Annotated in this window: 52 protein-coding genes (1 of these 52 only partly in view); 28 read left to right on the top strand and 24 right to left on the bottom strand. The window is 71.5% G+C overall.

The window, feature by feature from the left end:
• From DEJ05_RS13710 to DEJ05_RS13700, 3 genes are all read left to right on the top strand, one after another.
• Positions 1-483, top strand: partial view of an APC family permease gene (locus DEJ05_RS13710; protein WP_111110682.1) — the end only. 924 nt of this gene lie to the left of the window's left edge; the window shows 483 of its 1,407 coding nt (coding positions 925-1,407); its start codon lies beyond the left edge, outside the window; it ends in the stop codon at positions 481-483.
• A complete protein-coding gene (locus DEJ05_RS13705) occupies positions 480-1,409 on the top strand; it encodes an acetamidase/formamidase family protein (protein WP_111032076.1) in 930 nt (309 codons plus the stop codon). Before DEJ05_RS13710 ends, DEJ05_RS13705 begins: the two co-directional genes overlap by 4 nt.
• Before the next feature lie 75 nt (positions 1,410-1,484).
• A complete protein-coding gene (locus DEJ05_RS13700) occupies positions 1,485-2,252 on the top strand; it encodes an SGNH/GDSL hydrolase family protein (RefSeq protein WP_258376160.1) in 768 nt (255 codons plus the stop codon).
• A gap of 6 nt (positions 2,253-2,258) precedes the next feature.
• Here DEJ05_RS13700 and DEJ05_RS13695 read toward each other — a convergent pair whose 3' ends face one another.
• From DEJ05_RS13695 to DEJ05_RS13685, 3 genes are all read right to left on the bottom strand, one after another.
• Entirely contained in the window at positions 2,259-2,750 is a 492-nt protein-coding gene (locus DEJ05_RS13695; RefSeq protein ID WP_111110681.1) for a GNAT family N-acetyltransferase, read from the bottom strand.
• Between the two features lie 4 nt (positions 2,751-2,754).
• The gene (locus tag DEJ05_RS13690) at positions 2,755-4,158 is read right to left on the bottom strand and encodes an LLM class flavin-dependent oxidoreductase (RefSeq protein WP_220037030.1); all 1,404 of its coding nucleotides are present in this window, start codon (positions 4,156-4,158) and stop codon (positions 2,755-2,757) included.
• Positions 4,159-4,295: 137 nt separating this feature from the next.
• Positions 4,296-4,664: a VOC family protein gene (locus DEJ05_RS13685; protein ID WP_111032077.1), complete on the bottom strand. Its 369-nt coding sequence runs from the start codon at positions 4,662-4,664 to the stop codon at positions 4,296-4,298.
• Between the two features lie 62 nt (positions 4,665-4,726).
• On the opposite strand from DEJ05_RS13685, the gene DEJ05_RS13680 reads away from it, so the two are divergent.
• Both DEJ05_RS13680 and DEJ05_RS13675 read left to right on the top strand, forming a co-directional pair.
• On the top strand, positions 4,727-5,176 hold the full coding sequence (locus tag DEJ05_RS13680) for a MarR family winged helix-turn-helix transcriptional regulator (protein ID WP_111110680.1): 450 nt from the start codon (positions 4,727-4,729) through the stop codon (positions 5,174-5,176).
• 28 nt (positions 5,177-5,204) lie between these two features.
• Positions 5,205-5,660, top strand: a complete 456-nt coding sequence (locus tag DEJ05_RS13675; protein WP_111110679.1) for a GNAT family N-acetyltransferase — start codon at positions 5,205-5,207, stop codon at positions 5,658-5,660.
• Here DEJ05_RS13675 and DEJ05_RS13670 read toward each other — a convergent pair.
• Positions 5,614-6,189 (bottom strand): TetR family transcriptional regulator, encoded by a 576-nt coding sequence (locus tag DEJ05_RS13670; RefSeq protein ID WP_111110678.1) that lies wholly within the window; start codon positions 6,187-6,189, stop codon positions 5,614-5,616. The genes DEJ05_RS13675 and DEJ05_RS13670 overlap by 47 nt on opposite strands.
• 95 nt (positions 6,190-6,284) lie before the next feature.
• Between DEJ05_RS13670 and DEJ05_RS13665 the strand changes: the two genes are divergently transcribed.
• Positions 6,285-7,337 carry a zinc-binding alcohol dehydrogenase family protein gene (locus tag DEJ05_RS13665; RefSeq protein ID WP_111110677.1) on the top strand — a complete coding sequence of 351 codons (1,053 nt, stop codon included), beginning with the start codon at positions 6,285-6,287 and terminating at the stop codon, positions 7,335-7,337.
• Positions 7,338-7,355: 18 nt separating this feature from the next.
• The gene (locus DEJ05_RS13660; protein WP_111110676.1) at positions 7,356-8,165 is read left to right on the top strand and encodes a hypothetical protein; all 810 of its coding nucleotides are present in this window, start codon (positions 7,356-7,358) and stop codon (positions 8,163-8,165) included.
• Positions 8,166-8,168: 3 nt separating this feature from the next.
• Here the strand turns inward: DEJ05_RS13660 and DEJ05_RS13655 are convergent, their stop codons facing one another.
• The 7 genes from DEJ05_RS13655 to DEJ05_RS13625 all read right to left on the bottom strand — a co-directional run bounded on the left by DEJ05_RS13655 (position 8,169) and on the right by DEJ05_RS13625 (position 15,459).
• On the bottom strand, positions 8,169-8,645 hold the full coding sequence (locus tag DEJ05_RS13655; protein WP_111110675.1) for a GNAT family N-acetyltransferase: 477 nt from the start codon (positions 8,643-8,645) through the stop codon (positions 8,169-8,171).
• 27 nt (positions 8,646-8,672) lie between these two features.
• On the bottom strand, positions 8,673-9,122 hold the full coding sequence (sufU, locus tag DEJ05_RS13650) for a Fe-S cluster assembly sulfur transfer protein SufU (RefSeq protein WP_111110674.1): 450 nt from the start codon (positions 9,120-9,122) through the stop codon (positions 8,673-8,675).
• Entirely contained in the window at positions 9,119-10,411 is a 1,293-nt protein-coding gene (locus DEJ05_RS13645; protein WP_111110673.1) for an aminotransferase class V-fold PLP-dependent enzyme, read from the bottom strand. The genes sufU and DEJ05_RS13645 overlap by 4 nt, the downstream gene beginning before the upstream one ends.
• A 135-nt stretch (positions 10,412-10,546) precedes the next feature.
• Positions 10,547-10,759, bottom strand: coding sequence for an Rv0909 family putative TA system antitoxin (locus DEJ05_RS13640; protein WP_071247674.1), 213 nt, complete (start codon positions 10,757-10,759; stop codon positions 10,547-10,549).
• Between the two features lie 95 nt (positions 10,760-10,854).
• Positions 10,855-12,138 (bottom strand): chloride channel protein, encoded by a 1,284-nt coding sequence (locus DEJ05_RS13635; RefSeq protein WP_071405054.1) that lies wholly within the window; start codon positions 12,136-12,138, stop codon positions 10,855-10,857.
• Between the two features lie 100 nt (positions 12,139-12,238).
• Positions 12,239-14,350: an alpha-galactosidase gene (locus DEJ05_RS13630; RefSeq protein WP_111110672.1), complete on the bottom strand. Its 2,112-nt coding sequence runs from the start codon at positions 14,348-14,350 to the stop codon at positions 12,239-12,241.
• Positions 14,351-14,475: 125 nt separating this feature from the next.
• Positions 14,476-15,459 carry a magnesium and cobalt transport protein CorA gene (locus tag DEJ05_RS13625; protein WP_111110671.1) on the bottom strand — a complete coding sequence of 328 codons (984 nt, stop codon included), beginning with the start codon at positions 15,457-15,459 and terminating at the stop codon, positions 14,476-14,478.
• A gap of 153 nt (positions 15,460-15,612) precedes the next feature.
• Between DEJ05_RS13625 and DEJ05_RS13620 the strand changes: the two genes are divergently transcribed.
• The gene (locus DEJ05_RS13620; protein ID WP_111110670.1) at positions 15,613-16,422 is read left to right on the top strand and encodes a tryptophan-rich sensory protein; all 810 of its coding nucleotides are present in this window, start codon (positions 15,613-15,615) and stop codon (positions 16,420-16,422) included.
• 166 nt (positions 16,423-16,588) lie between these two features.
• On the opposite strand, the gene ald is transcribed toward DEJ05_RS13620, so the two are convergent.
• From ald to DEJ05_RS13605, 3 genes are all read right to left on the bottom strand, one after another.
• On the bottom strand, positions 16,589-17,689 hold the full coding sequence (gene ald, locus DEJ05_RS13615; protein ID WP_071405051.1) for an alanine dehydrogenase: 1,101 nt from the start codon (positions 17,687-17,689) through the stop codon (positions 16,589-16,591).
• 141 nt (positions 17,690-17,830) lie between these two features.
• Complete coding sequence (locus tag DEJ05_RS13610; RefSeq protein WP_111029977.1) at positions 17,831-18,790, bottom strand: AraC family transcriptional regulator; 960 nt, start codon at positions 18,788-18,790, stop codon at positions 17,831-17,833.
• Positions 18,791-18,838: 48 nt separating this feature from the next.
• The gene (locus DEJ05_RS13605) at positions 18,839-19,801 is read right to left on the bottom strand and encodes a sugar-binding transcriptional regulator (RefSeq protein ID WP_027466231.1); all 963 of its coding nucleotides are present in this window, start codon (positions 19,799-19,801) and stop codon (positions 18,839-18,841) included.
• Between the two features lie 192 nt (positions 19,802-19,993).
• Here DEJ05_RS13605 and DEJ05_RS13600 point away from each other — a divergent pair, with 192 nt between their 5' ends.
• Positions 19,994-21,733, top strand: a complete 1,740-nt coding sequence (locus DEJ05_RS13600) for a glycerol-3-phosphate dehydrogenase/oxidase (protein WP_111110669.1) — start codon at positions 19,994-19,996, stop codon at positions 21,731-21,733.
• A 73-nt stretch (positions 21,734-21,806) separates the two neighbouring features.
• On the opposite strand, the gene DEJ05_RS13595 is transcribed toward DEJ05_RS13600, so the two are convergent.
• Positions 21,807-22,463 (bottom strand): histidine phosphatase family protein, encoded by a 657-nt coding sequence (locus DEJ05_RS13595; RefSeq protein ID WP_111022141.1) that lies wholly within the window; start codon positions 22,461-22,463, stop codon positions 21,807-21,809.
• 28 nt (positions 22,464-22,491) lie between these two features.
• Positions 22,492-22,614: a type B 50S ribosomal protein L36 gene (ykgO, locus tag DEJ05_RS13590; protein WP_017888460.1), complete on the bottom strand. Its 123-nt coding sequence runs from the start codon at positions 22,612-22,614 to the stop codon at positions 22,492-22,494.
• A gap of 45 nt (positions 22,615-22,659) precedes the next feature.
• Between ykgO and DEJ05_RS13585 the strand changes: the two genes are divergently transcribed.
• Positions 22,660-23,688, top strand: coding sequence for a GTP-binding protein (locus DEJ05_RS13585; RefSeq protein ID WP_111093281.1), 1,029 nt, complete (start codon positions 22,660-22,662; stop codon positions 23,686-23,688).
• A gap of 158 nt (positions 23,689-23,846) precedes the next feature.
• On the opposite strand, the gene DEJ05_RS13580 is transcribed toward DEJ05_RS13585, so the two are convergent.
• Positions 23,847-25,379: an MFS transporter gene (locus tag DEJ05_RS13580; protein ID WP_111110668.1), complete on the bottom strand. Its 1,533-nt coding sequence runs from the start codon at positions 25,377-25,379 to the stop codon at positions 23,847-23,849.
• Between the two features lie 191 nt (positions 25,380-25,570).
• Here DEJ05_RS13580 and DEJ05_RS13575 point away from each other — a divergent pair, with 191 nt between their 5' ends.
• Entirely contained in the window at positions 25,571-26,095 is a 525-nt protein-coding gene (locus DEJ05_RS13575) for a DinB family protein (RefSeq protein WP_111110667.1), read from the top strand.
• 266 nt (positions 26,096-26,361) lie between these two features.
• Here the strand turns inward: DEJ05_RS13575 and DEJ05_RS13570 are convergent, their stop codons facing one another.
• Together DEJ05_RS13570 and DEJ05_RS13565 are read right to left on the bottom strand one after the other, a co-directional pair.
• A complete protein-coding gene (locus tag DEJ05_RS13570) occupies positions 26,362-27,339 on the bottom strand; it encodes a sugar-binding transcriptional regulator (protein ID WP_111110666.1) in 978 nt (325 codons plus the stop codon).
• Positions 27,340-27,392: 53 nt separating this feature from the next.
• The gene (locus DEJ05_RS13565) at positions 27,393-28,250 is read right to left on the bottom strand and encodes a GolD/DthD family dehydrogenase (protein ID WP_111110665.1); all 858 of its coding nucleotides are present in this window, start codon (positions 28,248-28,250) and stop codon (positions 27,393-27,395) included.
• Between the two features lie 107 nt (positions 28,251-28,357).
• On the opposite strand from DEJ05_RS13565, the gene DEJ05_RS13560 reads away from it, so the two are divergent.
• The 4 genes from DEJ05_RS13560 to DEJ05_RS13545 all read left to right on the top strand — a co-directional run bounded on the left by DEJ05_RS13560 (position 28,358) and on the right by DEJ05_RS13545 (position 33,155).
• The gene (locus DEJ05_RS13560; protein WP_111110664.1) at positions 28,358-29,518 is read left to right on the top strand and encodes a zinc-binding dehydrogenase; all 1,161 of its coding nucleotides are present in this window, start codon (positions 28,358-28,360) and stop codon (positions 29,516-29,518) included.
• Positions 29,519-29,547: 29 nt separating this feature from the next.
• Complete coding sequence (locus DEJ05_RS13555; protein WP_220037029.1) at positions 29,548-30,864, top strand: MFS transporter; 1,317 nt, start codon at positions 29,548-29,550, stop codon at positions 30,862-30,864.
• A 72-nt stretch (positions 30,865-30,936) separates the two neighbouring features.
• Positions 30,937-32,676 (top strand): dihydroxyacetone kinase family protein, encoded by a 1,740-nt coding sequence (locus DEJ05_RS13550; RefSeq protein ID WP_111110663.1) that lies wholly within the window; start codon positions 30,937-30,939, stop codon positions 32,674-32,676.
• Entirely contained in the window at positions 32,673-33,155 is a 483-nt protein-coding gene (locus DEJ05_RS13545) for a ribose-5-phosphate isomerase (protein ID WP_111110662.1), read from the top strand. Before DEJ05_RS13550 ends, DEJ05_RS13545 begins: the two co-directional genes overlap by 4 nt.
• Positions 33,156-33,255: 100 nt before the next feature.
• Here DEJ05_RS13545 and DEJ05_RS13540 read toward each other — a convergent pair whose 3' ends face one another.
• The gene (locus DEJ05_RS13540) at positions 33,256-34,737 is read right to left on the bottom strand and encodes an FGGY-family carbohydrate kinase (protein WP_111110661.1); all 1,482 of its coding nucleotides are present in this window, start codon (positions 34,735-34,737) and stop codon (positions 33,256-33,258) included.
• 125 nt (positions 34,738-34,862) lie between these two features.
• Here DEJ05_RS13540 and DEJ05_RS13535 point away from each other — a divergent pair, with 125 nt between their 5' ends.
• From DEJ05_RS13535 to DEJ05_RS13525, 3 genes are read left to right on the top strand one after another with little or no spacing between them, the layout of a single operon-like run.
• A complete protein-coding gene (locus tag DEJ05_RS13535; RefSeq protein ID WP_146245112.1) occupies positions 34,863-35,939 on the top strand; it encodes an outer membrane lipoprotein carrier protein LolA in 1,077 nt (358 codons plus the stop codon).
• Positions 35,936-36,913 (top strand): ABC transporter ATP-binding protein, encoded by a 978-nt coding sequence (locus DEJ05_RS13530; protein ID WP_111038195.1) that lies wholly within the window; start codon positions 35,936-35,938, stop codon positions 36,911-36,913. The genes DEJ05_RS13535 and DEJ05_RS13530 overlap by 4 nt, the downstream gene beginning before the upstream one ends.
• The gene (locus DEJ05_RS13525) at positions 36,900-37,760 is read left to right on the top strand and encodes an ABC transporter permease (RefSeq protein ID WP_111110659.1); all 861 of its coding nucleotides are present in this window, start codon (positions 36,900-36,902) and stop codon (positions 37,758-37,760) included. Before DEJ05_RS13530 ends, DEJ05_RS13525 begins: the two co-directional genes overlap by 14 nt.
• Positions 37,761-37,820: 60 nt before the next feature.
• Here the strand turns inward: DEJ05_RS13525 and DEJ05_RS13520 are convergent, their stop codons facing one another.
• The 4 genes from DEJ05_RS13520 to DEJ05_RS13505 all read right to left on the bottom strand — a co-directional run bounded on the left by DEJ05_RS13520 (position 37,821) and on the right by DEJ05_RS13505 (position 41,711).
• The gene (locus DEJ05_RS13520; protein ID WP_051596869.1) at positions 37,821-38,882 is read right to left on the bottom strand and encodes an NADP-dependent oxidoreductase; all 1,062 of its coding nucleotides are present in this window, start codon (positions 38,880-38,882) and stop codon (positions 37,821-37,823) included.
• Between the two features lie 177 nt (positions 38,883-39,059).
• A complete protein-coding gene (locus DEJ05_RS13515; RefSeq protein ID WP_111110658.1) occupies positions 39,060-39,992 on the bottom strand; it encodes a metallophosphoesterase in 933 nt (310 codons plus the stop codon).
• Positions 39,993-40,017: 25 nt separating this feature from the next.
• Positions 40,018-40,359 (bottom strand): L-rhamnose mutarotase, encoded by a 342-nt coding sequence (locus DEJ05_RS13510; protein WP_111110657.1) that lies wholly within the window; start codon positions 40,357-40,359, stop codon positions 40,018-40,020.
• Complete coding sequence (locus tag DEJ05_RS13505) at positions 40,356-41,711, bottom strand: MFS transporter (RefSeq protein WP_214540720.1); 1,356 nt, start codon at positions 41,709-41,711, stop codon at positions 40,356-40,358. Before DEJ05_RS13505 ends, DEJ05_RS13510 begins: the two co-directional genes overlap by 4 nt.
• A 247-nt stretch (positions 41,712-41,958) precedes the next feature.
• On the opposite strand from DEJ05_RS13505, the gene DEJ05_RS13500 reads away from it, so the two are divergent.
• The 10 genes from DEJ05_RS13500 (at position 41,959) to DEJ05_RS13455 (ending at position 56,514) form a co-directional block, all read left to right on the top strand.
• Positions 41,959-42,969, top strand: coding sequence for a LacI family DNA-binding transcriptional regulator (locus DEJ05_RS13500; protein ID WP_111110656.1), 1,011 nt, complete (start codon positions 41,959-41,961; stop codon positions 42,967-42,969).
• Positions 42,970-43,012: 43 nt separating this feature from the next.
• Positions 43,013-44,116, top strand: a complete 1,104-nt coding sequence (locus tag DEJ05_RS13495; protein WP_111110655.1) for a LacI family DNA-binding transcriptional regulator — start codon at positions 43,013-43,015, stop codon at positions 44,114-44,116.
• A 536-nt stretch (positions 44,117-44,652) separates the two neighbouring features.
• Complete coding sequence (locus DEJ05_RS13490) at positions 44,653-45,972, top strand: ABC transporter substrate-binding protein (protein WP_111110654.1); 1,320 nt, start codon at positions 44,653-44,655, stop codon at positions 45,970-45,972.
• 5 nt (positions 45,973-45,977) lie between these two features.
• Positions 45,978-46,910, top strand: a complete 933-nt coding sequence (locus DEJ05_RS13485; RefSeq protein WP_241660435.1) for a carbohydrate ABC transporter permease — start codon at positions 45,978-45,980, stop codon at positions 46,908-46,910.
• Positions 46,907-47,785, top strand: coding sequence for a carbohydrate ABC transporter permease (locus tag DEJ05_RS13480; protein ID WP_111110653.1), 879 nt, complete (start codon positions 46,907-46,909; stop codon positions 47,783-47,785). Before DEJ05_RS13485 ends, DEJ05_RS13480 begins: the two co-directional genes overlap by 4 nt.
• A 119-nt stretch (positions 47,786-47,904) precedes the next feature.
• The gene (locus DEJ05_RS13475) at positions 47,905-50,223 is read left to right on the top strand and encodes a family 78 glycoside hydrolase catalytic domain (protein WP_111110652.1); all 2,319 of its coding nucleotides are present in this window, start codon (positions 47,905-47,907) and stop codon (positions 50,221-50,223) included.
• A 167-nt stretch (positions 50,224-50,390) separates the two neighbouring features.
• Positions 50,391-51,563, top strand: coding sequence for an L-rhamnose isomerase (rhaI, locus tag DEJ05_RS13470; RefSeq protein WP_110865260.1), 1,173 nt, complete (start codon positions 50,391-50,393; stop codon positions 51,561-51,563).
• 40 nt (positions 51,564-51,603) lie between these two features.
• Entirely contained in the window at positions 51,604-53,652 is a 2,049-nt protein-coding gene (locus DEJ05_RS13465) for a bifunctional aldolase/short-chain dehydrogenase (RefSeq protein ID WP_111029959.1), read from the top strand.
• A 52-nt stretch (positions 53,653-53,704) separates the two neighbouring features.
• Positions 53,705-55,192 (top strand): rhamnulokinase family protein, encoded by a 1,488-nt coding sequence (locus DEJ05_RS13460; RefSeq protein WP_111029958.1) that lies wholly within the window; start codon positions 53,705-53,707, stop codon positions 55,190-55,192.
• Positions 55,189-56,514, top strand: a complete 1,326-nt coding sequence (locus DEJ05_RS13455) for an alpha-hydroxy acid oxidase (RefSeq protein WP_181436732.1) — start codon at positions 55,189-55,191, stop codon at positions 56,512-56,514. Before DEJ05_RS13460 ends, DEJ05_RS13455 begins: the two co-directional genes overlap by 4 nt.
• Positions 56,515-56,973: the final 459 nt, after the last annotated feature.

Here is a 56,973-nt window from a genome sequence, read left to right as displayed (position 1 = left end):
GTCGGCATCGCGAACGCCATGGCCGCGCAGGCCGCGACGAGCCGCCTGCTCTTCTCGATGAGCCGCGACCGTCAGCTGCCCGCGTTCCTGCACAAGCTCAACGGGCGCCAGGTGCCGCAGAACGCGATCATCGTCGTCTCGGTGCTCTCCGCGATCCTGGTGCTGTTCTTCGTCGGGCAGATCGACACGATCTCGTCGCTCGTGAACTTTGGCGCCCTGTTCGGCTTCATGCTCCTGCACGTGTCCGTCTTCGTGCACCACGTCGTGAAGGGCAAGTCGCGCAACTGGCTGCTGCACCTGGTCGTGCCGCTGGTCGGGTTCCTGATCATCGGGTACGTCCTGCTCAACGCCGCGGTCGAGGCGAAGGTCGGCGGGATCATCTGGCTGATCGTCGGCGCGGCCGTGTTCCTGTACTACCGACGCACCGGCCGTTCCACCGAGGTCGGCTCCGAAGCAGAACCGACGACGGAGGACGCACGATGACCCCGGACCACTTCCTGCCGAACACCCTCGGCCGCCCCGGGTTCTCGGCCGACCGGGAGCCCGTGCTGCGGGTCCGCCCCGGCACCGGCGAGACCATCGGCTTCGAGACCACCGACGCCGTCTACGCCGAACTCGACCAGCACCACGACATGGCGCAGCTGCAGGCACCCATCAACCCGGTGACCGGCCCGGTGTTCGTCGAGGGGGCGGAACCCGGCGACACCCTCGTGGTGACCATCCACGCCATCGAGCTGACCACGCACGGTTGGTCGGTGTCCCTGCCCGGCTCCGGGGCCCTGCAGCACGTGATGGGCGACCGCGTCTTCGCCCGCCGCTGCCCGATCTCGGACGACATGGTGCAGGTGTCCGACCGGCACCGGTTCCCCGTCCGGCCGATGATCGGGTGCATCGGCACGGCCCCGGCCGAGGGCGAGAACTCGACGATCATGCCGGCCTACCCCGAGGGCGGCAACATGGACGTCACCGAGGCCCGCCCCGGCTCGACCGTGTCCCTGCCCGTCCGGGTCCCCGGTGCGCTGCTGTCGATCGGCGACATCCACGCGCTCATGGCCGAGGGCGAGTCGTCGTTCGTCGCCATCGAGGCCCAGGGCACCGCGATCGTCTCCGTCGACCTGGTCAAGGGCGGTCCGGTGCTCCGCGCACCCCGCATCGAGACCGCCGACGACTGGCTGTTCGTCGGCCTCGGCGACCCCGTGCAGGAGAGCGTCCGGCGCGGGTACGAGGACGCCTTCGCGTTCCTCGTCGACGAGCACGGCTGGACCCCCGAGGACGCCTACGCGGTGCTCAGCGCGGTCGGTGACTCGAAGCTCGGCGGGCCGACCGGCTCCACCGCCCCGGACCCGTTGCACCCCTTCGCCGCCGTCGGTGCGGTCACCCTGCACCGGGTGCCGAAGTCGGTGCTGTGAGGGTTCGCTGATGCGGGTTCCCGGTACAAGGGTCGTGCCGGGAACTTGCACAGGCATGTGCACGATGATGGGCGCATGCACGACACCATCCGCTACGTCGCGATCGGCGACAGCTTCTCGGAGGGCATCGGCGACGCCGGACCCGCTCCGTTCCCCGGCTGGACCGGACGACTCGCGAGCGCGATGGCGGGAGCCTCGGACGCCCACGTCTCGTACGCGAACCTCGCGGTGCGCGGCCGACTGCTCGCCGGGGTCCTCGACGGTCAACTCGAGGCCGCCCTCGCGCTCGACCCGGCGCCGACCCTGATCACCTTCTGCGCCGGCGGCAACGACCTGCTGCGCCCGCGCTTCGAGGTGGATGCGCTGATCGGGCAGGTCGAGGCCGCCGCCGACCGGGTCGAGGCCACCGGCGCGCGCCTGGCACTCCTGAGCCCGGCCGACCCGAGCGCCCGCCTGCCCCTCGGATCCGTGATCAACCGCCGCGGTGACGCCTGGGCCGAGGCGCTCGGCACCCTCGCCCGACGCCGCGGTCTGCCGTTCGTCGACGTCTCCCGCGACCCGCACCTGCGCCGTGCGGAGTTCTGGTCGGACGACCGGCTGCACATGAACGCCACCGGGCACCAGCGCGTCGCGGACCTTGCGCTGCACGCGGTCCTGGACGGCCCCGCGCCGGTCGAGCCCGCGGACCCCGGTGCCGCCCGGACCCGTCTGGGCGAGGAACTCCGCTACTACCGCGAGTACGTCCTGCCGTGGGTCCAGCGCCGGATCACCCGCACGTCGTCCGGCGACGGGCGCTCGGCGACCTACCCGACGTGGACGCCGGTGCGCGCTCAGGACGCGTAGCCAGCGTCAGCCCGCGACGTACACGCGGGTGGTGACCCCGCTCAGCGCGTGCGCGAACTCGTCGCCCGTCGCCACGAAGCCGCCCGCCTCGTACAGCCGCACCGCCCGGTCGTTGTCGCCGAGCACGTGCAGCACCACGCGGGGGTGTCCGGCAGCCCGGGCGTCGTGCACCGCCTCGGACAGCAGCGACCGTCCGACCCCGCGGGCCTGCACCCCGGGGCGCACCGCGAGCAACGACAGGTAGGCGGCGTCGGCCGGGTCCGTCGAGCGCCCGGTGCCCGGTGCCGTCACGAGCACGAAGCCGTCGACCGCACCGTCGGGGCCGGGGGCCACCAACCAGGCGACGGGCTCCGCCGCGAACTTCTGCCGCGCGCGCTCCCGCACCGCCGGGTCCTCGGCGGCACCGTCACGGGCAGCCACGGCAGCGGCCCACAGGTCGATGCAGGTGTCGGTCTCGTCCGGGGTCGCAGGACGCACGACCACGGACGACTCGATCATCCGATCAGCCTACGACCGCCCGGCTCCCGATCCTGAACGACGCCCCACGGTGCTCGTCGGGCAGCCGGTCCCCGCGGCCGTGCAGCTTCTGGCGGAGCGACCCCGGCTCGTACTCCTCCGGGTAGGCCCCACGGGCACGGAGCTCCGGGATCACGAACTCGATGACGTCCTCCCACGTGCCCGGGGTCACCGCGTACGCCAGGTTGAAGCCGTCGACGTCGGTCAGCTCCTGGATCTCCTGCAGCCGGTCGGCGATCGTCGCTCCCCCGCCGACCGCCACCGGGCCGAGCCCGCCGATCGCCGTCTGCCGCGCCAGGTCACGGATCGTCCACTTCGACCCGTCCTCCCCCGTCGCTGCCGCGATGTTCGCCGCCGCCGACTGGATCGCGTTCGACTCGACGTCACCGAGGGGCTGGTCCGGGTCCCACTGCGACAGGTCGACGCCCATCCAGCCGGAGTTGAGCACCAGCGCGCCGAGCTCCGACGCGTACGACAGGTAGTCCTCGTACTTCGCCTGGGCCAGCTCGTCGGTGGCGTCCGTGATCACGGTGAGCAGCGTGTAGACGCGGGCGGCGTACCGGTCGCGACCAGCTGCCTCCAGGGCGTCCCGGACCTTCGCGACGGTCGACGCGAGCTGCTCGACGGTCGGTGCGCCCACGAAGACCGCTTCCGCGTTCTCCGCGGCGAAGCGGATGCCGCGCGGTGACGCACCCGCCTGGTAGATGACGGGCGTGCGCTGCACGGACGGTTCGGACAGGTGGATGCCGGGCACGTCGAAGTGCGTGCCGTGGTGCTCGATCGGGTGCACCTTCGCCGGGTCCGTGAAGACCCCGGCTTCGCGGTCGGCGACGACGGCGTCGTCCTCCCACGAGCCCTCCCACAGCTTGTAGAGGACCTCGAGGTACTCGTCCGCCACGTCGTACCGGTCGTCGTGCGACAGCTGGTCGCTCTGGCCCATGTTCCGCGCGGCACTCGGCAGGTACCCGGTGACGACGTTCCAGCCGACCCGGCCCTTGGTCAGGTGGTCGAGCGTCGACATGCGTCGGGCGAACGGGTACGGGTGCTCGTACGCGGTGCCGGCCGTGATGCCGAAGCCCAGGTGCTCGGTCACCGATGCCATCGCCGACACGAGCAGGATCGGGTCGTTCACCGGCACCTGCGACCCGGTGCGGAGCGCAGCCTCGTTCGACCCGCCGTACACGTCGTAGGTGCCCAGGACGTCGGCGATGAAGATGCCGTCGAACGCCCCGCGCTCGAGCATCTTCGCCAGGTCCGTCCAGTAGATCAGGTCGCGGTAGTCCCGCGATCGGTCGCGGGGGTGCCGCCACAGTCCGGAGGACTGGTGCGCGACGCAGTTCATGTCGAACGCGTTGAAGCGGATCTGCCGGTGCTCGCTGCTGGTGGTCACGGGTCGAGACGCTACGTCGGACACCTGCGACCGTCACGGATCGTGACGAAGCGTGACGGTCGGCTCCGGCACCGGCCTGGAGGCCCGCCCCGCGTCCGTCACGTCGCCCGCGCCGGGCGCGTGGCCGGCTCCAGGGCTCAGGCGCGGTCGTGGAGCGTGACGTGGTAGCCGTCGGGGTCGGCGAACGTGAACGTCCGACCGAAGGGACCGTCGATCGGCGCCGAGACGATGCGGTGGCCGTCGGCGACCAGCGCGTCGTGGATCGCCTGCACGTCCGTTGCGTGCAGCCAGACCGCGGCGCCGACGCCGGGCTGCGCCACCGCGTCGAGGTCCGTGCCGGGCACCAGGTCGCGCAGGGCGAAGGCGATCGGCGTGGTCTCGAACACGACGGCGTGCGGCGGACCGGCCTGCGAGCGGACGAGGCCGAGGTAGCGCTCGTAGAACGCCTGCGAGGCATCGAGGTCGCGGGTCTGCAGGGAGATGAAGTCGGGGCCGGTGACGGGCATGGAGTGCTCCTCGGGTTCGTGTCAGTCTTCTGACACAGGACAAGCTATGTCAGACTACTGACATGCGTCAAGACGACACCGGCATCCACCTCGAGACGTCGATCGGCTACCTGCTCAAGGAGACTGCGAGCGCCCTCCGCGCGTCGATGGAGGCCGTGCTGCGCCCGCTCGGCATGACGGTGACGCACTACTCCTGCCTCGAACTGCTCGCACAGCGCCCCGGACTGTCGAACTCCGAACTCGCGCGTGGCACGTTCGTGACCCGGCAGTCGATGAACGTGCTGCTGCAGACCCTGGAGCGCGACGGCTTCGTCACCCGTGCCACCGAACCGTCGGTCGGCAAGGCACTCCCCACGCAGCTGACCGACAGCGGGCGGCGGAGCCTGGCGCAGGCGAGTGCGGAGATCCGCGGGGTCGAGCAGCGGATGCTCGCCGATCTGACCGCGGACCAGCAGACCGAGGCCCGTCGGATCCTGCGGAGCATGGTGACGTCGCTGCGGCGTCAGGGCTGAGCGCTCGCGAGGTTCGTAGGCTGAGCGGATGGACGTCGCACTGCGGGACAGCACCACCGAGGACCTCGAGTGGCTCGTCGAGCTCCGGGCCGTGGTGCTGCGCGACGACCTGACACGCCTCGGGGTGTTCGACGAGACGCGCGTCCGACAGCGCCTCCGCGACGCGTTCCAGCCGGAGCTGACCCGCATCGTCGTGGTCGACGACCGCGACGTCGGGTCGATCACCGTGCGGGTCGAGGACGACGTCCGCTGGGTCGAGCACTTCTACCTCGCGCCCGACGTCCAGGGCCGTGGAGTCGGGTCGACCGTGCTGCGCGCCGTCCTCGACGAGCCCCACGACGGCCCGACGCGGCTCAACGTGCTGGTGGGCAGCCCGGCTCGCCGACTCTACGAACGACACGGCTTCGTGCTCGACACCGACGACGGCGTCGACGTGTTCATGACGCTGCGGGCCGCCGATCGAGCACCGCACGGAGTGCACTGAGCTGCTCGTCGACCACGTCGGCCATCCGGCGCTCGGCCGGTCCGGTGAGCCAGGCCTCGAGGGCCAGGTGGAACAGCATCACGGTCGTCTCGGCGATGACCGCTGCCTCGGACGGATCGAGCCCGCGGTGGACGAAGGCCCCGCGCACCGCGTCCGTCAGGTCGGCACGCTTCCGGGCGTCGCGCTCCCGGAGCGAGGACTCGGACAGCACCAGCCGCCGCACCGAGCCGACCTCGCCGTGCCGCCCCTCGAACCGCTCGTCGGCGACGGTGCGGAGGCCGTGCACGACGATGTCGAGCGGGTCGATCCCGGCCGGTGCACCCTGGATGGCAGCCCGGGCGAGGTCGGGGATCTCGTCACCGGCGAAGATCACCTCGCGCTTGTCGGCGAAGTACCGGAAGAAGGTGCGGGTCGTCAGGCCGGCCCGTGCGGTGATCTGCGGCACGGTCGTCGCCTGGTAGCCCTGCTCGGCGAAGAGCTCGAACGCCGCACGCTCGAGTCGCCCTCGGGCATCCGGAGACCAACGCATGTGTCCACAGTAGTGGTGATGACACGTCGTGTCATGGTTGACTGGGCGATGGCACGTCGTGTCATGACTCACTTCGAGCAAGAGATCGGGACACCATGTCGCCATCCGGCAACGCAGCACTCTGGACCACGTCGACCGGGCGGTTCGCCGTCGGGCCCGCACCGGTCCCCCAGCCCGGCCCCGGCGAACTCGTCGTCCGCGCCGAGGCGGTCGCCGTCAACCCGGTCGACGCCGTCGGCGGGCTCTTCCGGCACCTGGTGTTCCCGAAGCTGCGGTTCCCCGCGGTCCTCGGGTCGGACGTCGCCGGCACGGTCGTCGCGATCGGCCCGGACGTCGAGCGCTTCCGCGTGGGCGACCGGGTCGTCGGGCACGCCGCGGGGCAGGAACAGCACCGGAACAGTGCTGCCGAAGGCGCCTTCCAGCACCTGGTCCTGCTGCTCGACCGTGTGACGACCCCGGTTCCGGATGCCCTGCCCGCCGAGCAGGCAGCGGTCCTGCCACTCGCCGTCTCGACCGCCGCGGCAGGGCTCTTCGAGCCGGACCAGCTCGCGCTGTCGCTCCCGATGGCCGACACGTCCGAGCGCCCCGGGGTCGTCCTGGTGTGGGGCGCGTCCACGAGCGTCGGCGCCAACGCCGTCCAGCTCGCCCGGGCCGCCGGCTACGCCGTGATCGGCACCGCATCGCCGAAGAACCACGGGTTCGTGCAGGACCTCGGGGCCGAGGCCGTGTTCGACTACCGCGACGGCGGTGCCGCACGCCGCATCCTCGAGGCACTCGCCGACCGGGAGCTCGCCGGCACCCTCGCCTTCGGCCAGGGCTCGCTGACCCGCACGCTCCCGATCGTCCGGGCAGCCACCGGCTCAGGTCGACTCGCGTCGGCGTACCCGACACCGGTGACGACGATCCGCGCGCGGCTCGAGCGCCGACACGGGGTCCACGTCACCGCGATCTGGGGCGGCCGCCCGACGGAGTCCGAGGTCGGCCCCGCGGTCTACCGCGATTTCCTGCCCGAAGCGCTCCGCACCGGTCGGTACCGAGCGACGCCGACCGCATCCGTCGTCGGATCGGGACTCGCCGCGATCCCGGACGCCCTCGCCGAACTCCGCGCCGGCGTCTCCGCCCGGAAGCTCGTCGTCACGCTCCCCTGAGCCGGTAGCGTCAGCGACGTGACCGATGCCCACGAGCAAGACGAGACGTTCGAGATCATGATGTCGGGCGGTGGCACACCACGGGGACACCTGCAGGACCCGAGCGCCGTCACGCTGCACCTGGACCCGCGGCTCCTCGGCGACACCGCCAGGGGCAAGGAGATGTTCGCCCGGGCCATCGAGCAGCAGCACACCGCACTCTCCGACTACGCCACCGCCATCGCGGCCGCCGACGGTGACGTGACCGCTCCGGCGGTGCAGGACGCTGCGACCGCACTGCACGAGGCACTCCAGTTCCTGCCGATCGCCCACACCGTGTACACGGGCGTCGGCTTCCCCACCGCCCGCGTCGGGGACGACCCCCGCCCGACGTCGCTGCGACCGGAACGCGGCGAGCGCGGCCTCGGCGTCCACCCGGACATGCTCACGGCGATCCACGGGGACACCTCGCAGCGCTGGGAGCTCGCGTGCGAAGAGGACCTCCCCATCGCCGTCGAGATCACCCTGGCGACCGATCCCGACGAGAACGTGCGGTCCGCCTTCCTCATGGGGACGAGGTCACGAACCGTCGTCCTGCTCATGGAACAGCGAGAGACCGACCCGGAGATGCTCGAACAGCTCGCCCAGCAGAGCTACGCGAGCCCCGAACGGAAGTTCCCCGTGCCGCTCGCCGACCTCGTTCCCCGAGAGCTGGACGGCCTCTACGAGCTCCTCGGTCTCGACGACGACGCCGTCGCGCTCGCGAAGTCCCGCTGGGCACGGGCGCAGGAACGCGGCGAGCGCATCACCGTCGGCGACGCACTCCGCGAGATCGGCGCCATCGCCTGATCGTTACCCCGCAGTGAGCGACTTCGCGTACCAGCGGTCGGAGTACGGATCGTCGTTGAACGGCGCCACCCGGACGAAGCCGAGCCGCTCGTAGAGCGCACAGGCCTCGGCGAGCTCAGCGCGGGTGTCCAGCCGCAGGGACGTGATCCCGCGTCCCCGGCAGACGTCCTCGACGTGGCGCAGGAGCGCCGAACCGACGCCTCGACCGCGGTGCTCCGGCAGCGTGAACACCTTCGTCAGCTCGCCGACGACACCGACGAAGCGCACGCCGGCGCAGGCGACAGCGGCTTCCCCGTCACTCGCGACGACGAACACCCCGCAGTCCCCCTGCAGGTCGTCGTACGGCTCCTCGTCGAGCGCCCGGTCGACCTCGGCCGTCGTCGCCGCCCGCCCGTACCACCGCGACGCGACCTCCGTCAGGTAGGCCCGCACGATCGCGTCCGCCCGGCCTGCGCCCGGTCGCTCCGTCTCGATGGTCATCGCTCCCCTTGCATGGCCGCAGTCGGCTCATCGGGCCGCGGTCGCCTCGCGCGCGGCGGCTTCCGCCGCGACCCAGGCGAGCATGCCGCACTTGACGCGCATGACGAACTTCGAGACGCCGTGGAAGGCGACGAGGTCCTCGAGGACGTCCTCGTCGGGCTCACCGACACCGCGCGAGCGCATCATGGTGCGGAACTCCTCGGTCAGTGCGAGGAACTCGGGCACGGTGCGGCCGACGGCCATGTCGGTGAGGACCGATGCCGACGCCATCGAGATCGAGCAGCCGTCACCCTGCCAGGCGAGCCCGGCGATGCGGTCGGTGCCGGGTTCGAGCCGCAGGCTGACCGTGATCTCGTCGCCGCACGTGGGGTTCCGCTCGAAGTGCGAGGCATCCGCTTCGGGCATCGCACCGTCGCCGTGCCGTGCCTTCGCGTGGTCGAGGATGACCTGCTGGTACAGGCTGTCGAGGGCGTTCACGCGGTGGCTCCGAAGTAGTCGCGGACCTCGGCGACGGCTGCGAGGAACCGGTCGACGTCGTGCTCGGTCGTGTACACGTACGTGCTGGCACGGCTCGTCGCGACGAGGCCGAGGCGGCGGTGCAGCGGCTGCGCGCAGTGGTGGCCGGAGCGCACGGCGATGCCCTGCGCGTCGAGGTACTGCGAGACGTCGTGGGCGTGCACGCCGTCGACGTCGAAGGACACCAGGCCGGAGCGCGGGACACCGGCGGGCGGACCGACCAGGCGGATGCCGGGTACGGCGGCGAGGCCGTCGAGCATCCGGCGGGCGAGGTGCTCCTCGTGGGCGCGGACGCGTTCCATGCCGATGCCCTGCAGGTAGCGGACGGCCTCGGCGAGGGCGACCGCCTGGGACACGGGCTGCGTGCCGGCCTCGAACCGCTCGGGCGCCGGCATGAACTCGGAGCCCTCCATCGTCACGGTGGTGATCATCGAGCCACCGGTGCGGAACGGCGGCAGGGCGTCGAGCAACTCCGCACGGCCCCAGAGCACGCCGATGCCGTTCGGGCCGAGCATCTTGTGCCCGGAGAACGCGGCGAAGTCGACTCCGAGCTGCTGCACGTCGAGGGGACGGTGCGGTGCGGACTGGCAGGCGTCGAGCACCACGAGGGCGCCGCGGGCGTGGGCGAGGCCGACGACCTGCTCGACGGGGGCGATCATCCCGGTGACGTTCGAGACGTGCGAGAACGCGACGACCTTCGTGCGGTCGGTGATCAGCGCCGCGGCGTCGTCGGCGGTCCAGGTGCCGTCGTCGGCGACCGGGATCCATCGGAGGGTCGCTCCGGTCAGTGCGGCGAGCTCCTGCCACGGGACGAGGTTGGCGTGGTGTTCGGCCTCGGTGACGAGGATCTCGTCACCGGTGCCCAGGCGGAAGCGCTCCGCGTCGGCACCGCCGCGGCCACGGCTGGCGTTGGCCATGCCGTAGGCGACGAGGTTGAGGGCGTCGGTGGCGTTCGCGGTCCAGACGACCTCGGTCGGGGCGGCGGCACCGATGAAGCCGGCGACGGTGGCGCGGGCGTCCTCGTAGGCGTCGGTGCTGAGCGCCGCGAGCGTGTGGGCCCCGCGGTGGACGGCGGCGTTGTCGTGTTCGAGGAACCGGCGCTCGGCGTCGAGGACCTGGCGCGGGCGTTCAGCCGTCGCCCCGGAGTCCAGGTACGCCAACGGCTGCCCGTTCACGTCCTGCGCGAGGATCGGGAAGTCCCGCTTGATCGCCTCGACCTCGGTCTCGGTGAGCGGCTGGTTCGGCGCCACGACTGTCACGTCTCGTCCTCCTGGTGCTGCTGTCCGGAGCAACCCGTCCATGGTGTCCGTTGTTCCCGACCACGTCCAGTCGGCACGGCGACGGCCCAGGACCACGCCGGGTCCTGGGCCGTCGCACGTCGTTCGCTACTCGTTGCCGATCTTCTTGTCCGCTGCGTCGCGGGCACCGTCGATCTTGTCGTCGTACTTGCCGCCCGTGGCCTTCTTGACCGCGTCGGCCACACCGCCGAGCACCTTGTCGCTGACGCCCTCGGCCTTCTCGCTCTGCAGGGCGTCCTGGACCTTGCCGTCCTTCAGGAACTCCTGGGCCTTCTTCGTGATGTCGTCGAACCCCGCCATCGGCTGCTCCTCGTCTCGGTGCGGAGCCCGTCGCTCCGTCCTGGCGCCGACAGTAGGCCGCCGGGTAGTCGTCCGTACCGGAACGCTCGGGGTCTTCACACCATCTGGGCGCTGCGACGGCGCGCGAGCACGTACCCGACGGCGACCGCGCCGGACACCGCGAGCAACGAGGGCACGAGGATGTCGGTGCCCTGCTGGGTGAACTCGACGACGAGCACCAGGGCGGTGAACGGCGCCCGCATGGTGGTGGCGAGGAAGGCCGCCGCACCGACGAAGGCGAAGGCCGCCAGGCTCGGGCCGTCGGCCGGCCACAGCAGCAGCCACGCACCGCCCAGGCCACCGCCGATCGCGGAACCGATCGCGATCGAGGGGGTCAGCGTGCCACCGACCGCACCCGCTCCGATGGTCGCCGAGGTGGTCACGGTCCGCAGGACACCGAGCAACAGCAGCAGGACGATCGGTGAGAGGCCGGCGAACGAGGCGTCGTCGAGCGTGGTGTTCATCGCGACGAGGCCGAGCGCCCGCCCGTTGCCGAGGATCTCCGGGAACGGGATCGCGATGAGCCCGACCATCGCGAAGACCACCGGCAGCACGACGAGCAGGTGCCAGCCCTTCGGCGCGATGCCCTGCAGCCGGTTGGTCAGCTTGACGAACCCGACCCCGGCGAGCCCCAGCACGGGTCCCACGACGATCGCCCAGACGAGCAGCGACGGCGACAGGTGCATCGCGGGCACGTGGTACAGCACCTCGTCCGGGATCACGAGCCGGGCGGTGATGGCGGCGACCGCACTCGTGGCGAAGGCGGGCAGGGCGGTCGCGAAGCTGATCTCCCCGAGCAGGACCTCGACCGCGAACAGCGCGCCACCGAGGGGTACGTCGTACACGGCGGCGAGGCCGGCCGCAGCACCGCAGGCGACGAGGATCTTCGTCTCGCGTGCGGTCAGCCCCGCACGACGGGTGACGAGCTGGGCGAGCCAGGCCCCGACCTCGCGCGGCGCCACCTCCTTGCCGATGGACGCGCCGAGCCCCACGGCCAGGATCTGGATGCCGGCGTTCGCGAGCGTCGCCAGGGCCGGCATCCGCTTGCCGTCGACGGCCGCGGTGACCGAGACGATCGAGCGCCCCCACCGACGGAGCGCCCACCAGGCGAACCCGGTCAGGACCCCGGCCGCCGTGAGCGCGAGGAACCGGTTCAGACCCGACGATGCGTCGGCGGCCTCGAGGTGCCCGCCGAACCCGTACCCGAAGGCGACGAACTGGATGAGCTGGAGCGCGAGCCAGACCGCGATGCCGGCGATGCCGCCGGAGACGCCCACCAGGGCGGTGACGACGGCGAGCTTGAGGGCCCAGACCGGGGTCGCGTGTCCGGAGTGCGGCATGACCGGAAGCCTAACGGGCTGGACGCACCCGATGACGGACCGCGACGGGCCCGCCCGACGCGGGACGGGCCTCCAGGGCGGGCGCCCCGACCACCCGCCGTCAGACGGCCGTCACCCGGAACGGCACCACGCAGTCGGCCGGCATGAGCGGCGGCTGCAGGCCGACGGTGCCGAGCACCCGGCCGCTGAACACCCGCGGGCCGGACCACCAGTCCGGTCGCACCAGGTCGTGACCGTCGCCGATGATCACCGGGTCGACGCGGTACACGGTGTCGGGGTCGAGGTCGCGGAAGGTGACCCGGCCGGTGCCGGAGACCTCGGAGCGGCCGATGCTGGCGAGGAAGAAGACGGCCCGCTGCCGGTCCGGCGCGACCGTGCCGTACACGAGCCGTGCATCGTCGACCTCGTCGGAGCGCACCAGGTCGCCGTCGTGCAGGAGCGGGCGGAGCTCCCGGTACAGCGCGATCCACTCGGTCAGTGCGGCGGACTCGTCGGCGGTCGCGCCGGCCAGGTCCCACTCGATGCCGAGGTGCCCGACCAGGGCGGTGCCGGCACGGAAGGCGAGGTCGTGGACGCGACCGGTCGTGTGGTTCCGGCCGCTCGCGATGTGCGACCCGAGCAGCTCCGGCGGCAGGAGCTGCTGCGTCCACCGGTGCATCTGCTGGCGCTCGAGCGGGTCGATGTCGTCGGACACCCACACTCGCGCGGTGTGCTCGATGACGCCCAGGTCGACCCGACCGCCACCCGACGAGCACGACTCGATCTCCAGCGACGGGAAGCGCTCGCCGAGCGTCGCCATCAACCGGTACGCGGCGAGGGTCTGCTCGTGGACCGCTGCGCCACCGCCCGGGAACCCCGCCTCGACGAGGTCGCGGTTGTGGTCCCACTTCACGGCGTCGACCGCGTACTCGCCGATGATCGCGGTCATCCGCTCGAGGACGTGGTCGAAGGCCTCGGGGATCGCCAGGTTGAGCACCTGCTGGTCGCGGGAACGCGCGGGCAGCCGACCGTCGGCCTGCAGGATCCACTCCGGGTGGGCACGCGCCAGGTCGCTGTCCTCGTTCACCATCTCGGGTTCGAACCACAGGCCGAACTCCATGCCGAGCGCACGGACGCGGTCGACCAGCGGTCCGAGGCCGTCCGGCCAGACGTCCTCGTCGACGTACCAGTCACCGAGGCCGGCGTGGTCGTCGCGGCGGCCACGGAACCAGCCGTCGTCGAGCACGTAGCGTTCGACGCCGAGGGCCGCAGCACGCTCGGCGAGGTCGACGAGGCGGGCCAGGTCGTGGTCGAAGTACACGGCCTCCCACACGTTGATCGTCATCGGGCGGGGCGTCGTCGGGTGCTGCGGGCGGCTGCGGAGCCAGCGGTGGAACCGTCGGGCCTGGTCGTCGAGGCCGTCCCCGTGGGCGAAGTACACCCACGGCCCCTCGTACGTGGCGCCGGTGCCGAGCCGGACCTCGCCGGGCAGCAGGAGTTCGCCGCCGCCGATGACCTGGCGGCCGGTGGCGAGCCGTTCGGCGTGGTGCCGGTGGTTGCCGCTCCAGGCGGTGTGGACGCCCCAGACCTGACCGTGTGCGAAGCCGAAGCCCGGCTCCCCCACCGTCAGCACGGTCGCTGCGTCGGTGCCGGTACGGCCCTTCCGTCCCTCGCGCTGGTGGGTCCCCACGACGAGTTCGCGGCGCTGCGGGGTCCGCTCCTTGCCCCAGCGGCCGGCGAAGTCCAGGATCTCGCGGGCCCCGGACGGGATCGGCATCGCGAGCGTCAGGTCGTCGACGGTGTAGAGGCCGTCGGCGGTGTTCGTCACGCCCGCGCGGGCCCGCACGAGCCCGGAGCCGAGCATCTCGATGGTGACCCGGACGGTGAGCCCGGCGGTGGTGTCCTCGGCGTCGGCGGTGACCGCGGAGTCGGTGACCGCGAGCGACGTCACGGTGAACGCCGGCGACCAGTCGGCGCCGTCACGGTGCCCGGCGAGCCCCGGACGACCGCTCCAGCCCCGGTGTGGCTCGGGCAGCACCGACAGGCGGACCGGGTCGTCCATCTCGTTCGGGGACACCGGGGTGACGTCGGCGTCGGCGAGGGCCGTCAGTGCGTCGGTGTCGAGCGGTCCGAGTGCCGCTCCCCAGTGGACGACGGCGGGGAGCGCGTCGTCGCGGCAGTCCAGGACGAGCGAGACGCCACCGGCGGTCAGGTGGACGAGTTCGTGCGGCATGCGGGCTCCAGTCGGCGTCGTTGCACGTCAGAGCTTTCCGGTCCGGGGCCGTCCGCTGCAAATCCTGCTGCGGCGCGGCTCCGGTTGCGGCGCCGCCCAGGCTGCGGCGCGGCTCCGGTTGCGGCTCAGAACCAGCGCTTGATCTTGAACACCACGTACAGGATCGCGGCGAACAGGACCATCGCGACGATCGACAGCGGGTACCCCCACGTCCAACCGAGCTCGGGCATGTGCGTGAAGTTCATCCCGTAGATCGCGGCGATGAGCGTCGGCGCGAACAGGATCGCCGCCCAGCCGGAGATCTTCTTCGTGTCGTCGTTCTGCTTCTGCGCCGCCAGGGTCGAGTCGACGGTCAGGGCGTTCTGCAACAGCTGCCGGAACGTGTCGAGGCGTTCCACCACCCGGATCGCGTGGTCGAGGACGTCGCGGAACCGCCGCTGCATCTCGATCGGCAGGTGGTACTTCTCGGCGCCGCGGTGCAGGTTCTCGATCATGTAGACGAGTGGACGCGCGGCACGCTGGAAGTCGACGACCTCGCCGAACAGCTCGTACACGCGCCGGGACACCCCGGCCTCGCCCGAGAACAGCTGGTCCTCGATCTGGTTGATGTCCTCTTCGAGTCCGTCGATCACCGGCACGTACCCGTCGACGATGGAGTCCATGAGCGCCCAGAGCTGCGCCTGCGGGCCGACGGTCACCAGCCCCGGCTTGCCGCTCAACCGCTGCAGCGCCTTGGGAACGGTCTGCTTGCCGCGGGGGTCGGCCTTCACGACGGCGAGGAAGAAGGTCTCACCGACGAAGGCGTGCACCTCGCCGAACGCCACCTCTTCCTGCTGGTCGTTGTACAGCGCGGGCTTGAGCACCACGAACAGCGTCGAGCCGTAGCGCTCGAGCTTCGGTCGCTGGTGCCCCTCGGCGGAGTCCTCGACGGCGAGTTCGTGCAGGCCGAGGGCGACCGCGACGTCACCGAGTTCCTCGGCGTCGGGCTGGTGCAGGACGATGCACGCGCTGGCGCCCTGCTCGTCGAGCATCCGGAAGGTGTCGTCGAGGGACGGACTCGCGATCGGTGCGATCCGGTCGATGTAGACGGTGTTCAGTTCGACGCTCACGCGCCCACCGTACGCAGGGTGGCCGGTCTCCGGCCTGGAGGCCCGTGGCGGCACCGCCACACGCCCCGCGTCCTGCCTGAACGTGCGCTGCACGACCGCCGCCACCGGCCGCCTACGGTGCAGGTCATCAGCATGCTGACGAAAGGGACTGTCATGAAGAGGATCTGGAAGCGCATCGCGGTGGCCGTGAGCGCGGTCGTCGCCGTCATCGGCGCGTACGTGGGGTCGGGCGCTGCCGGTGGCACGCCCATCCAGGACGCCGCCGGTGGCGCCCTGTCGGCGTCCTCCACCGCGATCGCCCCGGACGGCCCGGCCTTCTCGATCTGGAGTGTCGTCTACGCCGGGCTCATCGGCTACGCGGTCCTGCAGCTCTTCCGCACCGCGAACGACGAGCGGCACGAGCGGCTGGTGGTGCCGGCGGTGCTCTCCCTGCTGCTCAACGCCGCGTGGATCCTGTCGGTGCAGTTCGGGTTCCTGTGGGCGAGCGAGCCGATCATCGTCGCCCTGCTCGTCGTGCTGATCTGGACGTTCACGATCCTGCGCCGGACCCCGTCCCGCGGGGTCGTCGAGGCGATCCTCACCGACGGCACGTTCGGGCTGTACCTCGGGTGGGTCTGCGTCGCGACGGCCGCGAACACCGCTGCGGTACTGACGGCGGCGGGCTTCCGGGGCTTCGGACTCGGGCAGGACCCGTGGGGCGTGGTCGTCGCCGCGGTGGCCGGGCTCGTCGGGGTCCTCATCGCGCTGTGGGGCCGGGGACGCCTGGCACCCATGGCCTCGGTCGCGTGGGGTCTGGCGTGGGTCGCCGTGGCCCGGTTCGAGGGGCCGCTCGTCTCGGTGCCGACGGCGATCGCGGCCGTGGTGGCTGCGGCGGCCGTGGTCGTCGTGACCGTGGTGGTGCGTGCCCGCGCCGGCTGGGTCAGCGGCCGTGCCGGTCGGGCGGCGGCCCCGGTGGCGGCCTGACGCGCGGCTACCTGCGCGTCAGGCCCGCGAAAGCGACAGCTCCCGCGGCCTCGCACCCGTCCGGGCCGCGAAAGCGACAGTTCCCCGCCGATGATCGGCGGGGAACTGTCGCTTTCGCGAAGTGGGCGGCCGGACAGCCCGACGCCCCCGGCCTCAGCGCGAAGAATCAGCGCGCGGACGCGACCAGGCCGTGCGCGGCGGCGACCGCGGCGTTCGTGACCCGGCCGTCGTGCACGTTCAGGCCGGCAGCGAGTGCGGGGTCGGCCTCGAGCGCGGCTTCCCAGCCACGGTCGGCGATCGCGACGGCGTACGGCAGCGTGGCGTTCGTCAGCGAGATCGTGCTCGTGCGCGGGACGGCGCCGGGCATGTTCGCCACGCAGTAGTAGACGGTGTCGTGCACGGCGAAGGTGGGGTCGTCGTGGGTGGTCGGGTGGGAGCCCTCGAAGCAGCCGCCCTGGTCGATCGCGATGTCGACCAGCACCGAGCCCGGCCGCATGTCGGCGACCATCGCGTCGGTGACGAGCTTCGGCGCGGACGCCCCGGGGATGAGCACGGAGCCGATCACCAGGTCGGCGTCGCGCAGGGCCTCGGCGATGGCGTGCGCCGACGAGCGCAGGGTCGTGACGCGGCCGTCGAACCGGGCGTCCAGGGCCCGGAGCCGCGGCAGGCTGATGTCGAACACCGTGACGTCGGCGCCCATCCCGAGCGCCATCGTGGCGGCGTGCTCCCCCGCGACGCCGCCGCCGATGACGACCACGCGGCCCTTCGGCGTGCCGGGGACCCCGCCGAGCAGCAGCCCGCGCCCACCGTTCGTGCGCATCAGGTGGAACGCGCCGACCTGGGCGGACAGTCGCCCGGCGACCTCGGACATCGGCGACAGCAGGGGCAGCGAGCGGTCCGGCAGCTGCACGGTCTCGTAGGCGATCGCCGTCGCGCCCGAATCGATGAGCGCGTCGGTCAGCGGTCGGTCGGCGGCGAGGTGCAGGTAGGTGAAGAGCACCTGGCCCGGCCGGATCATCGGGTACTCCGACGCGACCGGCTCCTTCACCTTGAGGATCAGCTCGGCGCGCTCCCACACCTCGGCCGCGGTGTCGACGATCGTGGCCCCGGCGGTGCGGTACTCGTCGTCGGTGAAGGCCGAACCGGACCCGGCACCGGCCTGCACCAGCACCTGGTGGCCGTGTGACCCGAGCTCGGCGACGCCGGCCGGAGTGGCGGCGACGCGGTACTCGTTGTTCTTGATCTCGGTGGGGACGCCGATGCGCATGCTGACTCCTTCGTGGGCGGTGCGTTCGTCCCGTCCATTGAGCACCGGATTCGCCCACAGCAGCGCTCAGCCGAACATCCGGACAGCGGCAGCGCGATCCGTGTCATCAGATTCGGCGGAACGGTCCGCAGCAGCAGTCGGTCAGTGCCCGCGCAGCGACTCGCTCGGCAGCTCTCCGAAACGGCTGCGGTAGGTCGCCGAGAAGCGTCCGAGGTGCCCGAAGCCCCACGTCCGCGCGATCTCGGCCACCGTCGTCTCGTCGAGGCCGCTGCCGACCAGGTCGGTCCGGGCGCCGTCGAGTCGCACGCCGCGCAGGAGTTCCCCCGGCGTCTGGTCGAGGTGCCGACGGAGGGACTGCTGCAGCCCGCGCGGGCTGAGCCCCGCCGCCGCGGCGATGTCCGGGGTACCGATCGCTTCGCGCGCGTGCTCGTGCACGAACTCGAGCGCCCGGCGCAGGCGGTCGTGCTCCGGACCGCTGCCGGACACCGTCGCACGCCACTTGTTGCGCTGCGGGAACGCCCGGATCGCCGCGGTCGCGAAGGCCTCGGCGATGTCGTGCTGGACCATCGGGCTCATCGACCGGTCGACGTCGAGCCACGTGGCCGAGTACTTCCGCACCACCGACCGCCACAGCGCGATGCCGTCGGCGGTCGGGCGGCGCATCGGCTCGAAGGCGAAGTCGTCGTCACCGGCCACGGCACGGACGAAGTCGCGGTCCAGGTGCACCAGGTTCAGGGCGATGTCGCGGTGGTGCAGCGCGTACGGCTCGGCGAAGGGCAGCACGACCGGCACCCCGGCCTCGAGCTCGTACGTCTCGCCGCCCGTGGTGATCCGGCTCGAGCCGCTCCGCATCCAGGCGACCAGGAACTCGTCGTCGACCTGGCTCTCGCTCCGCAGGTCGACCATGAACCGTGACGAGCGCAGGGACATCCGCTCGTCACCGACGCCGGCGAAGTCCCAGTGGGCGTTCTCGTGGGTGCGACGGACCAGTGGTGCACGGAAGTCGTAGTCGCCCGTGAAGAACGCGAGCGCCTGGTCGACGTCGCTGCCGACCATCCGCCGGAAGTACCGCTGACCGGGCTGTTCGAGAGAAAGCACCATGGTCGAGAACCTACGACGGACCACCGACAAACTGCGTCAGGTCCTGACTCAGGGCTGCAGGATCGCCTGCCCCACGCTCTCGTCCAGGATCAGGTCCGTGATGAGCCCGGCAGCCAGCGCACCGCGCAGCGACGCCGCCTTCGACCGCCCGGCGACGACGCAGACCCGCCGCGGCGCGCGCTTGATCGTGTCGAGGTCCGGAGCGCCGGCCCGGGCGTTCACCCCGATGTCCTTCCATGAGCCGTCGGCCCGGTAGAACACCGTCGAGACGTCCCCGACGACCCCCGCCTGCGTGAGCTCGTCGCGGTCCTCGGGGTCGAGGTACCCGCCGGAGTACACGTGCGAGGGCACCGGGGCCTGCGGGGCACCGACACCGAACACGACGAGGTCCATCCGCTCGTGCAGGTCGAGCACGCGGCGGATCGAGCGCTCCCGGAACAGGGCCTCCTTCGTCGCGGGGTCGTCGAAGAACGCCGGCACCGGGAACTGCTGCACGAACGCCCCGTAGGCCTCGCCGAACCGGCGCAGGATCTCGGACGCGTAGACGATGCCGGTGGTGCGGGTGTTCGCGGCGCCGTTGATCTGCACGATCGTCGAGCCGTGGGTGGTCTTCGGCACCAGGTAGCGGCTGACCGCGCTCACTGTCGAGCCCCACGAGATCCCGATCACCATGTTCGACTCGACGTACTGCGTCAGGATCCGGGCGGCGGACAGGGCCACCCGCTCGAGCCGGTCGACGTCGCTCGTGTGGTCCGGCACCGGGACGACGTGCGCGTGCACCCCGAAGCGGGAGCGGATGCTCCGGCTCAGCGCAGCGGCCTGGTCCAGGGGCGAGCGGATCTGGATGTCGACGAGCCCCGTGTCCCTCGCGTACTTCAGCAGCCGCGACACCGACGAGCGCGAGGTGCCGAGTTCGTCGGCGATCGCGTCCATCGTCAGGTCCTGCAGGTAGTACAGGTGGGCGGCGCGCAGCGCCTGCTGCGTGCGCATGGGCTGAGCCGCATCGCTCATGGTGCTCCGATCTGTCGAACGCAACCATGCACGGACGTGCAGGGCCTCTGCAACCCCTGCCGCGCCTCCTGACCGCCGTGTCGGGCCTGGACGACACGTGTGCTGCACGTTCGTGCACGCAAGTTGCCCGCCCTGTCGAACGAGCGCACGATCGATCCTGACCCCACGAACAGACGAAGGAAGCGACGAACCATGTCGAAGAAGACACAGCCCCGGAACACGGTGACCGCCCTCACCGAGCGCCCGAACGCGCAGGTCCTCGTCGTCGGCGGCGGCATCAACGGCATCGCGACGTTCCGCGACCTGGCGCTCCAGGGCGTCGACGTCGCCCTGGTCGAGCGTGGCGACTACGCCTCCGGCGCCTCCGCGGCCTCGAGCCACATGATCCACGGCGGCATCCGCTACCTGGAGAACGGCGAGTTCCGCCTGGTGCGCGAGAGCGTGCAGGAGCGCAACGGCCTGATCCGCATCGCCCCGCACTACGTCAAGCCGCTGCAGACGACCATGCCGATCTTCTCGACGTTCTCCGGCATCATGAACGCCCCGCTGCGCATGCTGACGCACAAGCAGCGCTCCACCAAGGAGCGCGGCGCGATGCTCATCAAGATCGGCATGACGATCTACGACTCCTTCTCGCGTGACGGCGGCTCCGTCCCGAAGCACGTCTTCCGCACCAAGAAGGCCGCGCTCGAGGACATGCCCGCCCTCAACAAGGACCTGAAGTACACGGGCACCTACTACGACGCGAGCGTGCACGAGCCCGAGCGCCTGGCCCTCGACGTCCTGAAGGACGGCCTGGCCGCCGGAGCCGACAAGGCACGCGCCGTCAACTACGTCGAGGCAGCCGGCACCCGCGACGGCGGCGTCCTGCTGCGTGACCGCGAGACCGGCGACGAGTTCGTCTTCACGGCCGACGTCGTGATCAACGCCTCCGGCCCCTGGACCGACCTGACGAACGAGGCGTTCGGCGGCGAGACGAAGTTCATGGGCGGCACGAAGGGCTCGCACATCGTCGTCCACAACGACGAGCTGCTCGAGGCCACCAAGGGCCGCGAGCTGTTCTTCGAGAACGACGACGGCCGCATCGTCCTCATCTACCCGCTCAAGGGCCGGGTCCTCATCGGCACGACCGACATCGACGCCGACCCCGCGAAGCCGGTCACGACGACCGACGAGGAGATCGACTACTTCTTCGGGCTCGTCAAGCACGTGTTCCCGCAGATCGACGTCACCCGCGACCACATCGTCTACAGCTACTCCGGCATCCGTCCGCTCCCCCGCCACGAGGACACCGCCCCCGGCTTCGTGTCCCGTGACTACCGGATCGTGGACACCCAGATCGCCGGGCTGCCGAAGTCGACCGTGCTGTCGCTCGTCGGTGGCAAGTGGACGACCTTCCGTGCCCTCGCTGCACACCTGTCCACCGAGGCGACGACCAAGCTCGGCATGAGCCGCAAGGTCGACACCACGGGCATGCCGATCGGCGGTGGCAAGGAGTTCCCGACCACGGACGCCCAGCGCGCCCTGTGGATCAAGTCGCACCGCGACGGCCTGGACGAGTCCCTGGTCGAGGGGCTGCTCGAGCGCTACGGCACCCGTGCCGCCGAGGTCGTGGACGTCCTGACCGACGGCCCGGTCGAGCCGCTCGAGTCCGACCCGTCGCTCACCCGCGCCGAGGTCGCGTACTTCGCCCGCCACGAGCAGGCCGTCCACCTGGTCGACGTCGTCCTGCGCCGCACGAACCTGGCGTTCGTCGGCGGGGTCACGATCGACCTGCTCGACGAGCTGGCCGACGTGCTCGCCGGTGCGCTCGGCTGGACGACCGAGGAGCGCGCGGACGAGGTCCAGCGCACGCTCGACGTGCTGCGTGAGTCGCACGGCGTGATCGTGCCGCTGACGTCCGCGTCGGCGTCGGCGTCCCAGCTCGCGTAGTCGACGCGACCGACCACAGACGGGAGGCGCGGTGCCAGCTGGCACCGCGCCTCCTGTCTGTCCGCTGGTCGCGTCAGAAACGCTCGCCGGTGGGGTCGAGCGCCGTGCGGTCGATGAGCTGGTCGCCGCCGACCGGTTCGCCTTCCCAGTCGACCAGGCGCCAGCCGTCCGCGAACGAGCCCTCGAGCTCGACGATGCCGGTGTTCTCCAGGTGACGCTTCGTGCCGAAGTGGTCCGGGGTGTTCTGCGCAGCTGCGCTCGCCCACGTGCGGATCGCGGCACCGTGACTGACGGCAGCGGCGACCGCGACCCCGGTGGCCTCGATCTGCCGGACGGCGTCGTCGTAGCGCTCGAAGAACTCGGTGCCGCTTTCGGCACCGGGCATCCGGGTCGTCCGGTCGCCGCCGGACCAGCCGTGCACGGTGGAGATGTAGGTCTGCACGGACACCTTGTCGCTCTTGCCCTGGGTGTCGCCCGCCTCGATCTCACGCAGGCCCGGCAGTACCACGGGCTCGAGGCCGAGCGAGGTCGCCAGGGGCGCCGCGGTGATCTGCGTGCGGACCATCGACGACACGAACAGTCGCTCGATCCCCCGGTCGGCGAGCGCTGCGGGCAGGGCGTCGGCCTGCTGCTGCCCGAGCTCGGTCAGCCCCGGTCCGGGCACCACGGCATCGAGGATGCCGTGCACGTTCGCGGGGGTCTGGCCGTGGCGGATGAGCAGCAGTCGCATGCCGCCACCCTACGGACCGCCGCTGACGTCAGCCCTGCCGGGTGTTCCAGCGGGGGTTCTTCTTGTTGATGACGTAGACGCGACCCCGGCGTCGGACCACCTGCGAGCCGGGGATCTTCTTCAGGGCCTTGAGGGAGTTGCGGACCTTCACGACGAGCCTCCTTGTTGATAACGGTTTTCAGTTACAGTAGCGGACATGCGTGCTGCTGCCATCACCCTCGTCACCGCCCTGCACCAGGTCGACGCCGACCGCGTCGCCGCCCGGATCTCGGACGGACACCGGATGCACGTCGCCGGGAGTGCCTTCGCCACTGCCCGCGCCGTGGCCGACCGGGCCGACCAGCTCGACCGGGTCTGCGGACCCGACGCGGGCCACGGGCTCGTCGTCACCCTGCACCCGGGAGCCGATGCCCGAGCGGTCGGCATGCTGCTCGCCAACGCGGCACGGTCCGAGACCGGCGACGACCGGGTGCTGCGGCACGTCGTCGGGGTGCTGCGGGCCGACGACGTCGCGCACCTGCTGTGGTCGGACGTCGACGACGCGTTCGTGGCCGCGGACCGGATGGCCGCACTCGTCGAGTACGCGACGGTGATCGCCCTCGACCGCATCGAACCGCTGTCGGGCCGTCGGCGTCGGGCGCTCGTGTCACTGCTGCACCGGATGGCACCCCAGGCCGTGATCGTCGCCCTGCCCGCGATCCGGAGCGCCGCCGACCTGCCGGCCTCGAACGGTGGAGCCGCGCGGGTGCTCGCCACCGGCGCCGGCTGGATGCGGGCGCTGTCGAGCGGTGCGGACACCGGGCGCGAGGCCCGCGACGCCCTGGTCTCGATGCGCTACCGGGAGCCGCTGCCCTTCCACCCCGGACGACTGTCTTCCGTCATCGCCGAGGACCTGTCCGCCGGCGTGAACGGCCGCGTGCTGCGGTCGCGGGGGTTCTTCCGCCTGGCGTCCCGGCCGGACCACGTCGGCTCGTGGTCGAGTTTCGGGTCGATGCTCGCGCTCGACCCCACCGCGAACCCGTCATGGGACGCCGACGCCCCGATCGGGCAGGCGCTGTGGTTCGTCGGCGAGCAGCTCGACGTCCGGGCGATCGAGCGGGCGCTCGACGGCGCGCTGCTCACGCCGTCGGAGCTGCTCGCCGGGCCGGACGTGTGGCGCGGCTGGCCGGACCCGTTCCCGGTGTGGCCTGCGGTGGACCCGGCGTCGGAGCACCGGCACGAGTGACGGTGCCGCGTGCGGGAGGCTGCGCACTCGTCTTGCGACAGAACGCGCGTCGATCGTCGCGTGGATCGTCGCAGTGTGCGCACGCACGGACGGGAGGCGTGGTGCGGGTCGGACCCGCACCGCGCCTCCCGTCCGTGGTCACGTCGAGAACCGCAGCGTCACCGCACCGGCGACGCCTCCCGCGCTGCAGCCTCACGCGCAGCGGCAGCCGCCGCGTCCTGCGCCGCGAACGGCAGGTCACCGAGGTCCAGGTGCGGGTTCGTGTCCTGCGTGAGCACGAGCTCCTTCGCCTCGTCCTCGGTCTCCACGGCCGGCATCGACCCGGGCAGCGGGCGCTGCGAGGACTCCTTCATGCAGAAGACACCGATCGCTCCGACGACGCTCATCGCCATCAGGAAGTACGCCGGCGCGAGCTCGTCACCCGTCGCGGTGAGCAGCGCCTGCACGATCAGGGGCGTGGTCCCGCCGAACACCGCGATCGCGATGTTGTAGGCGAAGCCCATACCGCCGTACCGCGTCGACGTCGGGAACAGCGCCGGCAGCGACGCAGCCTGGTTCGACACCCAGAGCGCGGTCATCAGCGCGAGCAGCCCGAGGCCGGCGAGCGTCGACCACTGCGCCCCGTGCCCGATGAGCATGAAGGCCGGCACGACGAGCACGACCGTGGTGGCGGCACCGATCCACATCACGACGCGGCGGCCGAGGCGGTCGGAGAGCTTGCCGGTCAGCGGGAGCATCACCGCGAGCAGCAGGAGCACCGGGATCGTGAGCAGCGTGCCGTCGATGGCGGAGTACCCGAGCGAGTCGGTCAGGTACGTCGGCATGTACGAGGTCAGGGCGTAGCCCACGGTGTTCGACGCGGCGACGAGCATGATCGCGATGACGATCGGGCGCCAGTGCTGACGGACCATCGCGACGACGTTGGCCGGACGCTCACCGTCGAAGGACGCACGGGACTCGGTCGCGGCCTCCTGTGCGGCCTGGGTCGCCTGGAACACCGGCGACTCCTCGATCCGCAGACGGAAGTAGATGGCCACGACGCCGATCACACCGGCGGCGAGGAACGGGAACCGCCAGCCGTAGGCGGTCATCGCTTCTTCGCCGAGGGTGAGCTGCAGCACCGACACCACCGTGGCACCGAGCGCGAAGCCCAGGTAGCTGCCGAAGTCCAGGATGCTCGCGAAGAACCCGCGACGGCGGTCCGGGGCGTACTCGGTGACGAAGGTCGTCGCCCCGGCGTACTCACCACCGGTGGAGAAGCCCTGCGCGAGCTTCAGCACGACGAGCAGGATCGGGCCGAACACGCCGATCGTCGTGTACGCGGGGAGCGCCCCGATCAGGAACGTCGACGCCGCCATCATGATCAGCGTCGTCGCGAGCACCTTCTGCCGGCCGATCTTGTCGCCGAGGCGTCCGAACACGATGCCACCCAGGGGCCGTGCGATGTAGGTCGCCGCGAACACCCCGAGGCTGAACAGGATCTGCACCGAGGGTTCGGCCGTCGGCAGGAAGACCTTCCCCATCGTCACGGCCAGGTAGCCGTACACACCGACGTCGTACCACTCCATGGTGTTGCCGACGACCATGCCGCTGACGGCTCGTCGCATCATGCTCTTGTCGACCACGGTGACGTCGCTCTCGCGCAGCCGTCGATGTGGTCGGGCGTTGGTACTGCTGGGGTCGGAACCCATGCCTTGCTCCTCGAGAAGATCGGTGGGCCGTCGGGAACCGGCCCAGAACAGCGAGCGACGTTACCGAGCAACCGAAATGTCATTGGCCGGTGATTCCCAGGGAACGGCGTGTCACCCGAACGGGGGTCGCCGCCGATCCGCACCAGTCCGGCGAACCCGGAAGCTGAGTAACGAGGCCGTAACATCGGCCCATGGCGATCGAACCCGAGACGAAGAACTGGACGTGGGTCATCGAGTCCGCGTGTCCCGAGTGCGGCTACGACGGCAGCGCGGTGACCGTCCGCGACGTGCCGGGCATCATCGACGAGAACACCGCCGGGTGGCCAGCGGTGCTCGACCGCGACGACGTCCGTGACCGCCCCGACGACCACACCTGGTCACCGCTCGAGTACGGCGCCCACGTGCGGGACGTGCACCGGAAGATGGCGGAGCGCCTCGAGCTGATGCTCACCGAGGACGCCCCGACGTTCCCGAACTGGGACCAGGACGCCACCGCCGTCGAGGACCGTTACGGCGAGCAGGACCCCGCGGTCGTCGCTCGGGAACTGCGGGAGTCGGCGGACCGCGCGGCCCGGGCCTTCGCCGCCGTCCCCGACGAGGTGCTCGGGCGCACCGGGCTCCGGTCCGACGGCAGCGCCTTCACCGTCGCGACGCTCGCCACCTACTCCGCGCACGACCCGGTGCACCACCTGTGGGACGTGCGGCGCACGCGCTAGACGTGGGGACCACCGGCCTGGAGGCGCGGTGCGGCCCCGCCCCGCGCCTCCAGGCCGCCGACGGTCGCCTCCGGATCCGGGCGTACCTGCCGAAACCGGGCGTACCTGCCGGACTCAGGCGTCCCTACCGGAATCGGGCGTACCTACCGGAACCGGGCGTACCGACCGAAACCGGGCGTACCTGCCACGAAGAATCGACCAGGTATGCCCGAAAGCACCATCCGTCGCACGCGTGATGGGAAGGATCGGGCGCCGAGCCGGAGCGCTCAGGCGAGTGCGTCGAGCACGGCGCGCGCCGTCGCGGCGTCGGTCACCAGCTCGTTGACCAGCCCGCCCCGCACCGCAGCGACGATGCTCGTGACCTTGGCGCTGCCCACGGCGACCCCGACGGCGTGCGGCACGGTCGACAGGATCTCGCGCGAGGTTCGCACCATCCGGTCACTGCCGGGGAACTCGATCGGCGAGCCGTCCGCGGCATAGAAGTTCAGGCAGACGTCGCCGGCCGCCCGGTCGAACGCGGCGTCCTCGACCGGGATGCCCCGGGCCAGTGCGTCCCGCGTGTGGGTCGGTGCACCGATGCCGAGGATCGCGCCCTTCGCCCGGCTCCACAGCCCGACGACGTGCTGGAACGCCGGGTCCTCGTCGAGGGTGGACCGCATCACCGGTGACGGCAGCGCCTGGGCGAACAGGAACGCCGGGATCGCGCCGGAGTGCTCCGCGGCCGTCCGGGTGATCTCGTTCGTCTGGAACCACGGCATCGGGTCGGCCTGCCCGCCCACCGTCGGCACGAGCTGCACCCCGGGCATGGTCGGCATGCCGGACCGTGCGACGTCGTACACCGTGCGCCCCGACGACATCAGGACGGCGTCGCCGGGGACGAGTCCCATGCCCTCGACCGCGGCGGCCAGCGGTGCGGCGAGGTCGGCGCCGAGCGTGGCGGCGTGGGTGACCGCGGCGAGGTGCACGGCTCGGAGCCCGAGCACGACCTGCAGCCGTTCGGCGAGCGCCACGGTCTCGTCCTGGAACGGGTCGACGACCTCGATGCGGACGAGTCCGGCCTTGCGGGCCTCGGCGACGAGCCGCGAGACGGTCGGGCGCGAGACGCCGAGGCGCGAGGCGATCTCGACCTGCGTGGCGTCCTCGAGGTAGTACATCCGCGCCGCCTGGTAGACGGTGTCCAGCGGGAACCGGGTCCGCGACGCGTCGGCGGCGGGGCCGGGGCCAGCGGTGCTCTCGGACGACATGGAGCAGGACCCTTCGACTCGATCGGACACTGCGATCGTAGTCCGAGCAGGGCTCAGCGGATCGTGAACCCGCCGTCCACCCGGAGGTCCGCACCGTTCACCATGGCGCTCGACTCCCCCGCCAGGAACAGCACGGCCGCGGCGATCTCGTCGGGGGTCGCGAAGCGGCCGGTGGGGATCTCGTCCTGGTGCCGGATGCCGTTCTCGTTCGCCCAGGCGGCACGGCCGAGGTCGGTGAGGACGACGGTCGGCGACACGGTGTTCACGGTGACGCCGCGTCCGCCCCACTCGAGCGCGAGCACCGTCGTCAGGCCGATGACGCCGGCCTTCGACGCGCAGTAGGCGGCGTGCCCGTCGATGCCGACGTGGGCCGCCTGCGACGCGATGTTCACGATCCGCCCGTACCCGGCGTCGAGCATGTGCCGGCCGACGGCCTGCGCCACGCGGAACGTGCCGGTCAGGTTGACGTCGATGGTCGCCGCCCAGGTGTCGGCTGCCAGGTCTTCCGCCGGGGCGAGCGCGGCGATGCCGGCGCAGTTCACCAGCACGTCGACGCCGCCGAAGTGCCGGACGACGTCCGCCACGGTGCGGTTCACGGAGTCGGCATCGGTCACGTCGCAGGCGAACCCGGCGTGGAGGCCCGTGGCCGTGCCCGCCCCGTCGGCGGCGGCGTCCGGCCCGGCCGTCGCGGGCAGCGCGGACGTGGGCAGGTCGGCCGCGGCCGACGTGGCGCCGTCAGCACGGACGTCGACGACGGCGACACGGGCACCCCGTGCAGCCAGGGCCCGGGCGATGGCGTTGCCGATGCCCGACGCCCCGCCGGTCACCACCGCCGTACGGCCGCTGAAGTCGTTGGTCAGGTCGATCGTGTCGGGGCCCGGTCGGAGGGCCGCGGCGAAGTCCGTCGTCATGTTCGCTCCCTTGCGTTCGGTGCCGAACCTACCAGAAATTGTGTTCTGGACAAACGTTCTGGAAGGTGTACAGTCATCGCCGAAGCCACCCAACGGAGGAACAGCTCATGTCGACGACGACCGAGAACGCGGCCACGACCGCCCCCACCACGATCCCCACGACGATGCGCGCCGTCGTCGTCCACGGCCCCGGTGACTACCGGCTCGAGGAGCGTCCCGTCCCGACGCCCGGCCCCGGGGAACTCCTGCTCCGCACCGACGCCGTCGGCATCTGCGCGAGCGACCTGAAGTGCTACCACGGTGCCGCGAAGTTCTGGGGCGACGAGAGCCGAGCGGCCTGGGCGGAGCGCGACCGCATCCCCGGACACGAGTTCGTCGGCACGATCGTCGCCGGTGACGACGCCGCCCTGGCCAAGCGCGGCGTCGACCTGGGCGACCGGATCGCCTGCGAGCAGATCGTGCCGTGCTGGGAGTGCCGCTACTGCCTCGAGGGCGCGTACTGGATGTGCAACGTGCACGACATGTTCGGCTTCAAGGGCTACGACGGCGCGATGGCCGAGTACGTGCTCGTGCCGGCGAAGGCGCTGACCCACCCGGTGTCGAAGGCGCTGCCCGGCCAGGTCGCCGCGTTCTCCGAGCCGTTGTCCTGCGCCTTCCACGCAGTCGAGCGCGGGGACATCAAGTTCGGCGACACCGTGGTGATCGCCGGCGCCGGCCCCATCGGCCTCTCCGCCATCGCCGGTGCGCGGCAGAAGAACCCGCTCCGGATCATCGCGCTCGACGTGGTCGAGGCGAAGCTCGAGCTGGCTCGCAAGGTCGGCGCCGACCTCACGATCAACATCGCCCAGGAGGACGCGGTCGCCCGGGTCAAGGAGCTCACCGACGGCTACGGCGCCGACGTCTACATCGAGGCCACCGGGCACCCGTCAGCGGTGCCGCAGGGACTGAACCTGCTCCGCAAGCTCGGGACCTTCGTCGAGTACTCGGTGTTCAAGGACGACGTGTCCGTGGACTGGTCGATCATCTCGGACGACAAGGAACTCGACGTCCGCGGCGCCCACCTCGGCCCGCACACCTGGCCGGCGGCGATCAAGCTGCTCGAGGCCGAGACCCTGCCGATGTCGGAGATCTGCACGCACCAGTTCCCGCTCGAGCAGTTCCAGGAGGCCCTCGACCTGGTCGGCGACTCCGCCGGTGCCAGCGTCAAGGTGTCGATCATCCCGTCCCTGACCGCCCCCACCACGGCCACACAGGCCGCTCAGGCCTGACCGACTCCGCCAGCAGGGAGAGAACGAGCATGTCAGCGACGACAGCCCGCGCCACCGGCGCCCGCACGACCGCGCCCCGCACCGAGGGCCGCCTGGACCGGATGGGCATCCCCCGTCCGCTCGCCCTCGGGTTCGTCGCCGTCCTGGTCTTCATGACCGGGAACGGCGTCGAGTCGAACTTCATCACGCCGCACATGGTGGCGGTCCTCGGCAGCCCCGAGGCCACCGTGGCGACGATCGTCACGTTCTACAGCCTGGCCGCACTGATCGGCAGCTACGTCTCGGGGGCTCTGTCCGACCTGGTCGGCCCGCGCCGCGTGATGATCCTCGGCTTCGCCGTCTGGGTCGTGTTCGAGGTCCTGTTCCTGCTGGCACTCGGCGCCGGCAGTGTCCCGTTCGCCGCCGTCACCTACGCGTTGCGCGGGTTCGGCTACCCGCTGTTCGCCTTCGCGTTCCTGGTCTGGGTGAACATCACCACCCCGGTCGAACGGAACGGCTCGGCGGTCGGCTGGTTCTACGTCGCCTTCACGGGCGGCCTGCCGACCCTCGGCTCGCTGCTCGCGATCGGTGCCATCCCGGTGTTCGGCGCCGGAACGGTCGGTGAGACCGGCGCGATGGTCGCCTCGATCGGTCTCGTCGTGATCGGGTTCCTCATCATGCTGTTCGGCGTCCGGCTGCCGAACGGGTTCACGCGCATCGCCCCCGCCGGCGAGAGCGCCTGGCAGGTGCTGACGAGCGGCATCCGCCTGACGGTCACGCGACCGAAGATCCTGATGGGCTTCCTCGTCCGCCTGATCAACACCGCGCCGGAGTTCGGCATGTTCGTCGTGCTCCCCGCGGTCATCGCGAACGAGCGCGGCTGGGGCCAGAGCCGCTGGCTGCTCATGACCGTCTGCGTCTACGCGACGAACATCCTGGTCAACGCCCTGTTCGGCTGGGTGGGCGACAAGATCGGCTGGCAGCGCACCGTCAAGTGGTTCGGCATCGTCGGCTCCGCCCTCGGGCTCATCGCCTGGTGGTACGTGCCACAGCTCGTCCCCGCCGGTTCGGACTGGGGCTACGTGCTCTCCGTCGTCGCCGGCTGCGTGTTCGGCTGTCTGCTCGCCGGGTTCGTGCCGATGGGCGCGATCATGCCGGCGCTCGCCCCCGAGCACAAGGGCGCCGCGATGGCGATGTACACCACGGCCGCCGGCGGTGCCGCGTTCCTCGGCACCGGCGTCGTCGCCGCGGTCTTCGCCCTGGGCGGCGGCGGCCAGGCCGCCACGTGGACGTTCGTCGGCCTGTACGCCTGCGCGTTCGTGATGATCCACTTCCTCAAGGTCCCGCAGGGCGACCGAGGACACTGAGTTCCGGGCGACGACGGCCGTCCCGTCGTCGCCCGGTGCACCACCCACCACCATCCCCGGAGGACCCGCACCATGACCACGATCCACGACGACCCGGACGAGTTCGCCGAAGACCAGCTGAGCGGCTGGCTCGCGCTCTACGCCGACCGGGTCCGCGGCGTCCACGGCGGCGTCGTCACCCTGCCCACCGAGGGAGCCGCACCGCAGGTCGCCGTCGTCGTCGGGGGCGGCTCCGGCCACTACCCCGCGTTCTGCGGCGTCGTCGGCCCGGGCTTCGCCACCGGCGCCGTCGTCGGCAACGTCTTCACCTCGCCGTCGACCGCGCAGGTCTACTCGGTCGCCAAGGCCGCCGACCAGGGCCGCGGTGTCGTGCTGTCGTTCGGCAACTACGCCGGTGACACCATGAACTTCGGGCTCGCGGCCGAGCGGCTGCGTGCCGAGGGCATCGACACCCGCATCGTCGTGGTCACCGACGACGTCGCCAGTGCCGACGACGAGACGAAGCGCCGCGGCATCGCCGGTGACTTCTCCGTCTTCAAGGCGATGGGCGCCGCCGCTGCCGAGGGAGCCGACCTCGACGAGGTCGAACGGATCGGCCGTGCGTCGAACGCCGCGACCCGCACCATCGGCGTCGCGTTCTCCGGCTGCACCATGCCCGGTGCGACCGAACCGCTGTTCACCGTCCCCGACGGCCACCTCGGCCTGGGGCTCGGCATCCACGGCGAGCCGGGCATCCAGGACGTCCCGCTGCTCCGGGCGACGGACCTGGCGTCCCTGCTCGCTGAACGGCTGCTCACCGACCGCCCCGCAGCCGCCGGCTCCCGGGTCGCCCCGATCCTCAACGGGCTCGGTGACACCAAGTACGAGGAACTCTTCCTGCTCTGGGGCCGGGTGCTGCCGCTGCTGCAGGACGCGGGGCTCCAGGTCGTCGAACCCGAGGTCGGCGAACTCGTCACGAGCCTCGACATGGGCGGCTGCTCGCTGACGCTGCAGTGGCTCGACGACGAACTCGAACGCCTCTGGCGCGCCGACGCCTACACGCCCGCGTACCGCAAGGTGGCGGCGCCGGTCGCGGCGCTCGTGCCGGCCGACGCAGTGGACGCCGCCGAGGACGAGGCGACGGTCGTGCCGGAGGCGACCGATGCCTCCCGGCATGCCGCGCAGACCGTGCGAGCCGCCGTCGAGGCGATGGACGCGCTCCTGCGCGAGCACGAGGAGACGCTCGGCCGCATCGACGCGGTCGCCGGGGACGGCGACCACGGCCGCGGCATGGTCAAGGGGATCGGTGCGGCGCGCAAGACGGTCGACGGGCTCGGCCCGGAGGCCGGGGTCGCCTTCGTCCTCGGACGCGCCGGTGACGCGTGGGCCGCGTTCGCGGGCGGCACCTCCGGTGTCCTGTGGGGCGCCGCACTCGAGGCGTTCGGCCGCTCCCTCGGCGACGACCGCGAGTCGTACCAGGCCGCCGACGTCGTCGACGCGGCGCAGGCCTTCGCCGACTCGATCGTCCACCTGGGCGGGGCGTCCCGCGGGGACAAGACACTGCTCGACGCGCTGCTGCCGTTCGTGGACGAACTGCGCGGGGCCGTCGACACCGGCGCACCGCTCGTGGCAGCGTGGGAGACCGCGGCGCGGGTCGCGGTCGAGCAGGCCGAGGCCACCGCCGACCTCACGCCGAAGGTCGGACGGGCCAGGCCGCTGGCCGAGAAGAGCCTGGGGACACCCGACGCGGGTGCCACCTCGATGGGGATGATCCTCACGCGGATCGGCGAGGTCCTCGCCGCCCGTGCTGACAAGGAAGGAACACACGCATGACGTACCGTCTCGTGATCGGGTCCGACGACGCCGGGTTCGACTACAAGGAGATCATCAAGGCCGACCTGCTCGCCGACGACCGGGTGTCGGACGTCACCGACGTCGGCGTCGACGCGGACGGCCACACCGCCTACCCGCACGTCGCCGTGGACGCCGCGCGCCTGGTGGCGAACGGCGAAGCCGACCGGGCGATCCTGATCTGCGGCACCGGCCTCGGTGTGGCGATCAGCGCCAACAAGGTGCCGGGCGTCCGCGCCGTGACCGCGCACGACTCCTACAGCGTGGAGCGGTCGATCCTGTCGAACGACGCCCAGGTGCTCTGCATGGGGCAGCGTGTCGTCGGCATCGAGCTCGCCCGCCGTCTGGCGAAGGAGTGGCTCGGCTACGAGTTCGACCGTTCCAGTGCCAGCGCCGAGAAGGTGCAGGCGATCTGCGAGTACGACGGCAGCGCACCGGCCGGGGTCGACGCCCAGGCGTAGGCAGGGTTCCGCACGACACCGGTGTTCGCGCGCTGAACACGCCCGTTCGGGTGTTCGGCACGCGAACACCGGTGTCTTGCGAGCCATCCCGCGCCGCCGATCAGCCGCGCGCGGCTAAGCGGTGCACGACGGCCTTCGTCGCCTCGTACAGCTCGCGGTAGTCCCGGTAGCCGGCCTCGTACGCCGCGGTCGCCGCAGGGTCAGGCTCGATCACCGTCGCCGGCGGGTTCCACGCACCGATGTCCACGGTGTCGCCCGGCCCCGCGACGAGCTCGGCAGCCAGGTACGCCGAGCCGAAGCACGCACCGATCGTCACGCTCGGCACCGTCTGCCGCAGCCCGGTGACGTCCGACACGATCGTGGGCCACAGCCGTCCGAGCAGCCCGCCGCCGGCCCCGACGAGTTCGCAGACCTCGACCCCGGCGTCGCGCAGCGCCTCGAGGTGGTGCCGTACCGCGTACGCCGTCGCCTCGAGCGTCGCCCGGTAGATGTCCCCGCGCGTGTGCCGGACCGTCAGTCCCGCGAGCACTCCGCGGGCGTCGGGGTCGGCGATCGGCGTCCGCTCCCCCGCGAAGTACGGCAGCATCAGCAGCCCGTTCGCCCCGATGCCGGAGCACCGCGCTTCCTCGAGCATGGTCGACCACTCGCCGTCGACCAGCCGTCGCAGCCAGTCCGTGATCGCCCCGGAGGTCGCCATCCCCCCGGACACGCTCGGCTGGCCCGGGTGCGTGCCGACGGTCGTCCACATCCCCGGCACCGCCGTGGGTTCGGCCGTCGGCACGATCATGAACATCGTGGTGCCGTACTGCAGGAACATCCGGCCCGGCACGGACTCACCGACGCTCACGCCCTCCGCCCAGGCGTCGATGGTCCCGGCCGTCACGGGGATGCCGGCCGGGAGGCCCGTGGCAGCGGCCGCCTCGGGCGTCACGACGCCCGCCTGGTCGCCCGACCACAGCAGGCGCGGCATCTCGAGACCGGGTGCCAGCCGGTCGCACCACTCCGGGATCCACCGGTTCGCGTGCACGTCGTAGAGGGGTGTCGTCTGACTGGCCGAGTGGTGGTCGAGGACGTACTCGCCCGTCAACCGCTCGACCACGCGGGACGACGGCATCGTGAACCGGGCGGCCCGCGCCCAGACGTCGGCTTCGTGCCGGGCGAGCCAGGCGAGCTTCACGCCGGCGGCCTGGGTGCTCAGGGCGGACCCGCAGCGGGCCCGGATCGCGCCCTCGCCGCCGAGCTCGGCCGTGACGTCGTCGAGCAGCTCCGCCGTGCGGGTGTCGATGCCGTACAGGATCGCCGGACCGAGCGGCGCACCGTCGACGTCGGTCAGCAGCGCGCACGGTCCGATGCCGCTCACGCCGACCGCCTGCACCTCGACGTCGGGCACGCGGTCGAGCAGGGAGCGGGTGAGGGTGGTGAACTCCTCCCACCAGACGTCGGAGTCCATCTCGACCAGGCCCTGCTCGGGGCGGTCGACCTCGTGGCGACGGCTCACCTCGGCGAGCACGGTGCCGTCGAACCGGGCCAGCAACGCCTTCGTGCTCGACGTCCCGATGTCCAGACCGAGCACCGCTCGCATGCCGCCTCCTTCGCCGCCACACGACCGCCGCCGGTCGCGCCACGAGTCTACGAGCGACGCCCAGCTGCCTGTCGGGGGCCGGACGTACGGTACCGACGACTCCAATGCTCCACGAGGGGAACCCGATGAAGAAGTCAGCCTGGCTGCCAGCCGTCATCGCACCGGTCGTCGTCGCCGGCGCCGTTGCCGCCCCGATGATCGCGAACGCCGCGAACGACCCGATCGCGGGGACGAACCCCAGCGCGGCGGCCGTCATCGCCAGCATCGCGAAGTCGTCGGACGCCCAGTACTCGGGCAAGCTCTCGCAGACGAGCGCACTCGGGCTCCCCGAACTGCCCACCGGGTCCGGCGGCTCCTCGCTCGAGGGCGACGCCTCCGACGTGCTCGGGCTGCTCACCGCGTCGCACACCGCCCGTGTCTACGTCGACGGCCCCGACAAGCAGCGCGTCCAGCTGACGCAGCAGCTCGCCGAGCAGGACGTCGTCCGCAACGGCTCGGACGTCTGGACCTGGGACTCGAAGGAGCGCACGGCCATGCACGTGACCCTGCCGAGCGACACCGCGATGGACCCGCAGGGCGGCACGACGACCCCGGCCGACATCGCGAAGCAGGCCATCGACGCGATCACCCCGACCACCACCGTGTCGAAGCCGACCGAGGTCAGCGTCGCCGGACACGATGCCTGGCAGATCACCCTGACGCCGAAGTCGTCCGACACCCTCGTCGGAGCCGTCCGGCTGGCCGTCGACCAGCAGACCGGACTCCCGCTCCGCGCGAGCGTCCAGGCCGCCGGCGCGGACGACCCCGCGGTGCAGGTCGGGTTCACGAGCCTCGACTACGGCGCCCCGGCGGCCCGGCTCTTCGACTTCACCCCGCCGTCGAACGCCAAGGTCACCGAGAAGGACCTGTCCGACGCCGGATCCCACGCGAAGGGCGAGCACGGCGACCACCGTGGCACCCCGAGCGGTGACGAGCCGACCGTCACGGGCACGGGCTGGAGCACCATCGCCGAGCTCCCCGCCGGCACGGTCGACCGGTCCGGGCTCGAGGGCGAGGCCTCCGGCCTGCTCGACCAGCTGACGAAGCCCGTCGACGGCGGCCGTGCCGTGCAGACGTCGCTCGTCTCGGTCTACCTGACCGACGACGGCCGCGTGCTCGCGGGTGCCGTGCCGGTCGCCTCCCTGGTCGACGCCGCGAAGTGAGCGCGGACGACCACCAGGTGAGCACGGCCGGGCCGGCACCCGACCTGGCGATCCGCACCACGGGCCTCCAGAAGGTGTTCCGCAAGCAGCGTGCGGTCGACGGGATCGACCTGGCGGTGCCGCGCGGCGCGGTGTTCGGGTTCCTCGGGCCGAACGGTTCCGGCAAGACCACCACGATCCGGATGCTGCTCGGGCTCTCGAGCGCGAGCGGCGGCACCATCGAGCTGCTCGGCGAACCGATGCCGAAGGCGCTGCACGACGTCCTGCCCCGCGTCGGTGCACTCGTCGAGGGGCCGGCCTTCTACCCGTACCTGTCCGGCCGGGCGAACCTGCAGCGCTTCGACGCCGCCGACCCCACGTCGGACCCGCGCACCCGCAAGGCCCGCGTGGCCGGTGCCCTCGACCGCGTCGGGCTGACCCACGCGGCCGACAAGAAGGCGCACGCGTACTCCCTCGGCATGAAGCAGCGACTCGGTCTCGCGAACGCCCTGCTGTCCCCGCGCGACCTGCTGGTGCTCGACGAGCCGACGAACGGCCTCGACCCGCAGGGCACCCGCGAGGTCCGCAACCTCATCCGCTCCCTGGCCGACGACGGCACCACGGTGTTCGTGTCGAGCCACCTGCTGGCCGAGATCGAACAGGTCTGCACGCACGCAGCGGTCATGCGGACGGGCAAGATCGTCGCGCAGGGGCCCCTCGACGAGCTGCGCGCAGCCGGGGCCCGCACCGTGACCGTGCGGACGCCCGACGTCGGGCAGGCCGGTGCCGTCCTCACCCGACTCGGGCTCACCCCGCGGCACGACGGCGGGGCCGACGTGCTGGTGGCCGACCTGCCGAACGCGCTGCTGCCCGAGACGATCACCGCGGAGCTCGTGCGCGCCGACGTCCGGGTGCGCGGTCTGACGGTGGGCGGCGGCACCCTCGAGGACCTGTTCGTCGCACTCACCGGAGAGGGATTCGATGTCGCAGCCTGACGCGGCCGTGCGCGACCTGCCCGTCCGCCGCCGGCAGCGCCCGTTCGCACTGCTCGGTTCCGAACTCGCGCTGGTGTTCCGGCGTCGCCGCACCTGGGCGATGCTCGGGGCGCTCGCGCTCGTGCCGATCCTGATCGCGGTCGCCGTGAAGCTCACGACCGACGGCGACGACGGCGGGCCGGCGTTCCTCGGCGACATCACCAACAACGGCCTGTTCGTCGCGTTCACCGCACTGACCGTGTCGATCCCGCTGTTCCTGCCGCTGACCGTCGGCGTGGTCGCCGGGGACACCGTCGCAGGCGAGGCCAGCCACGGCACGATCCGCTACCTGCTCGTCGCACCGACGGGCCGCGTGCGGTTCATCCTCGTGAAGTTCGCCGGTGCCGTCGCGTTCTGCCTGGCCGCGACGCTGCTGGTGGTGCTGGTCGGTGCGGCGATCGGCGCTCTGCTGTTCCCGATCGGCCCCGTCACGCTGCTGTCCGGCACCCAGGTCGGCGGCTGGTCGTACGCCGGCCGCGCCCTGCTGCTCGCGCTGTACGTCGCGATGTCGATGCTCGGGCTCGTGGCGATCGGCATGTTCACGTCGACGCTGACGAACGTGCCGGTCGGCGCGATGGCCGCGACGGTCGTGCTCGCCGGGGCGTCGCAGGTGCTCGACCAGCTCCCCCAGCTCGACTGGCTGCACCCGTTCCTGTTCTCGCACCAGTGGCTCGGGTTCGGCGACCTGCTGCGCGACCCGATCTCGTTCGACTCGTTCGGGTCGAACGCGGTGCTGCAGCTCGGGTACGTCGTGGTGTTCGGGGCGCTGGCGTACAGCCGGTTCGCCTCCAAGGACATCCTGAGCTGACGCGGCAGGGGCCCGGCACGACGGTGTCGGGCCCCTGCGACGGGCAGCTCGCTCCGCTGTTCAGCTCGCCGGCGAGGCCGATCCGCCGGCCATCGTCTCCGTGTCGGTCCCCCGCGCATCGGCGTACCGGTCGCGGAGGTCACGGGCCTTCTCGGAGCGGTACCAGTCGAGCCGCGCCCCGGTCTCCACCGTCTGCATCCCGATCACGACCTTGCCGCGGGACTTCATCTCGGCCAGGTCCTCGTACGCCTCGACGATGTACTCGAACGGGTAGAAGCCCGAGATCAGCACCTGCACGCGACGGTCCTGCACGGCCTTCGCCAGCAGGGTGAGCAGCTCGCGCGTCTCCTCGTCCTCGGCGGGTGCACGGAGGAACCGGACCTCGATGTCCCGGCGCTCCTCCGACGACACGAAGCGCTCCTGGCCGACGCCGAGCCGTTCGGCCAGCAGCTCGGCGTTGCTCTCGCCGTGGTTGTCGATGAACGCGGTGATCGGCCGACCGTCGGCGATGTCGCGGATGCGGTCTTCCTCACCCTCACCGTAGGCGACGGGCAGCGTGCCGATCTGCCGCAGGTAATCGTGGTTGCGGGGGCTGCCGAGGGCGATCACGGTCGCGCCGGCGTCGTGCGCCAGCTGGCACTCGATGTGTCCGACGCCACCGGCTGCGGCCGAGATCACGACGGTGTCCTGCGGTCCGAGCCGGAGCGACCGGACGACCGACACCGCGGTGCAGCCCGCCAGGTACAGGCCGCCGGCGACCTCCCACCCGACGTGCTCCGGCTTCTTGATGACGGCGCCGCGCGGCACCGCGATCCACGTGGCGTGGGCGCCGCCGGTCGGCGCGTGCCCCATCACCTCGTCGCCGATGCGGAGGTCCTTCACGCCGTCGCCCCGCGCGCGCACGATGCCGGCGAAGTCGACGCCCTGGTGGGCGGGGAACTCGAGGTCGACGTGGTCGCGGAGCTTCCCCTCGCGCAGGAACCGCTCGATGTGGTTCAGGCCCGCGGCAACGATCTCGACGACGATCTCGCCCGGTCCGGCCTCGGGCTTCTGCTGGGGGACGAGCTCGACGACGTCGAAGTCGCCGTACCGGTCGTACTGCACTGCACTGCCGACTCGCATGGGTGCTCCTTCGCTCCAGGTGTGCGTCCGTGCTACTCGGTGTTCCCGCACGCAACCCGAGGACGTGGGGTACCGCGGCTGTGGACGTGACCAGACGACGGACTGGAGGTCCGTGGCGGCGCCGCCACGTGCCTCCCGTCCGCCGTCACGCGCGTCCACCGCGCGTGGGGACCGGGCTCAGTGCTTGCCGGCGGCCGCGATGACGGCGCGGACCGTCTCGGGGTCGAGGCGGAACGCCCGCGGGTCAGCGTCGCCCCGTGGCACGCGGACCGGTGTCGACCAGACGGAGCCGTCCGCGGCGACGTCGACGACGAGTGCGCCGCTGTCGACGACGGCCGATTCCTCGTCGTACGGGCCGACGACGTCGGTGTCGTTCGCGACGCCGGGCGCGACGAGGACCGGGACGCCTGCGAGTGACCCGGCGAAGTGGTGGTGGTAGTGGCCGGCGAGGACGACCCGCACGTCGGAACCGCGGATGACGTCGGCGAGCGCCTCGGGGTTCTGCAGGCGGAGGGCCTCGTGCAGCTCGGTCGGGGCGGGCAGCGGCGGGTGGTGCAGGACGACGACTGTGCCGTGCGGGGCGTCGTCCGGGCCGCTGTGGGCGTCTTCGGCGAGGGCCGTGCGCAGGTGCTCGAGCGCCGTGTCGCTGAGCTCGCCGTACCCGGCACCCGGGACGCTCGTGTCGACGGTCACGATCCGGCGCCCGGCGACGACCGACTGCCCGGAGACGGGCACCGTCGGCGGCAGGTACTCCAGCGTGTGCATCAGCGCGGTGCCGCCCTGGCCCAGGACGTGCCCGTTCGCCAGGACCTGCCGGAAGCCCTCGCGCAGGTCGTGGTTGCCGGGGACCACGACGACGGCCGCGCCGTGCCGCTCCGCCCAGACGCCGACGCGGTCGCGCACGGTCGCGTAGGACTCCGGGCTGCCGTCCTCGGAGACGTCGCCCGAGACCACCACCAGCCCGATGCCGGGCACCGCGTCGACGTGGGCGAGCAGCAGTTCGAGCGCGGCCGTGGTGTCGACCGCGCCCTGGTGCAGGGACCCGTCGCCGGTCAGGTGGGTGTCGGAGAGGTGGAGGATGCGGAGGGTCCCGGCTGCTGGCGGCTGCATGCGTCCACGGTAGCCACGGCCCCCGTCAGTCCGGTGCGGCGGCCAGCTGGTCCTCCAGGTTGAACACCTCGGGCAGCACCCGCGCCGTCTGGTCGGCGCGCCCGGTGGCGCCGGCGAAGAGGTCCTGCATGTGCGCCTCCCACGCCGTGGCCACCTCGGACGCGGCGAGCGCGGCGTCCGCATCGGCCACCGAGTCCGTCTCGTAGTACCCGATGAGCAGCCCGTCGTCGTCGAGGAACAGCGAGTAGTTCCGCCGCCCCGCCGCCGCGATCGCCCGGAGCATCGCCGGCCACACGGCGGCGTGCCGCTCGCGGTAGGCCTCGAGCAGCTCGACCTGCACCTGCAGCCGGAAGCAGACGCGGGTCACCGGCCGGCCTGTTCGCGGCGACGCTGCTCGGCGTCGTGAACGGTGCGCTCGTCGGCGGTGCGGACCGTCCCCGTGACCGTGGTGACGGTGCCGTAGCGCTCGGCCTCGATCGCCTCGAGGGTCTTGCCCTGCGTCCGCGGTGCCCAGATCGTGCCGACCAGGAACGACAGCGCGAGGAGGCCCAGGATCAGGCCGCCGAGGGCCCGCAGCCCGATGTCCGACAGCAGCAGCGGGAACCAGATGCTCAGCAGGCCGACCATGACGCGGGCGGCCAGGAACAGCACGCCCTGGGCGCTGGCGCGGTACCGGGTGGCGAAGAGCTCGCTCGTCCAGAGGCCGTAGAACGCCTGCGCGCCGATGCCCGACGAGATGCCCCACGCCACGGCGAAGAACAGCAGGGTGCCGAGGTTGGCGGGCGCGTAGATGAGGACGGCCCACGCGATGATCGCCAGCACGGCCCCGGCGGCGTAGAGCGCGCGGCGGCTGACCCGGTCGGCGTACCGCATGAAGCCGAAGTACGTCGCGGCGACGGTGCAGCCCCAGACCAGGATCTGCAGTCCGTACTGCTCGGTGACGCTCGTGACCCCGGTCGCCGCGTACACCCGCGGCTGGAAGATGCCGGCCTGCCCGGCGACGGTGTTCCAGAGCGCGTAGACGCCGAACAGGAACAGCATCGCGGTCAGGTTCTTCCGGCGGCTGAACAGCTGCGTGATCCCGTGGAAGAAGTTCGCCGTGCCGGTGGCCGCGCGCTCGTCCTTCCAGATCGCCGACTCGGGCAGCCCGCGGCGGAGCCACCACACGATCGCGGCGACGACGAACAGGTGGGCGAAGATGAGCCGGCTGCCGAGCAGACCGAGCGGGGCAGCGGCGATCGCCAGGGCGAACCCGACCATCGGCCCGATCGACCACGCGAGCTGTGCCGTGCCGACGTGGGCCGCGCGCTTGTCCGCGGGGGCTTGCTCGGCGATGTAGGTCCAGCTCGCCGGCACACCCGCACCGACGGCGATGCCGGTCAGGATGAAGCCGACCAGGAGCATGCCGTAGCTGCCGGCGAACACCGCGAGCAGGATGCCGAGCATGTAGAGGAGCAGGTCGTACGTGTAGATGAACTTGCGGCCGTACCGATCGCACAGCGGTCCGCCGACGATCGCGCCGAGGGCGGCACCGAAGGCGTTCGCCGACAGGCTCGCGAGCAGGCCGACCTCGAGGTCGCCGATCCGGAACTCCGCCTGCCACAGGCTCAGGCTCGTGGCGATCGCGATGATCGACCCCGACTCGATGTAGTTCGACATGGCCACCGAGACGGTGGCCTTCCAGCCCGTGGTGTTCCGGGCTCCGATGCGGACCGCCATTGGTCCTCCGTTCGCGTGTTCGTCGGTGAATCGTTTCAACGGGACGACGAGGACGATAGCGCTCCGGTGTGCGCGCTGGCAAGAGCGGATTCGCCGGGCTGCGCCTCGCACCGTGCGCGGGAAGTCGACGCGACCACCCCACGGACAGGAGGCCCGGCACCGGCCCGCCCCGCGCCTCCCGTCCGCGTTTTCCACAGATCACGGCGCGGGCCGACCGCGCGGACCGCGCCGATGCCAGGATGGCCACATGGCGGTCAGTGTGCGAGAGGTGGCAGCGCTCGCGGGCGTGTCCCTCGGCACGGTGTCGAACGTGCTGAACCGCCCCGACAAGGTCGCTCCCGGGACGGTGGAACGCGTGCAGTCGGCGATCGCGACGCTCGGGTTCGTCCGCAACGACTCCGCACGGCAGCTCCGGGCCGGACGCAGCTCCACCGTCGGCCTCATCGTGCTCGACGGGGGCAACCCGTTCTTCACCGACGTCGCCCGGGGCGCCGAGGACGCCGCGATGGACAACGGCCTCGCGGTCCTGATCGGCAACTCCGACGAGTCGACCGACCGCGAACGCACCTACGTCGACCTGTTCGAGGAACGCCGTGTCGCCGGACTCCTGATCTCCCCCGCCGGCGACGACCTGTCCCGGCTCGCGCGGCTGCGTGACCAGGGCACTGCCGTGGTGCTGGTGGACCGTCGCGCCGACGACGAGCACTTCGCCTCGGTCTCCGTCGACGACGTCGCCGGTGGCCGCATCGCGGTCGAGCACCTCGCGGCGATCGGCCGCACCCACATCGCCTTCGTCGGCGGGCCGTTCGGCATCCGCCAGGTCGCCGACCGGCACGCCGGCGCACTCGCCGCCGCCCGGGCCGCGGGCATCCGGCTCGAAGCCCTGCCGACCACCTCGCTGTCCGTGCTCGAAGGGCGCCGCATCGGCGAAGCGATCCAGGCACGGCCGGCCGCCGAACGCGTGGATGCCGTCTTCGCCGCCAACGACCTGCTCGCCGTCGGGCTCGAACAGGCCTTCATCATGCGCGGCACCATCGCGGTGCCCGAGCAGATCGCCATCGTCGGCTACGACGACATCGCGTTCGCCGAGTCCGCCGTGGTCCCGCTGACGTCGGTGCGGCAGCCGGCGCAGGACCTCGGTCGTCGCGCGATCGAACTCCTGACGAAGCAGGTCGAGCAGGGGCAGGACATCGACCTCGAGCACGTGGAGTTCACACCGGAGCTCGTGGTGCGGCAGTCCTCCGTCGCCGACGCCTAGGGCCCGGTCCGGACACGGCTCCCCCGCCGCCTACGATCGGAGCATGGTGCATGTCCCCCGGCGCGACGGTCCGCCGAGCGTGCACCACGTCGCAGCCCGGGCCGGCGTCTCGCTGGCCACGGTCTCGAACGTCCTGAACCACCCCGAGCGCGTCGCCGACGCCACCGCCGCACGCGTGCGGGACGCGATCGACGCACTCGGGTACACGCCGAACCGCAACGCCCGGGCCCTGGTGTCCGGCAGCACGCGCGCGATCGGCCTGGTCGTGATGTCGCTGCGGAACTCCCTGTTCAGCGACATGGTCAACGGCGCGCAGCTGGCCGCGCGGGAACGCGGCTTCACCCTGCTGATCGCCAGCAGCGAGGACGACCTCCAGGCGCAGGGCGAACACCTCGCCTACCTCGAGAGCGCCCGGGTGTCGGGGATCCTGCTCGCCTCGATGACGGAGTCCCGTGACCAGGTCGAGGTCGCGCGGCGCCACGGCCGACCCGTCGTGTACGTCAACTACGAGCCGACCGAGCTCGACGCGTGTGCGGTGGTCGTGGACAACGAGCAGGCCGGGTTCCTGGCGACCGAGCACCTGATCGACCGCGGCTGCCGACGCATCGGGTTCGTGAGCGCCCGTCCGGACCTGCAGCCCGTCGACCGCCGACGGGCCGGCGTGCTGCGGGCCGTCGCTGCGCACCCCGGGGTCGTACTCGTCGACGTCGACGCCGGGGACATCGACCCTCCCGGAGGCACCGACGCCGGACTCCGCATCGCCCGGATGCCCGAGGACGAACGCCCCGACGGGGTACTGGGTGTGACCGACCTGCTCGCGATGGCCGTCGTCTCCGAGCTCCGAGCCGCCGGGATCCGCGTCCCCGAGGACATCCCCGTGTCGGGCTGCGACCACAACTCCGTGGCGTGGGGTGGTGCGGTGCCGCTCACCTCGGTGACGATGCACGGCTCGGAGATGGGTGCGGCTGCGGTGGAACTGCTGCTCGAGGAACTCACCGACCCGATGCACGTGCACCGGACCGTCGTGCTCGGCAGCGAGCTGGTGCCGCGAGAGAGCACGCTCGGTCGCGACGGCGCGGCCGCAGCAGCCGCCGCCGCAACCGTCGCGGGCACGACGCCGAGCGACCCGCGGCGTACCGAGGCCTGACCGGCGGCGGACCGACCCGCGAAAGCGACACATCCGCGGGTCGTCGCTGCGTCCGGTCCGCCAGCGCGACAGATCGGCGCGAACGTTCGGCGGCACACTGTCGCTTTCGCGGGCTGCGGGCAGCAGGCAGCAGACTGCGGGCCGGGCCGGCGCGCACGAGGCGACGCGGGTCCGCGGACGCGACCGGGCGCCGGACGGGAGGCGCGGGGCGGGGCCGGCACGGGCCTCCCGGCCGGCGGGCGGCGCGACCACCGCACGGTGCAGCACCGCAGGTCGGTTCGGTGCGAGGTGCCGCACTCCGTGCGAGCCCGCGAGCCCGTCACCGAGTGGGCAACCTCGCACCAGACGAATGGACGAGTGAGCGAGCTGCGGGATCGCGTAACGAAATCGGCACAGCGATTGACACGCTTCAATCCGCGTGGTTCCATCCTGATTGAAACGTTCTAAAACGCAGTAACCGGACCCCGCGACGGCGCGGGATCCGGGTCCGTTTCACCCGGGGTACCCCAGCCCCGGGCCTTACGAGGAGGTAAGGAATGTCAGTTCGTTCCGTGACCAAGCGCGCGATCGCCATCGGCGGCGCAACGGTCCTGATCGGCGGGCTCGCAGCGTGCTCGTCCGGCGGCTCCGCCGACGAAGGCGGCGGCAAGGTCGAGATCACCTACCAGGCCGACAACGCCCCGGCCACCGCGGCCACCGCGAAGCCGCTCATCGAGGCCTTCGAGAAGGCCAACCCCGACATCACCGTCAAGTTCGACACCCGACCCCAGGGCACCGACGGCGACAACCTGATCAAGACCCGCCTGTCGACCGGCGAGGCCGCCGACGTCTTCAACTACAACTCCGGCTCGCTCATGCAGGCCCTCAACCCGGACAACACCCTGGTGGACCTGTCCGACGAGAAGTGGGCGGGCGACGTCGACCCGCAGTTCACCAAGGTCGTCAGCACCGACAAGGGCATGTACGGCGCCCCGTTCGGCACGAGCTTCGGCGGTGCGGTGCTCTACAACACGAAGGTCTACGACGACCTCGGCCTCAAGGTCCCGACCACGTGGGACGAGTTCATCAGCAACAGCGAGAAGATCAAGGACGCGGGCGACGTCGCCCCGATCATCCAGACCTACGGCGACACCTGGACGAGCCAGCTGTTCGTCCTCGGCGACTTCGCGAACATCACCGCACAGGACGAGAAGTGGGCGGACGACTACACCGCCAACAAGGAGTCCTACGCCGACGAACCCGCTCTCGCCGGGTTCCAGCACCTCGCCGAGGGCAAGGACAAGGACCTCTACAACGAGGACTACGCCTCGGCCACGCAGGCGAACGGCCTGAAGATGCTGGCCGACGGCACCGGCGCGCAGTACCCGATGCTCACGAACGCGATCTCCGCGATCCAGCAGGACTCCCCCGACGCCGTCGACGACATCGGCGCGTTCGCCCTGCCTGCCGAGGACGCCGCGGACACGAACCTGACGATCTGGGAGCCGAACGGCCTGTACATCCCGAAGACGACCACCGGTGACGAGCTGGCGGCGGCGAAGAAGTTCGTCGCCTTCGCGAACTCCACCGAGGGCTGCCAGGTGCAGAACGACACCGGCACCCCCGCCGGCCCGTACGTCATCTCGACGTGCTCGCTGCCGGACGACGTGCCCCCGATGATCGACGACCTGCAGAAGTACCTGGACGACGGCAAGGCGAGCCCCGCGCTCGAGTTCCTGTCCCCGATCAAGGGCCCGAACCTCGAGAAGATCTGCGTGCAGGTCGGCTCGGGCATCACCACCGCGAGCAAGGGCGCCGACCAGTACGACGACGACGTCGTCCAGCAGGCACAGCAGCTCGGCATCAAGGGCTGGTGATCGGCGTGACCGCGACCCTCACGACGGCGGTGGCCCCGCCGCAGACACGCAAGGCCGGCCGCCCCGGACCAGCGCGCAAGCGGATGCGCTCGTTCTACCCCGCGTGGTTCTTCATCCCCGCGATCGCGCTGTACGTCGTGTTCTTCGCGGTCCCGACCTTCGCCGGGTTCTACTTCTCGCTCACCCGCTGGACGCTGTTCGACCAGACCTTCATCGGCTTCGACAACTTCGTCCGGTTCTTCCAGGACCCGCAGCTCGTCTCCGGGTTCGTGCACACCTTCCAGTACGGCTTCGTGACGAGCGCGGCGAAGGTGGTCCTCGGACTCGCCCTCGCCCTGCTCCTCACGTCGCCCGTGCTGGGGCGCGGCTACCTGCGGGCGGTCGTGTTCTTCCCGGTGCTCGTGTCGACCATCGGCATCGGCATCACGTTCAAGGCCCTGATGGACCCGTTCCACGGGATCATCAACGGCGTGCTGGGGTCGGTCGGCCTGCCCACCCCCGGGTGGCTGACCGACCCGGCGCTCGCCCTGTGGAGCGTCGCCGCGGTGGACGTCTGGAAGGGCGTCGGCATCGCGACGCTCATCTTCATCGCCGGCATCGTCGCGATCCCGCAGGAGTACTTCGAGGCGGCACGGGTCGACGGCGCGAGCGCGTGGTCGATCTTCCGGAACATCACGTTGCCGCTGTCCCGCCCCGCGATGGGCACGGTCATCATCCTGTCGCTCATCGGCGGCCTGCGGTCGTTCGACCTGATCTGGGCGATGACCGGCGGCGGGCCGGGGTTCACGAGCGACGTGATCGCGAGCGTGATCTACAAGCAGTACCAGGCCGGGTTCTACGGCCTGTCCACCGCCGGCAACGTGGTCCTGTTCGTCGTCGTCACCGCGATCATGGTGCCGATCTCGTGGCTCCTCAACCGCAAGGAGGCAGAGCTGTGACCACGCTCGCCAGCTCCCGCGTCAGCACCCCGACGCGGTCCCGCCACCCCGGCCGCGCCCGCCGGTGGATCATCGGCTCGATCGCCATCGTCGTCAGCTTCGTCGTCTTCCTGGTGCCGTTCGTGTTCGTCCTGCTCCAGGCGGCGAAGAACCCGGCCGAGGCGAACCAGCTCGGCTTCAGCCTGCCGACCGACTGGCAGCTGTGGCAGAACCTGCAGGCGGTGTTCCAGAGCGGCGACGGCGGGATCCTCCGCGCGTTCTGGAACAGCGCCCTGCTCACCGTCGGCAGCGTCACCGTCATGGTCGTGTTCTCGGCGATGGTCGGGTACGTCCTGCAGCGGCGCCCGAGCCGGTGGAACGCCCTGATCAACTTCTTCGTGCTGGCGGGGCTCATCGTGCCGCCGGCGATCGTGCCGACCATCTGGGTGCTGCAGGGGCTCAACCTGTTCAAGACCATGGGCGGGATGATCCTCATCGAGGCGACCTTCGGCCTGTCGTTCTGCATCCTGCTGTTCCGGGCGTTCGTCGCGACGATCCCCAAGGAACTCGACGAGGCCGCCGTGCTCGACGGCGCCGGCCCGATCCGCCTGTTCTTCGGGGTGGTGCTGCCGCTGCTCAAGCCCGTGATCATCACGGTCGTGCTCGTGCAGTCGGTGACGGTGTTCAACGACTTCACCAACCCGCTGTACTTCCTGCCGGGGTCCGAGAACGCGACGGTGCAGCAGACGCTCTACGCGTTCCAGAGCCAGTCGGTCAGCCAGCTGAACCTGCTGTTCACCGACGTGCTGCTCATCACGATCCCGCCGCTGATCCTCTACGTCTTCTTCAACCGTCAGATCGTCGCCGGCATGACCAGCGGCGCCGTCAAGGGCTGACCGCCCACCCCGGCCTGGAGGCGCGACCCGCCTCCGCCACACCGCCCACCCGGGCGGACGGCCGGGCCCACGACCCCCGCACCGGTCGACGACGACCGGTCGCGTGAAAGGACCACCACATGACCACCTGGACCGCACCGTTCATCGCGGCCGACACCGACCTCGGCAGCGCCCCGATCCTGCGTCGGGAGTTCACCCTCGACGACGGCCACGGCGCCGTCACCGCCGCCACCCTCGACGTCAGCGCCCTCGGCGTCGTCGAGGCCTGGCTCGGCGGGCAGCGCGTCTCCGACCACCTGCTCGAACCGGGGTGGACGAGCTACGAGTGGCGCATCCGCGTCGTCTCGCACGACGTCACCGAGCACCTGACCGACACGGTCCCCGGGCAGCCGGCGGTCCTCGCGCTCGTCGTCGGGAACGGCTGGGCAGCCGGACGCCTGGCCTGGGGCGGCGGCGGCGGCTGGTACACCGGCGAGCGCGCCGGGTTCGCCGAACTCCGGATCACCTTCGCCGACGGGCACGAGCAGCACGTCACGACCGACACCGACTGGCAGGCGCTGTCGAGTGCCATCACCGCCGACCAGCTCTACGACGGGCAGGACATCGACGCCCGACTCCGCGACGGCTCGTTCCTGACGCCCGGCGAGGTCACCGTGCCCAGCGTCGACGGGCACCGGGGGCGGACGAGCACGGTGCACACGGTCGACATCGGCGAGCGCGAACTCGTCGCCGACACGGTGCCGCCGGTCCGCCCGCTGGCCGAGATCGCCCCGGTGGCGATCTGGACGAGCCCGTCGGGAGCGACCCTGCTCGACTTCGGCGTGAACCTGGTCGGGTGGCTCCGCATCACCGCGACCGGCCCGGCCGGCACCGTGCTCACCCTGCAGCACGCCGAGGTGCTCGAGCACGACGAGCTCGGCACCCGCCCCCTGCGCACCGCGAAGGCGACGGACCACTTCACCCTGCGCGGTGACGACGAGCCCGAGACGTTCGAGCCCCGGTTCACGTTCCACGGGTTCCGGTACGCGCAGGTCGACGGCTGGCCGGGCACGCACGACGAGCTCCGCGCAGCGGTCACCGCCGTGCAGGTCGGGTCGGACCTCACCCGCACCGGCACGTTCGCGTCGAGCCACGAGCTGCTGAACACCTTCCACGACAACGTCGTCCGGGGCATGCAGGGCAACTTCCTGAGCGTGCCGACGGACTGCCCGCAGCGCGACGAGCGACTCGGCTGGACGGGCGACATCGCCGCGTTCGCCCCGACGGCCTCGTACCTGTTCGACACCCGGACGTTCCTGGCCGACTGGCTGCGCGACGTCTGGCTCGAGCAGCAGCACGCCGACGGGGTCATCCCGTTCGTGGTGCCGGACGTGCTGAAGTACTCCCCCGCCGAGGACTTCGGCACGCCCGACGCGACCGCCGTCTGGTCGGACGCCGGCGTCTGGGTGCCGTGGACCCTGTACCAGGCGTACGGCGACACCGCGGTGCTCGAGGAGCAGTTCGACTCGATGGCCGCACACCTGCGCCGGGTCCGTGACCACCTGTCCCCGGAGGACCTGTGGGACACGGTGTTCCAGTTCGGCGACTGGCTCGACCCGGACGCCCCGCCCGAGGCCCCGGCCGACGCGAAGGCCGACAAGGGCGTCGTCGCGACGATCTGCGCCTACCGGTCCGCGACGATCGTGGCGGACGCGGCGGAGCTCTTGGGCGGCCACGAGGCGGAAGCAGCGGAGTTCCGGGAACTCGCCACGCGCCTCCAGGCCGGGTTCCGCACCCACTACCTGCGGGACGACGGGCGGATCCTGTCGGACGCGACCACGGTGTACACACTGGCGATCGTGTTCGGGATCCTGTCCGAGCAGGAGCAGGCCGTGGCCGGCGACCGTCTCGCCGAGCTGGTCGAGGCGTCCGGGTACCGGATCTCGACGGGCTTCGCCGGGACCCCGTTCATCACCGACGCGCTGACGCAGACGGGCCACCTGGAGGACGCCTACCGGCTGCTGCTGCAGACGGAGTGCCCGTCGTGGCTGTACCCGGTGACGATGGGCGCGACGACGGTGTGGGAGCGGTGGGACTCGATGCTGCCGGACGGCACGATCAACCCGGGTGAGATGACCTCGTTCAACCACTACGCACTCGGTGCCGTGGCGGACTGGATGCACCGGGTGGTGGGTGGTCTGTCGCCGCTGTCGCCGGGGTACGAGTCGGTGCTCATCGCCCCGCAGCCGGGCGGTGGGCTGACGTGGGCGGAGACCTCGCTCGACACCGTGCACGGGCACGTCGCGGTGCGGTGGGAGCTCGTCGACGGGGAGTTGCGCGTCCGGGCGACCGTGCCCGAGGGTGTGACCGCCGTGGTGCGCCTGCCGGGTGCTGCGGAGCAGCGGCTCGGCGGCGGAACGCACGACCTGCGCGCGCCCGCCGCCGTCCCCGCCGCGTAGGGCCCTGGTCCGCAAAACACCGGTGTTCGCGCGTCGAACCCCCGAACGCGCGTGTTCACCACGTGAACACCGGTGTTTTGCGGCACCACCCGCGCACCACGGTTGCGGCAGACCGCCGCGCGCCGTACTGTATGAAACGATTCAATCGCACACGAGGAAGTGACACGATGACATCGACCCCGAGCTTCGCCGGCATCGCCGACCAGCTGGCACGACAGCAGATCGAGCTACCCAGCTGGGCCTTCGGCAACTCCGGCACCCGCTTCAAGGTGTTCAGCACGCCGGGCACCCCGCGCGACCCCTACGAGAAGATCGCCGACGCCGCCCAGGTGCAGGAGTACACCGGCCTGGCCCCCACCGTCGCACTGCACATCCCGTGGGACCTGGTGGACGACTTCGCCGACCTCAAGCGTCACGCCGAGGAGCACGGGGTGTCACTCGGCACCGTCAACTCGAACACGTTCCAGGACGACGACTTCAAGTTCGGCGCCCTGACCCACGTCGACGAGACGATCCGACAGAAGGCGATCGACCACCACCTGCGCTGCATCGACGTGATGGACGCCACCGGCAGCCGCGACCTGAAGATCTGGCTCGCCGAAGGGTCGAACTACCCGGGGCAGGAGGACATGCGCTCCCGCCAGGACCGTCTGCACGAGTCGCTCAGCACGATCTACGACCGCCTCGGCGCCGACCAGCGGCTCGTGCTCGAGTACAAGTTCTTCGAGCCGTCGTTCTACCACACGGACGTTCCTGACTGGGGCACCAGCTACGTGCAGACGGCGGCGCTCGGGCCGAAGGCGATGGTCTGCCTCGACACCGGGCACCACGCCCCCGGCACGAACATCGAGTTCATCGTGATGCAGCTCCTGCGCCTCGGCAAGCTCGGTTCCTTCGACTTCAACTCGCGCTTCTACGCCGACGACGACCTGATCGTGGGGGCAGCGGACCCGTTCCAGCTGTTCCGGATCCTGGTCGAGGTCATCCGCGGCGGCGGGTACGACAACCCCGACGTGGCGTTCATGCTCGACCAGTGCCACAACATCGAGGACAAGATCCCCGGCCAGATCCGCTCGGTGCTCAACGTGCAGGAGATGACGGCCCGCGCGCTGCTCCTGGACCGCGTCGCACTGACCGCGGCGCAGGAGGCACACGACGTCCTCGGCGCAAACGAGGTCTTCATGGACGCATACCAGACCGACGTCCGGAAGGACCTGGCCGAGTGGCGCGAGTCCCGCGGACTGCCGGCGAACCCGATGCGCGCGTACCTGGATTCGGGCTACCAGCAGTCAATCGCCGAGGACCGCGTCGGCGGCGTCCAGGCCGGCTGGGGCGCGTAGGAACATGACGAACACAGTGGAGGCACGGGTGGACCCCGCAATGCACGGCACCGACGCAGACACCACGATCCGGGCGCTGGTCGCGCGCTCGAACGCGCTCGGCTCGGATCCGCGGATCACGAACTACGCGGGCGGGAACACCTCCGCCAAGGGCACCGACACCGACCCCGTCACGGGCGAACCGGTCGAGCTGCTCTGGGTGAAGGGCTCCGGGGGCGACCTCGGCACCCTCACTCCGGCGGGCCTCGCGGTCCTGCGCGTCGATCGCGTCCGTGCCCTCCAGGACGTCTACCCCGGGGTCGAGCGCGAGGACGAGATGGTCGCCGCGTTCGACTACACGCTGCACGGCAAGGGCGGTGCTGCGCCGTCGATCGACACCGCGATGCACGCCCTCGTCGACGCCGCCCACGTCGACCACCTGCACCCCGACGCCGGCATCGCGATCGCCACGGCGGCGGACGGTCCGGCCCTGACCGAGCGGATCTTCGGCGACCGGGTCGTCTGGGTGCCGTGGCGCCGGCCCGGGTTCCAGCTCGGGCTCGACATCGCAGGCGTCAAGCGTGACCATCCGCAGGCGATCGGCACGATCCTGGGCGGCCACGGGATCACCGCGTGGGGAGACACGAGCGACGAGGCCGAGGCGAACTCCCGCTGGATCATCGACACCGCCGAGCAGTACCTCGCGGAGCACGGCACGGCGGACCCGTTCGGCGGCCTCCGAGCGGGGTTCGAAGCACTGCCGACCGACGAACGTCGCGCACGCGCCGCCGCCCTCGCCCCGACGATCCGCGGCATCGCCGGGCACGACAAGCCGGTCGTCGGGCACTTCACCGACAGCGACGTCGTGCTCGAGTTCCTGGCGAGCGAGCGCGCCGAAGCACTCGCGGCCCTCGGCACGAGCTGCCCGGACCACTTCCTGCGCACCAAGGTCAAGCCGCTCATCCTCGACCTGCCCGCAACGGCCTCCGTCGAGGAGCAGACCGCACGCCTGCACCAACTGCACGAGCAGTACCGCGCGGACTACCAGGCCTACTACGACCGGCACGCGATGCCGGACTCCCCCGCGATCCGCGGCGCCGACCCGCTCATCGTGCTGGTGCCCGGTGTCGGGATGTTCTCGTACGGCAAGGACGCCCAGACCGCCCGGGTCGCCGGTGAGTTCTACGTCAACGCCATCAACGTGATGCGCGGTGCCGAGTCCGTCAGCACCTACGCCCCCATCGACGAGGCCGAGAAGTTCCGGATCGAGTACTGGGCCCTCGAAGAGGCGAAGCTGCAGCGGATGCCCGCACCCAGGAAGCTCGCGACGCGTATCGCCCTCGTCACCGGGGCGGCGTCGGGCATCGGCAAGGCGATCGCGAAGCGCCTGGCGGCCGAGGGCGCCGCCGTCGTCATCGCCGACCTCGACCTGGCGAAGGCACAGGAGACCGCCGCCGAGATCGGCAACAGCGACCGCGCGATCGGCGTCGCCGCGAACGTGACGGACGCCGCCGCGATCGACCAGGCGATCCAGCAGACGCTGCTGCACTTCGGCGGCCTCGACCTCGTCGTGAACAACGCGGGTCTTTCGCTGTCCAAGAGCCTGCTCGAGACCACCGAGCAGGACTGGGACCTGCAGCACGACGTGATGGCGAAGGGTTCGTTCCTGGTGTCGAAGGCCGCGGCGAAGGTGCTCATCGAGCAGGGCCTGGGCGGCGACATCGTCTACATCTCGTCGAAGAACTCGGTGTTCGCCGGGCCGAACAACATCGCGTACTCCGCCACGAAGGCCGACCAGGCCCACCAGGTGCGGCTGCTCGCGGCCGAGCTCGGGGAGCACGGCGTCCGCGTCAACGGCATCAACCCCGACGGCGTCGTGCGCGGCTCCGGCATCTTCGCGAGCGGCTGGGGCGCCAACCGCGCCAAGACGTACGGCATCGAGGAGCAGGACCTCGGCAAGTTCTACGCGCAGCGCACGATCCTGAAGCGCGAGGTCGTGCCCGAGAACGTCGCGAACGCCGTCTACGCCATCTGCACCGACGACTTCTCGCACACCACCGGCCTGCACGTGCCCGTCGACGCCGGCGTCGCCGCGGCCTTCCTGCGGTAGCGACGACCGACGACCAACGAGCGACGACCAACGAACCGAGCAGGAGCACGGCATGCACACCAGCGGCAGCGTCGCCGCGGTCGACCTCGGGGCGACCAGCGGCCGGGTGATCGTCGGCCACGTCGACCAGGACGGGGTCAGGATGGACCACGTCGCACGGTTCCCGAACGGCCCCGTCACCCTGCACGAGGGCGACGCCGACACCGGCCGCGACACCCTGCACTGGGACGTCGTCGAGCTGTACCGACAGGTGACCGAGGGGCTGCGGCGTGCGTTCGCCGAGCACCCCGCGATCGCCAGCATCGGCATCGACTCGTGGGCGGTCGACTACGGCCTGCTCCGCGACGGCCGACTGCTCGGGCTGCCGTCGCACTACCGCGACGACCGGCACCTGGGCGGTGTCGTCCCCGTGCACGACCGGATGGCCGCCACCGAGCTGTACGCCCGGAACGGCCTGCAGCACCTGCCGTTCAACACCCTGTTCCAGTGGGCTGCCGACCCGTCGCTGCAGCTCGCGCAGCGTGCGCTGCTCGTCCCCGACCTGCTCGGGTACTGGCTGACGGGGGTCGAGGCGGCCGAGCGCACGAACGCCTCGACGACCGGGGCCCTGAACGCGACCACCCGTGGGTGGGACCCGGCGGTGCGGGCTGCTGCGGGCCTCCCGGCCGGGCTGCTGCCCACGCTGCGCGACCCGGGCGACCGACTCGGCCCCCTGCTGCCGTCCGTCGCCGCGCTTGTCGGCGGGCAGGCCGACGTGACGCTGGTCGGTTCGCACGACACGGCGAGCGCCGTCGTCGCGGTCCCCGCGACGGAGCCGGACTTCGCCTACATCTCGTCGGGCACGTGGTCGCTCGTCGGCGTCGAGCTCGACGCGCCCGTCCTGTCGGACGCGGCACGACGCGCGAACTGCACGAACGAGGGCGGTGTCGACGGCCGCGTCCGGTTCCTGAAGAACGTGTCCGGACTGTGGTTGCTGTCGGAGAGCGTCCGCACCTGGGAGCGCGGTGGCGACCACGTCGACCTGGAGGCCCTGCTCGCCTCCGCCGCGGCCGTCACCGCCCCGGTCCCCGTCTTCGACCCCGCGGACGAGTCGTTCACGGCGCCGGGCGACATGCCGGCGCGGATCGCCGCGTGGTGCGCGGCGCACGGGCTGAGCGCCCCCGCGTCGCGGGCGGAGTTCGTCCGGAGCATCCTCGAGTCCCTCGCGACGGCGTACGCCGAGACCCTGCGCACCATCGCCGACGTGACCGGCAAGACCATCCGGGTCGTGCACGTCGTGGGCGGCGGCTCGCAGAACCGGCTGCTCTGCCAGCTGACCGCGGACCGCACCGGCCTGCCGGTCGTGGCCGGACCGGTCGAGGCCACCGCACTCGGCAACGTGCTGGTGCAAGCGCGCGCCGCTGGACTCGCGGGCCTCGGAGGGGCTTCACTGGAGGCACTCCGCAGCATCGTCGCACGGAGCGTCGAGCCCGTGCGGTACACCCCGTCGGCGTCGTCGCGCGCCGATCCCGATCGATCCCCCGTCAGGAGCCACGCATGACCACGACCGACGACCAGCACCGGATCGACCCCGCAACCGGCGCACCGGCGCCCGCGACCGGGTCCGCGTCCGCCGCTCGCACGCGGGTCAAGCGGCAGCTGCCGACGGTGCGGGACCTCGCGCCGCTCATGCAGTTCAAGAAGCCGTCGCTGCCGGGTCGACGTCAGCGCCTCGAACAGGCCTTGACGATCTGGGACCTGCGGGACATCGCCGCCCGCCGCACCCCGAAGGCCGCGTTCGACTACACCGAGGGCGCGGCCGAGGCGGAGATCTCCCTCGCCCGTGCGCGGCAGGCGTTCGAGGACATCGAGTTCACCCCGGCGATCCTGCGGGACGTGTCGAGGGTGGACACCTCGCGCCAGGTGCTCGGGGCGCCGGTGTCGTACCCGTTCGGCATCGCGCCGACGGGCTTCACGCGGATGATGCAGACCGAGGGCGAGCGGGCCGGCGCCCGGGCCGCCGGACGTGCCGGCATCCCGTTCTCGCTCTCCACGATGGGCACCACCGCGATCGAGGACGTCCGCGACGCCAACCCGCACGGGCGCAACTGGTTCCAGCTGTACATGTGGAAGGACCGCGAGAAGTCGATGGCGCTGGTCTCCCGCGCCCAGCAGGCCGGGTTCGACACCCTGCTCGTCACCGTGGACGTCCCCGTCGCGGGTGCGCGGCTGCGGGACAAGCGGAACGGGTTCTCGATCCCGCCGCAGCTGAGTGCCCGGACCGTGGTGAACGCGATCCCGCGGCCGTGGTGGTGGTTCGACTTCCTGACCACCGAACCGCTGGCGTTCGCGTCGCTCGACCGCTGGTCCGGCACCGTCGGCGAGCTGCTCGACCACATGTTCGACCCGACCGTCACCTACGAGGACCTCGCCTGGATCCGTGACCAGTGGCAGGGCAAGATCGTCGTGAAGGGCGTGCAGTCCCTGGCGGACGCCAAGCGCCTGGCCGACCTGGGCGTCGACGGCATCACGCTGTCGAACCACGGTGGCCGGCAGCTGGACCGCGCCCCGGTGCCCTTCCACCTGCTGCCCTCCGTGGTGAAGGAGGTCGGGAAGGACACCGAGGTGCACCTCGACACGGGCATCATGTCCGGCGCCGACATCGTGGCTGCCGTGGCCCTCGGCGCGACGTTCACGATGGTCGGCCGTGCCTACCTGTACGGGCTGATGGCGGGCGGCGAGGCCGGGGTGGACCGGATGATCCAGATCCTGTCCGAGCAGATCGAGCGGACCATGCGGCTGCTCGGGGTGGCCTCGCTCGACGAGCTCGAGCCGGGGCACGTGACGCAGCTGCAACGGTTGCAGCCGATCCCCCGGGCCTGAGCGGTCGGCTCGCCGCGCGTTGCATCGTGCACGTTCGGGCGTCGGACACCGGGCGTTCGTCGGTCGATTTCCGTGACGCCCCCCGAACGGGTCACAAATGATGCAAGATGTCCGTGGACGTGTCAACGAAACCCTCGGCATCCGGCCGGCTGGTGCGTCCGTCCCTCCCCGCATCCTGCGCCCGAGCATCCACGAGGAGCCCGACATCTCGACCCGAAGCACGTGCACGCCCTCGCGCGGCACGACCCCACGGACCACCCCCACACCCCCGACCACCCGAGGGGGTACCCGATGATCCGCCACCGCGCGATCCTGGCGGTCGCGACCGCCGGCGCCCTGGTCCTCGGCGTCCCCACCGCCGCCTCCGCCCGCACCTGGTGGGGCTGGGACGGCGAGCGCCGCTGGCACAACGCCCCGGTGAACCCCACCCCGACGCCGGCCCCGGACGAGACGGAAGCC

Source organism: Curtobacterium sp. MCLR17_045 (assembly GCF_003234405.1).
Taxonomy (GTDB): Bacteria; Actinomycetota; Actinomycetes; order Actinomycetales; family Microbacteriaceae; genus Curtobacterium; species Curtobacterium flaccumfaciens.
Note: the sequence above shows the minus strand (reverse complement) of the source record. Positions and strands in the feature narration are given on the sequence as shown.

Coding starts and splice junctions, on each gene's coding strand:
- DEJ05_RS13705 (WP_111032076.1), top strand. CDS start 480: ATGACCCCGGACCACTTCCTGCCGAACACCCTCGGCCGCCCCGGGTTC.
- DEJ05_RS13700 (WP_258376160.1), top strand. CDS start 1,485: ATGCACGACACCATCCGCTACGTCGCGATCGGCGACAGCTTCTCGGAG.
- DEJ05_RS13695 (WP_111110681.1), bottom strand. CDS start 2,750: ATGATCGAGTCGTCCGTGGTCGTGCGTCCTGCGACCCCGGACGAGACC.
- DEJ05_RS13685 (WP_111032077.1), bottom strand. CDS start 4,664: ATGCCCGTCACCGGCCCCGACTTCATCTCCCTGCAGACCCGCGACCTC.
- DEJ05_RS13680 (WP_111110680.1), top strand. CDS start 4,727: ATGCGTCAAGACGACACCGGCATCCACCTCGAGACGTCGATCGGCTAC.
- DEJ05_RS13675 (WP_111110679.1), top strand. CDS start 5,205: ATGGACGTCGCACTGCGGGACAGCACCACCGAGGACCTCGAGTGGCTC.
- DEJ05_RS13670 (WP_111110678.1), bottom strand. CDS start 6,189: ATGCGTTGGTCTCCGGATGCCCGAGGGCGACTCGAGCGTGCGGCGTTC.
- DEJ05_RS13665 (WP_111110677.1), top strand. CDS start 6,285: ATGTCGCCATCCGGCAACGCAGCACTCTGGACCACGTCGACCGGGCGG.
- DEJ05_RS13655 (WP_111110675.1), bottom strand. CDS start 8,645: ATGACCATCGAGACGGAGCGACCGGGCGCAGGCCGGGCGGACGCGATC.
- DEJ05_RS13640 (WP_071247674.1), bottom strand. CDS start 10,759: ATGGCGGGGTTCGACGACATCACGAAGAAGGCCCAGGAGTTCCTGAAG.
- DEJ05_RS13635 (WP_071405054.1), bottom strand. CDS start 12,138: ATGCCGCACTCCGGACACGCGACCCCGGTCTGGGCCCTCAAGCTCGCC.
- DEJ05_RS13630 (WP_111110672.1), bottom strand. CDS start 14,350: ATGCCGCACGAACTCGTCCACCTGACCGCCGGTGGCGTCTCGCTCGTC.
- DEJ05_RS13620 (WP_111110670.1), top strand. CDS start 15,613: ATGAAGAGGATCTGGAAGCGCATCGCGGTGGCCGTGAGCGCGGTCGTC.
- ald (WP_071405051.1), bottom strand. CDS start 17,689: ATGCGCATCGGCGTCCCCACCGAGATCAAGAACAACGAGTACCGCGTC.
- DEJ05_RS13610 (WP_111029977.1), bottom strand. CDS start 18,790: ATGGTGCTTTCTCTCGAACAGCCCGGTCAGCGGTACTTCCGGCGGATG.
- DEJ05_RS13605 (WP_027466231.1), bottom strand. CDS start 19,801: ATGAGCGATGCGGCTCAGCCCATGCGCACGCAGCAGGCGCTGCGCGCC.
- DEJ05_RS13600 (WP_111110669.1), top strand. CDS start 19,994: ATGTCGAAGAAGACACAGCCCCGGAACACGGTGACCGCCCTCACCGAG.
- DEJ05_RS13595 (WP_111022141.1), bottom strand. CDS start 22,463: ATGCGACTGCTGCTCATCCGCCACGGCCAGACCCCCGCGAACGTGCAC.
- DEJ05_RS13585 (WP_111093281.1), top strand. CDS start 22,660: ATGCGTGCTGCTGCCATCACCCTCGTCACCGCCCTGCACCAGGTCGAC.
- DEJ05_RS13580 (WP_111110668.1), bottom strand. CDS start 25,379: ATGGGTTCCGACCCCAGCAGTACCAACGCCCGACCACATCGACGGCTG.
- DEJ05_RS13575 (WP_111110667.1), top strand. CDS start 25,571: ATGGCGATCGAACCCGAGACGAAGAACTGGACGTGGGTCATCGAGTCC.
- DEJ05_RS13570 (WP_111110666.1), bottom strand. CDS start 27,339: ATGTCGTCCGAGAGCACCGCTGGCCCCGGCCCCGCCGCCGACGCGTCG.
- DEJ05_RS13565 (WP_111110665.1), bottom strand. CDS start 28,250: ATGACGACGGACTTCGCCGCGGCCCTCCGACCGGGCCCCGACACGATC.
- DEJ05_RS13560 (WP_111110664.1), top strand. CDS start 28,358: ATGTCGACGACGACCGAGAACGCGGCCACGACCGCCCCCACCACGATC.
- DEJ05_RS13555 (WP_220037029.1), top strand. CDS start 29,548: ATGTCAGCGACGACAGCCCGCGCCACCGGCGCCCGCACGACCGCGCCC.
- DEJ05_RS13550 (WP_111110663.1), top strand. CDS start 30,937: ATGACCACGATCCACGACGACCCGGACGAGTTCGCCGAAGACCAGCTG.
- DEJ05_RS13545 (WP_111110662.1), top strand. CDS start 32,673: ATGACGTACCGTCTCGTGATCGGGTCCGACGACGCCGGGTTCGACTAC.
- DEJ05_RS13540 (WP_111110661.1), bottom strand. CDS start 34,737: ATGCGAGCGGTGCTCGGTCTGGACATCGGGACGTCGAGCACGAAGGCG.
- DEJ05_RS13535 (WP_146245112.1), top strand. CDS start 34,863: ATGAAGAAGTCAGCCTGGCTGCCAGCCGTCATCGCACCGGTCGTCGTC.
- DEJ05_RS13525 (WP_111110659.1), top strand. CDS start 36,900: ATGTCGCAGCCTGACGCGGCCGTGCGCGACCTGCCCGTCCGCCGCCGG.
- DEJ05_RS13520 (WP_051596869.1), bottom strand. CDS start 38,882: ATGCGAGTCGGCAGTGCAGTGCAGTACGACCGGTACGGCGACTTCGAC.
- DEJ05_RS13515 (WP_111110658.1), bottom strand. CDS start 39,992: ATGCAGCCGCCAGCAGCCGGGACCCTCCGCATCCTCCACCTCTCCGAC.
- DEJ05_RS13505 (WP_214540720.1), bottom strand. CDS start 41,711: ATGGCGGTCCGCATCGGAGCCCGGAACACCACGGGCTGGAAGGCCACC.
- DEJ05_RS13500 (WP_111110656.1), top strand. CDS start 41,959: ATGGCGGTCAGTGTGCGAGAGGTGGCAGCGCTCGCGGGCGTGTCCCTC.
- DEJ05_RS13495 (WP_111110655.1), top strand. CDS start 43,013: ATGGTGCATGTCCCCCGGCGCGACGGTCCGCCGAGCGTGCACCACGTC.
- DEJ05_RS13490 (WP_111110654.1), top strand. CDS start 44,653: ATGTCAGTTCGTTCCGTGACCAAGCGCGCGATCGCCATCGGCGGCGCA.
- DEJ05_RS13475 (WP_111110652.1), top strand. CDS start 47,905: ATGACCACCTGGACCGCACCGTTCATCGCGGCCGACACCGACCTCGGC.
- rhaI (WP_110865260.1), top strand. CDS start 50,391: ATGACATCGACCCCGAGCTTCGCCGGCATCGCCGACCAGCTGGCACGA.
- DEJ05_RS13465 (WP_111029959.1), top strand. CDS start 51,604: ATGCACGGCACCGACGCAGACACCACGATCCGGGCGCTGGTCGCGCGC.
- DEJ05_RS13460 (WP_111029958.1), top strand. CDS start 53,705: ATGCACACCAGCGGCAGCGTCGCCGCGGTCGACCTCGGGGCGACCAGC.
- DEJ05_RS13455 (WP_181436732.1), top strand. CDS start 55,189: ATGACCACGACCGACGACCAGCACCGGATCGACCCCGCAACCGGCGCA.